General features: G+C 46.8%; 54 protein-coding genes, 1 pseudogene and 1 riboswitch (1 of these 56 running past the window's edge). Of the genes and pseudogenes, 14 read left to right on the top strand and 41 right to left on the bottom strand.

The annotated features are described in order from the left end of the window. Window positions 1-70 precede the first annotated feature (70 nt). Both BUA56_RS07480 and BUA56_RS07475 read left to right on the top strand, forming a co-directional pair. On the top strand, window positions 71-769 hold the full coding sequence (locus BUA56_RS07480; protein ID WP_072850465.1) for a response regulator transcription factor: 699 nt from the start codon (window positions 71-73) through the stop codon (window positions 767-769). Continuing rightward, complete coding sequence (locus tag BUA56_RS07475) at window positions 741-3,071, top strand: sensor histidine kinase (protein WP_072850463.1); 2,331 nt, start codon at window positions 741-743, stop codon at window positions 3,069-3,071. Before BUA56_RS07480 ends, BUA56_RS07475 begins: the two co-directional genes overlap by 29 nt. A 40-nt stretch (window positions 3,072-3,111) precedes the next feature. Here the strand turns inward: BUA56_RS07475 and BUA56_RS07470 are convergent, their stop codons facing one another. From BUA56_RS07470 to BUA56_RS07420, 11 genes are all read right to left on the bottom strand, one after another. Further along, on the bottom strand, window positions 3,112-3,855 hold the full coding sequence (locus tag BUA56_RS07470; RefSeq protein WP_072850461.1) for an alpha/beta fold hydrolase: 744 nt from the start codon (window positions 3,853-3,855) through the stop codon (window positions 3,112-3,114). 17 nt (window positions 3,856-3,872) lie between these two features. Continuing rightward, complete coding sequence (locus BUA56_RS07465) at window positions 3,873-4,574, bottom strand: pentapeptide repeat-containing protein (protein WP_072850459.1); 702 nt, start codon at window positions 4,572-4,574, stop codon at window positions 3,873-3,875. A 12-nt stretch (window positions 4,575-4,586) separates the two neighbouring features. Then, on the bottom strand, window positions 4,587-5,504 hold the full coding sequence (locus tag BUA56_RS07460; RefSeq protein WP_072850457.1) for a hypothetical protein: 918 nt from the start codon (window positions 5,502-5,504) through the stop codon (window positions 4,587-4,589). Window positions 5,505-5,618: 114 nt separating this feature from the next. Further along, a complete protein-coding gene (locus BUA56_RS07455; protein ID WP_004849806.1) occupies window positions 5,619-7,310 on the bottom strand; it encodes a recombinase family protein in 1,692 nt (563 codons plus the stop codon). Window positions 7,311-7,348: 38 nt separating this feature from the next. Continuing rightward, the gene (locus BUA56_RS07450) at window positions 7,349-7,534 is read right to left on the bottom strand and encodes a hypothetical protein (protein ID WP_004849804.1); all 186 of its coding nucleotides are present in this window, start codon (window positions 7,532-7,534) and stop codon (window positions 7,349-7,351) included. Between the two features lie 270 nt (window positions 7,535-7,804). Further along, window positions 7,805-9,145: a virulence-associated E family protein gene (locus BUA56_RS07445; RefSeq protein WP_117994939.1), complete on the bottom strand. Its 1,341-nt coding sequence runs from the start codon at window positions 9,143-9,145 to the stop codon at window positions 7,805-7,807. Further along, on the bottom strand, window positions 9,030-9,770 hold the full coding sequence (locus BUA56_RS07440; RefSeq protein WP_044997810.1) for a CHC2 zinc finger domain-containing protein: 741 nt from the start codon (window positions 9,768-9,770) through the stop codon (window positions 9,030-9,032). Before BUA56_RS07440 ends, BUA56_RS07445 begins: the two co-directional genes overlap by 116 nt. A gap of 47 nt (window positions 9,771-9,817) precedes the next feature. Then, window positions 9,818-11,290, bottom strand: coding sequence for a MobQ family relaxase (mobQ, locus tag BUA56_RS07435; protein WP_072850453.1), 1,473 nt, complete (start codon window positions 11,288-11,290; stop codon window positions 9,818-9,820). 2 nt (window positions 11,291-11,292) lie between these two features. Further along, on the bottom strand, window positions 11,293-11,610 hold the full coding sequence (locus BUA56_RS07430; protein ID WP_019162597.1) for a DUF3847 domain-containing protein: 318 nt from the start codon (window positions 11,608-11,610) through the stop codon (window positions 11,293-11,295). Between the two features lie 284 nt (window positions 11,611-11,894). Further along, entirely contained in the window at window positions 11,895-12,098 is a 204-nt protein-coding gene (locus tag BUA56_RS07425; protein ID WP_004614949.1) for a hypothetical protein, read from the bottom strand. Between the two features lie 145 nt (window positions 12,099-12,243). Next, window positions 12,244-12,468 carry a helix-turn-helix domain-containing protein gene (locus tag BUA56_RS07420; RefSeq protein ID WP_005362423.1) on the bottom strand — a complete coding sequence of 75 codons (225 nt, stop codon included), beginning with the start codon at window positions 12,466-12,468 and terminating at the stop codon, window positions 12,244-12,246. A 302-nt stretch (window positions 12,469-12,770) separates the two neighbouring features. On the opposite strand from BUA56_RS07420, the gene BUA56_RS07415 reads away from it, so the two are divergent. The 5 genes from BUA56_RS07415 (at window position 12,771) to BUA56_RS07395 (ending at window position 18,883) form a co-directional block, all read left to right on the top strand. Continuing rightward, window positions 12,771-13,811 (top strand): DUF6076 domain-containing protein, encoded by a 1,041-nt coding sequence (locus tag BUA56_RS07415; RefSeq protein WP_055268390.1) that lies wholly within the window; start codon window positions 12,771-12,773, stop codon window positions 13,809-13,811. Between the two features lie 90 nt (window positions 13,812-13,901). Then, window positions 13,902-14,573, top strand: a complete 672-nt coding sequence (locus tag BUA56_RS07410) for a response regulator transcription factor (RefSeq protein WP_004850543.1) — start codon at window positions 13,902-13,904, stop codon at window positions 14,571-14,573. Continuing rightward, window positions 14,561-15,670: a HAMP domain-containing sensor histidine kinase gene (locus BUA56_RS07405; protein ID WP_308796015.1), complete on the top strand. Its 1,110-nt coding sequence runs from the start codon at window positions 14,561-14,563 to the stop codon at window positions 15,668-15,670. The genes BUA56_RS07410 and BUA56_RS07405 overlap by 13 nt, the downstream gene beginning before the upstream one ends. Before the next feature lie 61 nt (window positions 15,671-15,731). Next, window positions 15,732-16,406: an ABC transporter ATP-binding protein gene (locus BUA56_RS07400; protein ID WP_004850548.1), complete on the top strand. Its 675-nt coding sequence runs from the start codon at window positions 15,732-15,734 to the stop codon at window positions 16,404-16,406. Further along, window positions 16,403-18,883, top strand: coding sequence for an ABC transporter permease (locus BUA56_RS07395; RefSeq protein ID WP_004850550.1), 2,481 nt, complete (start codon window positions 16,403-16,405; stop codon window positions 18,881-18,883). Before BUA56_RS07400 ends, BUA56_RS07395 begins: the two co-directional genes overlap by 4 nt. A gap of 140 nt (window positions 18,884-19,023) precedes the next feature. Here the strand turns inward: BUA56_RS07395 and BUA56_RS07390 are convergent. The 22 genes and pseudogenes from BUA56_RS07390 to BUA56_RS07285 all read right to left on the bottom strand — a co-directional run. Beyond that, window positions 19,024-19,149 (bottom strand): annotated as a pseudogene (locus tag BUA56_RS07390) (helix-turn-helix domain-containing protein); the annotation flags it as partial. Continuing rightward, window positions 19,146-20,417, bottom strand: a complete 1,272-nt coding sequence (uraA, locus tag BUA56_RS07385; RefSeq protein WP_072850451.1) for a uracil permease — start codon at window positions 20,415-20,417, stop codon at window positions 19,146-19,148. The pseudogene BUA56_RS07390 and the gene uraA, both read right to left, overlap by 4 nt. 140 nt (window positions 20,418-20,557) lie before the next feature. Further along, the gene (locus BUA56_RS07380) at window positions 20,558-22,483 is read right to left on the bottom strand and encodes a glycoside hydrolase family 127 protein (RefSeq protein WP_072850449.1); all 1,926 of its coding nucleotides are present in this window, start codon (window positions 22,481-22,483) and stop codon (window positions 20,558-20,560) included. 10 nt (window positions 22,484-22,493) lie between these two features. Beyond that, the gene (locus tag BUA56_RS07375; RefSeq protein ID WP_072850447.1) at window positions 22,494-24,803 is read right to left on the bottom strand and encodes a YyaL domain-containing protein; all 2,310 of its coding nucleotides are present in this window, start codon (window positions 24,801-24,803) and stop codon (window positions 22,494-22,496) included. A gap of 4 nt (window positions 24,804-24,807) precedes the next feature. Next, entirely contained in the window at window positions 24,808-25,638 is an 831-nt protein-coding gene (locus BUA56_RS07370) for a carbohydrate ABC transporter permease (RefSeq protein WP_072850445.1), read from the bottom strand. 2 nt (window positions 25,639-25,640) lie between these two features. Continuing rightward, window positions 25,641-26,528 carry a carbohydrate ABC transporter permease gene (locus tag BUA56_RS07365; RefSeq protein WP_072850443.1) on the bottom strand — a complete coding sequence of 296 codons (888 nt, stop codon included), beginning with the start codon at window positions 26,526-26,528 and terminating at the stop codon, window positions 25,641-25,643. Window positions 26,529-26,590: 62 nt separating this feature from the next. Beyond that, complete coding sequence (locus BUA56_RS07360) at window positions 26,591-27,913, bottom strand: ABC transporter substrate-binding protein (protein WP_072850441.1); 1,323 nt, start codon at window positions 27,911-27,913, stop codon at window positions 26,591-26,593. 31 nt (window positions 27,914-27,944) lie between these two features. After that, window positions 27,945-28,976 carry a LacI family DNA-binding transcriptional regulator gene (locus BUA56_RS07355; protein WP_072850439.1) on the bottom strand — a complete coding sequence of 344 codons (1,032 nt, stop codon included), beginning with the start codon at window positions 28,974-28,976 and terminating at the stop codon, window positions 27,945-27,947. Between the two features lie 239 nt (window positions 28,977-29,215). After that, complete coding sequence (locus BUA56_RS07350) at window positions 29,216-30,241, bottom strand: zinc-dependent alcohol dehydrogenase (RefSeq protein WP_072850437.1); 1,026 nt, start codon at window positions 30,239-30,241, stop codon at window positions 29,216-29,218. Window positions 30,242-30,257: 16 nt separating this feature from the next. Continuing rightward, window positions 30,258-31,190 carry a transketolase family protein gene (locus BUA56_RS07345; RefSeq protein WP_072850435.1) on the bottom strand — a complete coding sequence of 311 codons (933 nt, stop codon included), beginning with the start codon at window positions 31,188-31,190 and terminating at the stop codon, window positions 30,258-30,260. Between the two features lie 2 nt (window positions 31,191-31,192). Next, complete coding sequence (locus BUA56_RS07340; RefSeq protein WP_072850433.1) at window positions 31,193-32,023, bottom strand: transketolase; 831 nt, start codon at window positions 32,021-32,023, stop codon at window positions 31,193-31,195. 128 nt (window positions 32,024-32,151) lie between these two features. After that, on the bottom strand, window positions 32,152-33,429 hold the full coding sequence (locus tag BUA56_RS07335) for a TRAP transporter large permease (RefSeq protein ID WP_072850431.1): 1,278 nt from the start codon (window positions 33,427-33,429) through the stop codon (window positions 32,152-32,154). Next, window positions 33,429-33,902: a TRAP transporter small permease gene (locus tag BUA56_RS07330; protein ID WP_072850429.1), complete on the bottom strand. Its 474-nt coding sequence runs from the start codon at window positions 33,900-33,902 to the stop codon at window positions 33,429-33,431. The genes BUA56_RS07335 and BUA56_RS07330 overlap by 1 nt, the downstream gene beginning before the upstream one ends. 75 nt (window positions 33,903-33,977) lie before the next feature. Beyond that, window positions 33,978-35,042 (bottom strand): DctP family TRAP transporter solute-binding subunit, encoded by a 1,065-nt coding sequence (locus tag BUA56_RS07325; protein ID WP_072850426.1) that lies wholly within the window; start codon window positions 35,040-35,042, stop codon window positions 33,978-33,980. 296 nt (window positions 35,043-35,338) lie between these two features. Continuing rightward, complete coding sequence (locus tag BUA56_RS07320) at window positions 35,339-36,058, bottom strand: FadR/GntR family transcriptional regulator (RefSeq protein ID WP_072850424.1); 720 nt, start codon at window positions 36,056-36,058, stop codon at window positions 35,339-35,341. Between the two features lie 329 nt (window positions 36,059-36,387). Next, window positions 36,388-37,095: a FadR/GntR family transcriptional regulator gene (locus tag BUA56_RS07315; protein ID WP_072850422.1), complete on the bottom strand. Its 708-nt coding sequence runs from the start codon at window positions 37,093-37,095 to the stop codon at window positions 36,388-36,390. Window positions 37,096-37,266: 171 nt separating this feature from the next. Then, the gene (locus BUA56_RS07310; RefSeq protein ID WP_072850420.1) at window positions 37,267-38,025 is read right to left on the bottom strand and encodes an SDR family NAD(P)-dependent oxidoreductase; all 759 of its coding nucleotides are present in this window, start codon (window positions 38,023-38,025) and stop codon (window positions 37,267-37,269) included. A gap of 50 nt (window positions 38,026-38,075) precedes the next feature. After that, complete coding sequence (locus BUA56_RS07305) at window positions 38,076-39,011, bottom strand: transketolase family protein (RefSeq protein WP_072850490.1); 936 nt, start codon at window positions 39,009-39,011, stop codon at window positions 38,076-38,078. A gap of 13 nt (window positions 39,012-39,024) precedes the next feature. Continuing rightward, complete coding sequence (locus BUA56_RS07300) at window positions 39,025-39,864, bottom strand: transketolase (RefSeq protein ID WP_072850418.1); 840 nt, start codon at window positions 39,862-39,864, stop codon at window positions 39,025-39,027. Window positions 39,865-39,880: 16 nt separating this feature from the next. After that, window positions 39,881-41,164 carry a TRAP transporter large permease gene (locus tag BUA56_RS07295; protein ID WP_072850416.1) on the bottom strand — a complete coding sequence of 428 codons (1,284 nt, stop codon included), beginning with the start codon at window positions 41,162-41,164 and terminating at the stop codon, window positions 39,881-39,883. Further along, window positions 41,164-41,643: a TRAP transporter small permease gene (locus BUA56_RS07290; protein WP_072850414.1), complete on the bottom strand. Its 480-nt coding sequence runs from the start codon at window positions 41,641-41,643 to the stop codon at window positions 41,164-41,166. Before BUA56_RS07290 ends, BUA56_RS07295 begins: the two co-directional genes overlap by 1 nt. Window positions 41,644-41,669: 26 nt before the next feature. Next, window positions 41,670-42,701, bottom strand: coding sequence for a DctP family TRAP transporter solute-binding subunit (locus BUA56_RS07285; RefSeq protein WP_072850412.1), 1,032 nt, complete (start codon window positions 42,699-42,701; stop codon window positions 41,670-41,672). Window positions 42,702-43,024: 323 nt separating this feature from the next. On the opposite strand from BUA56_RS07285, the gene BUA56_RS07280 reads away from it, so the two are divergent. After that, window positions 43,025-44,035 carry an asparaginase gene (locus BUA56_RS07280; protein WP_072850410.1) on the top strand — a complete coding sequence of 337 codons (1,011 nt, stop codon included), beginning with the start codon at window positions 43,025-43,027 and terminating at the stop codon, window positions 44,033-44,035. A gap of 38 nt (window positions 44,036-44,073) precedes the next feature. Here BUA56_RS07280 and BUA56_RS07275 read toward each other — a convergent pair whose 3' ends face one another. After that, the gene (locus tag BUA56_RS07275) at window positions 44,074-44,613 is read right to left on the bottom strand and encodes a nitroreductase family protein (protein ID WP_072850408.1); all 540 of its coding nucleotides are present in this window, start codon (window positions 44,611-44,613) and stop codon (window positions 44,074-44,076) included. A 36-nt stretch (window positions 44,614-44,649) separates the two neighbouring features. Beyond that, window positions 44,650-45,042: a putative signal transducing protein gene (locus BUA56_RS07270; protein ID WP_072850406.1), complete on the bottom strand. Its 393-nt coding sequence runs from the start codon at window positions 45,040-45,042 to the stop codon at window positions 44,650-44,652. A gap of 211 nt (window positions 45,043-45,253) precedes the next feature. Here BUA56_RS07270 and BUA56_RS07265 point away from each other — a divergent pair, with 211 nt between their 5' ends. The 5 genes from BUA56_RS07265 to BUA56_RS07245 all read left to right on the top strand — a co-directional run bounded on the left by BUA56_RS07265 (window position 45,254) and on the right by BUA56_RS07245 (window position 49,354). Further along, a complete protein-coding gene (locus tag BUA56_RS07265; protein ID WP_084067738.1) occupies window positions 45,254-45,748 on the top strand; it encodes an HD domain-containing protein in 495 nt (164 codons plus the stop codon). A gap of 131 nt (window positions 45,749-45,879) precedes the next feature. Next, window positions 45,880-46,404 carry an RNA polymerase sigma factor gene (locus tag BUA56_RS07260; RefSeq protein WP_072850404.1) on the top strand — a complete coding sequence of 175 codons (525 nt, stop codon included), beginning with the start codon at window positions 45,880-45,882 and terminating at the stop codon, window positions 46,402-46,404. Continuing rightward, on the top strand, window positions 46,401-47,189 hold the full coding sequence (locus tag BUA56_RS07255; RefSeq protein WP_072850402.1) for a hypothetical protein: 789 nt from the start codon (window positions 46,401-46,403) through the stop codon (window positions 47,187-47,189). Before BUA56_RS07260 ends, BUA56_RS07255 begins: the two co-directional genes overlap by 4 nt. Before the next feature lie 28 nt (window positions 47,190-47,217). Continuing rightward, window positions 47,218-48,126 carry an ABC transporter ATP-binding protein gene (locus BUA56_RS07250; protein ID WP_072850400.1) on the top strand — a complete coding sequence of 303 codons (909 nt, stop codon included), beginning with the start codon at window positions 47,218-47,220 and terminating at the stop codon, window positions 48,124-48,126. Further along, window positions 48,107-49,354, top strand: coding sequence for an ABC transporter permease (locus tag BUA56_RS07245; protein ID WP_072850398.1), 1,248 nt, complete (start codon window positions 48,107-48,109; stop codon window positions 49,352-49,354). The genes BUA56_RS07250 and BUA56_RS07245 overlap by 20 nt, the downstream gene beginning before the upstream one ends. A gap of 52 nt (window positions 49,355-49,406) precedes the next feature. Here BUA56_RS07245 and BUA56_RS07240 read toward each other — a convergent pair whose 3' ends face one another. After that, on the bottom strand, window positions 49,407-50,090 hold the full coding sequence (locus tag BUA56_RS07240) for a 4Fe-4S double cluster binding domain-containing protein (RefSeq protein ID WP_072850396.1): 684 nt from the start codon (window positions 50,088-50,090) through the stop codon (window positions 49,407-49,409). Between the two features lie 236 nt (window positions 50,091-50,326). Then, window positions 50,327-50,422, top strand: a riboswitch (purine riboswitch). A 140-nt stretch (window positions 50,423-50,562) separates the two neighbouring features. Here BUA56_RS07240 and BUA56_RS07235 point away from each other — a divergent pair. After that, a complete protein-coding gene (locus tag BUA56_RS07235; protein WP_072850394.1) occupies window positions 50,563-51,957 on the top strand; it encodes an NCS2 family permease in 1,395 nt (464 codons plus the stop codon). 68 nt (window positions 51,958-52,025) lie between these two features. Here BUA56_RS07235 and BUA56_RS07230 read toward each other — a convergent pair whose 3' ends face one another. The 5 genes from BUA56_RS07230 to BUA56_RS07210 all read right to left on the bottom strand — a co-directional run. Continuing rightward, window positions 52,026-54,521, bottom strand: a complete 2,496-nt coding sequence (locus BUA56_RS07230) for an ABC transporter permease (protein WP_072850392.1) — start codon at window positions 54,519-54,521, stop codon at window positions 52,026-52,028. Between the two features lie 5 nt (window positions 54,522-54,526). Beyond that, the gene (locus BUA56_RS07225) at window positions 54,527-55,204 is read right to left on the bottom strand and encodes an ABC transporter ATP-binding protein (RefSeq protein WP_072850390.1); all 678 of its coding nucleotides are present in this window, start codon (window positions 55,202-55,204) and stop codon (window positions 54,527-54,529) included. A gap of 77 nt (window positions 55,205-55,281) precedes the next feature. Then, entirely contained in the window at window positions 55,282-56,316 is a 1,035-nt protein-coding gene (locus BUA56_RS07220; protein WP_242946732.1) for a sensor histidine kinase, read from the bottom strand. Next, window positions 56,313-56,993: a response regulator transcription factor gene (locus tag BUA56_RS07215; RefSeq protein WP_072850388.1), complete on the bottom strand. Its 681-nt coding sequence runs from the start codon at window positions 56,991-56,993 to the stop codon at window positions 56,313-56,315. The genes BUA56_RS07220 and BUA56_RS07215 overlap by 4 nt, the downstream gene beginning before the upstream one ends. A gap of 88 nt (window positions 56,994-57,081) precedes the next feature. Beyond that, a protein-coding gene (locus BUA56_RS07210; RefSeq protein WP_072850386.1) for a hypothetical protein crosses the window boundary here: on the bottom strand, window positions 57,082-57,671 show its end. It continues 640 nt past the right edge of the window; only the last 590 of its 1,230 coding nucleotides appear in the window; the start codon falls outside the window, past its right edge; its stop codon occupies window positions 57,082-57,084.

Genomic DNA, 57,671 nt, shown 5'->3' with positions numbered 1-57,671 from the left:
GCAATTAAATTCCATGTATCCCTGCGGGAAAATATAGTATAATGGAAAGAAAAACAAAGGAGCATACATTATGGAAGCTAATCATGTTTTAATTGTAGAGGATGATAAAGAGATTCGGGAAGGTGTCGAAATATATTTAAGAAGCCAGGGATACGAAGTATACCAGGCGGCAGATGGAGTGGAAGGTCTGGAGATCATAAACAGAGAAGTCATTCATCTGGCCATTGTGGACATTATGATGCCCCGGATGGACGGCATCACTATGACCATGCAGCTTCGCAAAGATTACGACTTTCCGGTAATTATGCTCTCTGCCAAGTCGGAGGAGATGGACAAAATCATGGGACTGAATATCGGCGCCGATGACTACGTGACAAAGCCCTTTACTCCTATGGAACTTTTAGCCCGGGTCAATTCCCAGCTCCGCCGTTACAAAATGTTTCTGAATAAACTGGAACAAAAAGAAAATGTTCATGTAATCGGCGGCCTGGAAATCAATGAGGACACGGTGGAGGTGACTGTTGACGGAAAGCCGGTAAAGCTGACACCCATGGAATATAAGATTCTCCTGCTTTTGATGAAAAATCCCGGAAGAGTCTTCTCTGCCGAGGAAATATATGAGCGCGTATGGAATGAGCGCGCTGTCAACACGGATACCATCATGGTCCATGTAAGGAATATCCGTGAAAAAATAGAAATCAATCCAAAAGATCCAAAATATTTAAAGGTGGTGTGGGGAGTTGGATACAAAATCGAAAAACAGCCATAAGCTTGCAGTCCTGATTATACTATTGGTTATATTGCTGCCTTCCGTTGGGATGGTACGCCTATATCCATTTCTGGATCGGGAATCCTCTGCATACAAAGAAAATTTTTATACCGATGCACAATTTTTACGTCAGATAATATACGGCAATTACGTATTATATACAGAAGAAGCACAGAGAAAAGAAGGGCGAACCATTTTGCCCAATCAGATATTCTTTCCTGATTTAAAGGATGCTGAAGCTGCCTCCGTCTCTGAGGGCATGGAAGAAGCCTGGGACGAACAGGATGCTTATGCATCGGCACTGACAGATTTCAAAAACAATATTCTTCAGGAATACCGGTCCTGGCAGTCCTCCTTCGACAATGTAAGGGGAAATCTGGAGTATCAGGTCTTGGATGAAAACGAACAAATTCTGGATCAAAATGTAACAGGAAGTCTTCTGGAGTCCCTTACCAGGGATAAAGATCAAAAATATCTCTGGGGTGTCGCTATGCAGTACGATCAGGGAGGAAATTTAACTGTTCTCAATACCTTTGGGAATAATTCCAAAGAGCTCTCTAATCTTCTGGAATCCCTGGGGCGAAAGGATCCTGTGGATGACTATTACTATGAAAGCTATTACGGATCCACCAGTCTCTCTGCCAGCTATTCCTTCCAGTTTCCTCAAAACCGTACATTTATCTATGGTATGACAAGGGAAAACGCCAATGCTTATTTAAGTCTGGATCTGGAAAGCAGGTATCATGGGTACATTGATTCAGGAGTTGTTTACCAGACATTACTATTCCTTGTGGCCCTGGTAGGGATCGCCGCTCTGCTCCTCCCGTTTATCCGTCCCCTGGGGACAGGAAACGAAAAAATTTTCCGGGCACCCATGGAGGCAGCACTTTTGGGCTTTGTTCCTCTTGGCCTTATTGTCAGTGCCATTGTTCATCTGGTGGTGATCACCAATGAAGGAATTGTAACAAAGACATTAAAACAGGCCGGCCTCAAAAACCCGTACGTAATTGAAAGCTTATCCATTGCCTGGAACCTCTTATGGTGGTGCCTGATCTTTGCCCTGGTATATTGGATTGTGTCCTGCCTCAGAAATATATTTACCCTTGGACTGCGGCGGTACTTCAGAGAAAGAACATTAATCTACCGTTTCTTCGCATGGATCAAACGGGGGTGTGTCAAAGTGTATCACTCATTTGACCATTTGGATTTTCAGGATAAATTAAACCGTACCATTTTGAAAATAGTGGGAATTAACTTCATTATACTGGCTCTCATCTGCAGTTTCTGGTTCTTCGGAATCGGGGCTCTGATCCTCTATTCCATTGTACTGTTCTTTGTCCTGCAGAAATACTTTAACGATTTAAAAACGAAATATAAAAAATTATTATCTACTACCAATGCCATTGCAGAAGGCAATCTGGATGTAACCATAGACGAAGATTTAGGTGTCTTTGAACCGTTTAAAGGAGAGATTCAGAAGATACAGACCGGTTTTAAAAAAGCGGTAGAGGAAGAAGTCAAAAGCGAGCGCATGAAAACAGATTTGATTACGAATGTATCCCACGATCTGAAGACTCCTCTCACTGCCATCATAACTTATGTGAATCTATTGAAAAATGAAGACCTTTCCCCGGAGATACACCGCTCCTATATTGATATCCTGGAGCAAAAATCTCTGCGGCTGAAAGCACTGATTGAGGATTTGTTCGAGATCAGCAAGGCAACCAGTAAGAATGTTACTCTGAATCTAATGAGAGTGGATATCGTTAATCTTCTAAAGCAGGTAGCATTTGAACTGAACGATAAGATTTCTCAGTCCACCCTGGACTTCCGCTGGAATCTCCCGGATGAGAAAATCAGCCTGACTCTGGACAGTCAGAAAACCTACCGGGTATTTGAAAACCTGCTGATCAATATACTAAAGTATTCCCTGAGCCATTCACGGGTTTATATTACTGTGGAGGCCGTCTCCGGTGAGGCAGTGATTACTATGAAGAATGTGTCTGCCCAGGAATTAAACTTTAATCCGGAAGAGATTACAGAGCGATTTGTGCGGGGTGATTCCGCCAGAAATACCGAAGGCTCCGGCCTGGGGCTGGCCATCGCCAAAAGCTTTGTAGATTTACAGAATGGAACCATGCATATTACCACAGACGCGGATCTGTTCAAGGTGACCATACGGTGGCCGCTGGAAAAGCAGGCTCCGCCCGCGCCGGAGAAACCCCAGACTGCTGATACAGAAGATCCCTTATTTCTGGAAGGTCCGCAAAGCAGTGAGGATGTCATACCCAAACATGATTGATGACGAACCGTTTGATAGATTCTAAGAAGAAAGACGATGCTCAAAAAGCGTCGTCTTTTTTTTCCAGCTCTCGCAAAAATCTGTGAATCACAACGTTGTAGGCTTCGGGTCTCCCGTATATGGACATATGATTTGCATTTTTAATAATTTTCAGCCTGGCATCCGGCAGAAGTTCTGCCAGCTTTCTTGTGTGAGACTCCCGAATCATATCTTTGTCAGCCGCAATGACCAGGGCAGGAACCGGTATACCCTTAAGTTCCTCCTCTGTCAGCTTCGGATAAAGGGCCATCAGGCCGTACAGCTCTTTTTTACTGCGGGCTTTCCAGTGAAAATGAGCGGCCAGGCTCCACCAGAGATGCATCCATTTTACCCCCTGGTAAAACCAGAATTTCATTCCCCTGGGGGTCCAGTTTCCGCTGACTGCTATCAGTGCACTCAGCCGCCCGGGATACAAGACAGCATACTGCAGGGCCAGGTTTGCCCCATCGCTGAAGCCCAGAATCACCGGAGCTTCTATCTCCAGATAATTCAGTACCTGAAGAATATCATTGGCCATCAGGGGAAAGGTAAGGCTCCGGCAGCCCAGAGACGATTTTCCATGCCCTCTGCTGTCTATCAGAACCAGCTGATATTCTTCGCAAAACCTCTGAATCTGGGCCCGGAAGGCAGTATGGTCTTCCCCATTTCCGTGCAGGAGAACCACCGGCCTCCCCTCTCCCACTACACGAAAATAAATCTCCGCATCCTCCACACGGACGGTACCCTCTCTTCTGACTTTCTTCATCTCTTCCCTCTCTCCTGCTAGTAATTGACTGCTTCTTCTCTGGTCATCCAGAAGTGAATCCCTGTGGTAGACTCCACCCAGCGGTCAGGGTTAAAGTCTTCCACCCGGGAAACCTCCCCCACCCGGTAGACAAAGTTCTCATCTACATAAGATCTGGCTTCCGGAAATGACTGGGTCTCATCCACACTTTTAATGGACAGCACCTTAGCCTTATCACATCTGCAGGCCCGGTTCGTGGCAGAACACCGCCTGGCATCTGCAGGAACCAAAAGCTGCACGATTCTGAAGTCAAAGCATTTTTTATAAGCTACAAAGGCGCCGGACTCGGGGCAGGGCATCCGGTAAAACCTGGTGTTCTCATCTGCTTCCAGTCCTGTAAGGACAGCCCCCTCAAATACTCCGGAGAATAAATTAGCTCCGCAGATGCAGGAATACGACAGATCACAGAATCTCATAGTAGTGCCCGCAAGATCCGCTCCTGTAAAATCCACCCTTCTGAGAGAACAGCCCGGAAAATAAGTATTGGAAAGATCCGCATTCCGAAAAATTGCTCCGTCCAGCCGTACATTCTTGAAATTGCTCCATCCAAAATCTATGTTTCCCAGGTCCCATCCCGACAGATCCATATCTTCAAAGCTGCTCTCTCTAAGTTCCAGGACCTGTCCCTGCTTTCTTTCTTTTAAAATTTTTCCCAATTCCTCTTTTGTATAGCTTCTCATCCTTCCATCCCCTTAATTCAGCTTATTTTTCATTCTTCTCACTAGCAGCTCGAATCTGGGGTCCCCGGCCAGCTCCCCTACTCCAGATGCAGGGGACAGGGCCTCCAGAAGACTCTTTTTAATTACATTATCGTTTAAAGGCGCCTGATCCCCCAGGTCAAATTCTTTGAACCATCCGCCCAGCTTATCAAAGTACTCATCCCCGTGAAGCTTTACCGGAAGCTCTATCTGTATCCATACCTCAGCAAACCGCTCCAGCATATCCAAAGCCTCTTCTCTGCTCTTCTGCGACAGAAATCCAAGAGCCGCAACATAGTAGAGGTTCCCCATAGACATAGGGTGCAGCTGGTCCAGACGGAAGCAGTCCGACACGGCAGTCATCCGCTGTACCGTTTCCCGAAAAGCCTCTTTCTCATGCATATGAAGCATAAGATACTTCTGTGCGTCACCTATCAGGCCTATCACCTTCTGGTACATGTCTATCTGGAGAGTCTCTACTGCCTTATCTCTCTGGCCGGTCTGCTCATATGCACAGGAAAGGAGGATTTCTTCTCCCAGTATAGGCATTACGGTATCCTGCAGAAGAGCCAATGCCCTTTTAGGCTCTCCCATCTCCAGATAGCCTGTTGCCTCCAAAACATTGGCCTGACGTATGAGGAAAATATCCCTGCTGCCTTCTTTTACACGGATGCTCAGTCTTATAATCTCCTCCAGAATTCCCTTTCCGGTCTCCGGATCAGGAGCCAGGGCATAATGGTTTAATAAAAGATTCGCCATGTTAAGAAGCAGAGGAAAGCAGGAATAATACTTGCGTATCATTTCATGGCACTCCTCATATACCTCACCAAAAGGTCTCTGGGAAAATGCGGCCGCCAGGCGGCTGTACAGTCTGCGGATCTCCTCTTTCCCCAGCTGGGGTTCGTAACCCATAAGCTCGTCAATACTGATGTTAAAATATGCGGCCAGCTGGGGGAGGATCGCAATATCCGGATAGCTCTGGCCCGTTTCCCTTAATTAAAGATATTGTTGGGTAAAAAAGAAAGGTCAGTCGATTTTGCCGATGAAGCGGTAGTAGATTTCTACTTCCTGCTCACGACTTCCGTCCTCGCCCTTGACAGCTTCGTGGACGGTTATTTTTTCAATTAGAGTGTTCAGAAGTTCGGCGGTCAGCTCCACAGGGTTGACATACTGTTTCATTAGGGCAATCCACTTTTCAGCATCCGCTGCGGTCTGTACGGCGGCTTCCATCGTTTCGTGAAGCTGTCTTATTTTTGTTTCAAGTTCCTTTTGCTCGTTCTGGTACTTCTCGGACAGCATATTGAAGTTATACTCGGTTATGCGTCCGGCAGACCAGTCCTCATACATTTTAGCAAACAGCCCGTCAACCTCGGCTTTACGCTTCTCTGCCTTTTTCAGCTCCGCAGCCTGCTTTTTCTTCGCAGAGTTTCTTTCCCTGTCGCTGGCATTGAGCAGCCGTTTCAGCAGCTTGTCCTCGTCTTTCTGTACCATCATAGACCAGTATTGCAGTCTTGCAAGCACATAGGCATACAGTACATCATAGCGGATATAGTGCATGGAACACTGGCGTAATCCCTGTCCGTACTTACTGCAATGGTAGTGTGCATAGGGATTTTTGTTCTGGCTGTTTACACCATAAGCCAATGACCATCCGCAGTCCGCACATTTTACCAGCCCGGAAAATATCTGCGTTGTGCCATTCTTCTGTCGTCTGCGTCTGCTTGCAATCAGCTCCTGAACTTTTTGGAACACTTCTTCGGAAATGATGGCTTCGTGGGTATTTTCCACACGATACCATTCTTCCTGCGGCTTCCGCACCTTTTTCTTGTTCTTGAATGAAATGTTGCTCTGCTTGTTGTGAACGCTGTGACCGATGTAGGTTTCCTCTTTCAAAATGCTCTTGACCTGTGCTATCGTCCACGCATAGGCTTTTTCTGCGGGCGCACCGGCGTAGATATTGGCGAAAGTCCCATATCTTTCATAGTTCAGCCAGCCGGGGGTAGGTACTTTTTCTTCCACCAGAATCCGTGTAATGCTGGCGGCACCCCTCCCGTGTACGGCAAGGTCAAAAATCTTCTCTACAATCCAGCGTGTTTCCGGGTCGATCAGAAGATGACCTTTTTTGTCCGGGTCTTTTACATAGCCCAGCGGTGCATAGGCTCCATAGTGTGCGCCATTGGCAAATCTTGTGTGCATGGCAGCCTTGACCTTTTTGCTGGTCTGTCGGGCGTGCATTTCATTCAGGATGTTTAAGAACGGGGCAAGCTCGCTTTCTCCGTTGATGGTGTCCACATTGTCATTGATGGCAATGTAGCGTACTCCCTTGCTGGGGAAATAGATTTCCGTGTACTGACCGGTCAGGATATAGTTTCTTCCCAGACGGGATAAATCCTTTGTGACAACGCAGTTGATTTTCCCGTCCTCGATGTCATCAATCATCCTTTGGAAACTTGGACGCTCGAAATTTGTCCCGCTCCATCCATCGTCAATGTACTCGTCTACAACGGTCAGCCCATGCTCTGCGGCATACTGCCTAAGCATCATGCGCTGGGTCTGGATACTGCCGCTTTCCCCCTGTAATTCATCGTCACGGCTCAATCTCAAATATAGTGCAGTGTTATAAATCGTTGTATTGTATGGTTGTTTCACGGTTAAAAATCCTCCTTCTAAAAGAAACAACCCACGCTTATACAATACTCGCTGGTACAAGTATATCATAAGCGTGGGCTGATTGACAGTCGTTATTCCGTATTTTTTCAGGAAGCGGCGGCAGCGTGCTGGATCACATCTTCCAGCAGACTGTCAAGCGGCTTCCCATCCTGTGCGAAATGCTCCGATACTTTGATACGGACTTTCCCCATGACAAAATACTGGGTGCCGTCTTTTTCGGTAAGCAGGGTGCCGCTGTTTTTGTTATTGCTCTCGTTTTTGCTTTTTGCCATAGGCAGTTACCTCCATAAATGAAATATGCCCGACAAGGGAATGTCAGGCAGGTGTACAGCCGCAGACTGTCTCCATGTCAACCAAACTGTGTCAACCGGCAGAAAAGACTTTGAAAACAATCCATAGGCGCTCTATGATTACTTTTTACTTTTTCTTTGATTTCTTGGTTGACATGGTTGACAAAGGAGAGAAATGCCCCAAATATCAGGCTTTTCCCCGTCAACCGGCTGTCAACCGAAGCGTTAACCAAACTGTCAACCGGTGGCTTTTCAGAATGGCAGTTCCATTTGCCGGGCTTCTTCTTCCGTGATTTCCTGAAAACCGTCCCCCTCCGGCGGGTCTTGGTTGACACGCTCCCAGCCTTTTTGAGAACCGTATTTCTTATACCGCTTCGGGCTTTTGTAGGCTGCCCAGCCCTGTATGATGCCGCCCGCAATGCCGGTATTCATAATCTCGCAGATTGCCCGTGTCTCCCAGTCTGCCGGGGAATTTAAGTTCCCCAGCGCTTCCTCATAAAGCTGCTTGGAACATACCCTGTCGCCGGTGTAGTCCTCCAAATAGGCGTAGATCATGCCAGCCTGTGTGTCCTCCTGCATGAAGTCCTGCTGATGGGCGTTCAGGTATCGGTTCATTTCCATGCTGAATGACAGCTTATACTTCCCACTGCGGTAAACCGTCATGGCTTCCGCCCACATCTGTTCGATATACGCCCTCGCCGCCGCTTCATCGTCCAGTATGTGAACCTCCGCCCGTTCCGGGTACACCGTCACGGGGAGAAAGCGCCGGTTGCCGGTGCGGTCACGGGGTAAAAAGTCCTGCCGGTTGGTCGTCCCTCCAAATACACATTGCCGCAGCCGGTCTGCCGGATGTGTCTCATACGGCACTTTGTAGGTTTCTTTCTGGCGGCTTAAGAATGACTTGATTTCCTCAATACTCTTGGCGTTGGCTGTGGCGATCATCTCCGACATCTCGATAATCCAATGCCCTTGAAGCTTGCGGTACACATTTTCATCGTCCAGCTTCTTCAAATCGTCTGAAAACCATTCGTCCCTGCCTGCCAGCAGCCGGAAAAAGGTAGATTTCCCGGCTCCCTGACCACCAACCAGACAGAGCATGACCTCAAACTTGCTCCCCGGTCTGAATACCCGCCGGATGGCTCCCATCAGGAACAGTTTCAAGGCTTCATAAGTGTATTCGTCCGTATCGGCTCCCAGAAAGTGATGCAGGGCATAACGGATGCGCTCTGTGCCGTCCCATTGCAGGTTGTTCAGGTAATCCCTGACCGGATGGTAGCGGTTTTCATTGGCAACAATCTTGATGGCGCTCTGCACCTTTTTCTCGCTGATAAGCCCGTAATTTTCTTCCAGATACAAAAGCAGGTAGTTCATGTCCATGTCGGTCAGCGTGGTACTGGTGCGCTCCCAGCCTAGCGGCTTCACAATGTCAATCTGCTCCGTCAAAAGGTTCAGACGCAGCGCCCCACGAAACAGCGGGTCACGCTGGAACACCGTCAGGCAGTTTCGGATGCTGTTCTTCACGCCGCCTTTCTGCGTCCCCTCTAATGTCTCCCGGATTTCTTCCGGTGTCTGCGCCGGTTCCATTGTGTCCATCGTCCTTTTGACCGCTTCCTGCGTTTCCGGCGGCAAGCTCTGAAATTCGCTGTTCAAGCCGCAGCACCTCCTTTCCCTGTGCGGCGATCAATGCCGCTTTTTCTTCTATTTCTCCGTATAACAAAATATCCAAAAGGTATTCTGTGTAGCTTATCCTCTGCAACGCTTCCACAAAAAGAGGATGCCAGATGGCATCCTGCGGCTGTGGGGCGTATGCTGTTTTCCAATGCTCCAGCAGGCGCTGATAATCGCATAGCACCCGGAAACAATACCGTTCCGTTTCCTGAAATCTCTGCTCCGCTGATTTTTGCCGGGGCTGTGACCTGTTGTGACGCTTCCTATCTGGCGGCGCATTGCCGGATTTCTCATAGGAAACGCCGAAGTCCTCCGCAAGCCTGACCGCAGCTTCCCGTTTCCCCAATCCATGCAGCAAAGCGGCAAAGTCGATCACATCCCCGGAAGCCCCGCAGCCGAAGCAGTAAAAGCGGCTGTCCACTTTCATGCTGGGCGTGCGGTCATTGTGGAATGGACAGCAGACCATGCCGTTTCTCCCCACCCGGATTCCATAGAATGAAGCAGCCTGCCGTGTGGTAACAGACTGTTTCACCGCTTCAAATACATTCAAATGCTCCCTCCGTAAAAATACCGGTAGCGGTAAAGCTGCCGGTTATATCATAGCTCCATCTCATGTTTCTTTCTCTGTACTTCCTGTGGCTGCTCCCTCCGGCGCAGTGCGGTATCTACGGCGTTCTGCACCTGCCGCAGCCGTATGACTTCCTCCCGGAGTGGCTTGTGCTGCGGAGACAGTTCGGCATACTCTGTTTTTAACTGTGCGTATTCCTGTTTCCATGCTTTCAGGGCAATGGGTTTTCCGTCCAGTTTTTCTTTCAGAATACGGCGGGCGGCATAAAACAGCCGTAACTCCGCATCGTGGGATGTTTCAAATTTCTCCCTCTGTTTCTTAAACTTGATATTGTTCAATTCCGTATGGACAGGTTTTAGCCGCTGGTAATTCTCGCCCTCCCGTATCAATTCCTGCAATTCCTTTATCCTGGCAGATTTCTTTTTCATGGAGCCGCTTAATGCTTCAAATTCTTCACTGACAGAGGAAAGACGCTCCTGCAAATCCTCTAATGTGAGCAGCTTGTTTTCCGTCAGATAATTGACGGCTTCGGCAAACTGCTTTAAGTTTCCGGTTCTGGCTTTATTGCTCCATGCCCCTGCGTTGCGCTGGTTGTAATAAGCGATCAGCAGGTCGGCAAGGTTCGGTGTCTGTGGTTTGGAAAGTTCTTCTTTTACCTCTGCCATCCAGACAAACAGGGCTTTGATCTTCTTCCTCACATCCTGCATGAGCCGGTTGGTGGCTTTAATCCAGCGGTTCAGTTCCCCTTTCTCGGTGCGGATGCCCTTTGCTTCCATCTGCCGGACATTAGCTCCCTCGTGGACAGTAGGTATCAGGTCAAGCCCCTGCCGCACATAGGAACGGTGGTCGATACGCACATCCAGTCCTTTTTCCTCAAATTTTGTATTAACGGCAGCCGCCCACTGCTCCCGCCAGTGTTCCAGTGTTTCCGGCTCGTGCCAGTCTGTTGTGTGGACAGCATTAAACATATAATCGCCATTTTTATCCCGGATTCGGTTTCCATCTTCATCAAGAAGATATTCCCGCCGCTGTTTTTGTCCCCATGTGCCATCCGGGTTCAAAGGGCGCATTGTTGTCATCACATGGAAATGCGGGTTAGGGATACCGCCGTCCTCTTTCTCCGGGCTGTGAAAAGCAAGATCGGCAATCATGCCTTTTGCCACAAACTGCTCCTGCACGAACTTCCTCGCCAGTTCCATGTTTTCTTCCAGCGTCAATTCATTCTGCATGGCAATATCAAAGGAATAGGCAAGCTGTGCTTTTGGATGTTTCTCGCAGTTCTCCACAGCATTCCAGAGGGTCGCCCGGTCAAGATATATTTCCGGCGCATGGGGCGGCAGCATGATTTCCGAAGCGATCACGCCGCCCTTTTTGGTGTAGTCGCTGACTTCTCCATAGTAGCTGCTGTAAAGACGCTCCCCGGCTCGGTAGGCTGCGCTGGCAATGGCGCTCTGACCGGCGCTGCGCTTTATCTGTGCGATTGAAAAATGATAAAGTGCTATCCTTAGTCACCGCCTTTCTCCTGCCCGGAAATACGGGCGTGGTTTTCTGCGGCAGACCGGATGAAAGGCTCCGCCTGCGGCAGATTCAAAATGCTTTCCATGAGGGAATAAAATTCCGTTTCGGTCAGCTCCTTTGTCTGTGGCACAATGCTCTCAACGGCTGCCCCACGGGTAATCAGCCGGTGCGTCCTCTGTTTCCGGGAACCGCTTTCCAGATACGCCTGCCGGTTTTTCAAACGCTGCATTTTCCGTTTTTCCCGTTCCAGCAGGACAGTGGTTTTTTCATATTCCTGCTTTAACTGTTCCAAAGATTTTTCCATGTTCTCACATCCTTTGCTTATAAGATAAAGAAAGACCATCCGCAGACAGTCTGTGTCAGTGCTTCTATAAAGCCCGATGAAAAGGGAAAACCACAGAGCGGATTTCTCTTTGCGGCGGGTACACAGGGGATAGCCGCTTTAGCGGCGCAAGGGGGTGTAGCCACCTTGTCGGAGCAAAGCGAACGCAGACCTCGGATTGCTGATTTTATCAGCGGCAGAGGTAAGCTCCGCAGGACGCACGATACATGGTCTTTAGACTATGTATAGAAGTGCGCCCTTAGTTCCTAAGGGATTTTGCCGTTTCCGGCAGTCTTGTCCTTTTTCTTGGAACGCTTGGAAAGATACTTCGGGCAGTCAACCACAACCGCCCGGAAGCTCTGTTTACATTCGTGCTGGCATTTCCGGCACAGTTCGTTGTAAGTGATACGGCTGCGGTCATTTAAGAAGAAAGACCATTCCAGCCGTCGCTTGTTGCTCATTCTTGCCATAACCGGCTCCTTTCTCCGTTTCTATCTGATGTACGCAGATAGGCTGTTTTGGTGTAGCGTCTCGGTATCATTTTTAAGGTTTTTCCCTCTGTATGCCCCTTTGGAAAGTGCGGCAGTATTGCAGTCAGGGAATGATACCTCACGCTTATTTGTCACTTCCCGGTACGGTTTCGGAGCCTTTTGCCATCCATTCAAAGAAAGCAATCTTGCTGACCTTGATAAGCCTGCCCCTGCGGAACGCCGGAAAGCCGGGGGTGTGTACCAGCTCATAGGCGCTCGCTCTTGAAATTCCCATAATCCGCTGGATGTCCGCCACATCCAGAACCAGCGGTAAATCCTCGTAGCTGTTCAATCTCTTTTTATCGTTCATTCTGTTCCTCCCATAAATCAAATAGGTTAAAATGCTTCCTGTTGCCGTTCTCCCCAAAAGCCGTTTTCCTGCCCCATTCCTGCGGTGTTTCCCTGCATTGGTGCGCCGGATGCGTCACTTCTCCTGCCGGTCATATCCCTTTTGGACGGTCATTCACTTGTCAAGGTACTGTGTGGCACGAAATTACCAACTGCAATCATCATAGCGGACTATCCTTGACAAAACAATGCTTCTTCGATACCATGAGTGTAACGGATATAACTGAATTATATAATTACCATAATCAAAGACAGGGGATAGGGATGGAGAATCAGTTTATACGGCATGAGCCATGTTTTGAGAGGATTTTGTTTGTCCTGACGCTGGACAGGAAGAAAATGAAAGAGAGGATTTTGATTGGGGAAGAACAGCAGATCCGCTTCCGTCTGAACGGGAGCCAAAACGCAGAGGTGCTTTGTGATATGACACGCCCGCTGGGGACTTTTTTGATAAACTTTGAGTGCGACACGGACAGAGATTGGAACTTATACGGGCTTTCTCCGCTGCGGCAAGCCCTACACTCCAACAGATGGAAACAGCCGGAGCTGGAGCAGGCGGCAAGCGAATTTCTCTGGGGAAAATATCTTAGCAACGACCCTCTGAAAATGTATGTGGCGTTCCGTATTTGGAACAGCTATCTGCTTGCCAGAGAACCCCGTGACCGTAACGCTGCCTGTGACCGCTTCATGGATAAAATGAGCAGCCTGACCGGTGTATTCCATAACGAAACCATGAGCTTTGACAGGGAGACAGGAAAACCGAAACATTTTCAAGCTGGCAGCCTTTATTTCAAAGGCGCACCGTCAGAAGATACCCGGCTTGACCTCTGGTTCCCGGACAACCGGCGCACAGAAGAATGTGTGTCTGCCTATGCGTCCCTCTACCCGTTGATTACCTATTATCTGAACAGGCTGAATAACTGGGGGCTTTGCTTCCGGCGGTGCAAGGTTTGTGGAAAATATTTTCTGGCAAAGAGCCAGCGGTATGAGCTGTGCAGCGACAATTGCCGAAAAGCACAGGCGCTTCAAAACAAGCGGGAATTTGACGAGAGGGCAAGAGAAAATAACTATGACCTGCTTTATAAAAATGAATGCCAGAACTGGCGCAATAAGATCAACAAAGCGAAGAGGACAGCGGGATTCCCGGCTGACCAGCTGGAAGAAATGCTGACTGCTTTTGAAGCGTTCAAGAAAGAAGCATTGAAGAGAAAAAAGGCTGTAAAAGAAAAGACAGCCAGCCCGAAAGAATTTACGGACTGGCTGTATCAGCAGAGTAATATTATAATAAATTTATCAGTCTATTGATTTTATACTTTCCTGACGGCAAAAGTTTGAGCGTTTTTTGAGATTTGGCTGTTACGATAAATATTATGAATTGCAAATGGAGATGATAGCATGAAACAAAGGCTTCTTATTGTTGATGATGAACCGGGAATTGTAGATATGATGGCGAGTTATTTTTCTTCTCAATATGAGGTGTTGACCGCTTATTGCGGAAATGAAGCACTTCAAAAATTAGCAAGACAGCCCGATTTAATCCTGCTCGACATCAATATGCCGGACATAGACGGATTGACCCTTTGTCAGAAAATTCGGGAGCTTATTACTTGCCCCATTCTTTTTTTGACGGCAAGGGTCGAATCTGCCGATAAAATCATCGGCTTTCAGGCAGGTGCCGACGATTATATCATTAAGCCTTTTGATTTGGACGAATTAGGGGCGAGAGTTGCCGCACATCTGAGGAGGGAGCAGCGACACAGGAATAAAGCGACAATTCGCTTCTTTGGTGAACTGACGATTGATTATTCAGCCCGAACCGTCACAGTGGCGGGTGAACCTGTTGCTTTATCAAAAAGGGAATTTGATATTGTGGAGCTGCTTTCGCTGAATGCCGGACAGGTATTTGACCGGGAGCGTATTTATGAAACAGTGTGGGGACTTGACGGCGAGGGTAACAGTGATACTGTCATGGAACATATCAGGAAAATCCGGGCGAAGCTGGCTGCTTGTACGCTTCACAGTTATATTGATACAGTTTGGGGGTGTGGTTATCGGTGGAACGTCTGAAAAATATGGAATTAAAGAAAACTTTTCTCGTCCTATCTGCTTCCTGTGTTTTGGTGGCTCTCCTGATGTTAGGCTTAGTCTTTATGATATGCAATTCAATCAGCAGCAACTTTCCCTCCGGTGGAATAGAAATTTTAGCAGACGGTTCAATCGTTAAAATGGAAACCCCCACAGAGACCCAGCAAAATATATTGTCCATGCTTGGAATCATTCAAATTGTGTCCTGCATTGTTCTCCCTATGGGCGGGCTGGCTCTATCCGGCATATTATATTATCATATCAAATTGAAACAGCCGATCTCCACGCTACGGAATGGGATTTCACGGATTCGGAACCATGACCTTGACTTTTCTATGCCTGTCCATTCTGATGATGAATTGGGGCAGCTCTGCACCGCCTTTGATACTATGCGCGAAGAACTTCTGAAATCAAATCAGGAACTGTGGCGGCAGGCAGAAGAACGGAAAAGGCTAAATGCCGCCTTTTCCCATGACTTGCGCAATCCGATCACGGTCTTAAAGGGAACTATAAAATTACTGCGGCAGGGAACAGCAGATGAACAAGCCATTGACAGATTGGAAAGCTATACATTACGGATTGAACAGTATGCAGAAGCTATGAGTAGCATCCAACGATTAGAACAAATGCCGGTGCGGATAAACGAGTATTCCTATTCACTGCTACATTCTGAATTAGAGGAAACAGCAAAAATTCTTGCAGGAGCATTAGAACCGTCTGTTTCCGCACCTGATAAGGGGACAATACAATTAGATCATGGATTGGTTTTAACCGTTGCTGAAAATCTAATTGGAAATGCGGCTCGGTTTGCAAAGAGTAAAATTGAAATTCATTTGGAACGGAAAGGAAACTTCTTGCATCTATCAGTTACAGACGATGGGCCAGGCTATCCTGTGGAGTTAATACAAAGCGGCCCGAAACCGTTTGGAAAAATGAAAGAAGACTCCGCACACTTTGGTATGGGGCTATACAGCAGCCAGATACTATGTCTGAAGCATGGAGGAACACTTACACTGGAAAACAGCAAAAGTTATGGCGCAACGGCTACTGCTTCTTTCCAAATAAATCAGAAACCTTGAGCGTTTTTTGAGATTTCTGTTTTACACTCTCCTTATATTATAAACAAGGAGAGTGTTTTTTATGAACATTGAAGCAAAGGAACTATCGAAAATCTACGGCAGCGGCGAGAGCCGTGTCGTTGCGTTGGATAAAGTCAACCTTGAAATTGCATCCAGCGATTTTATTTCTATTATGGGACCATCTGGCAGCGGCAAAAGTACCTTGCTCCACCTGCTGTCTGGACTGGACAAGCCGACTTCCGGCAGTCTGACATACGATGGAAAAGACATTTATCGTTTTAATGACAAAGAACTGTCCTCATTTCGCCGTCGGCGCATCGGATTTATCTTTCAGCAATTCAATCTTCTCCCTGTGCTGACCGCAAAAGAAAACATCATCATGCCCCTGCTTCTGGACAAAAAGCAGCCGGACGAAGTATATCTAAATCAGCTTACGGATTTGTTAGGTATTCGTGAACGGCTGACCCATTTGCCCCATGAACTTTCCGGCGGTCAGCAACAGCGTGTAGCGATTGCCCGCGCCCTGATCGCAAAGCCGGATATTATTTTTGCTGACGAACCGACTGGAAATCTGGACAGCAAGAGCGGCGGCGAGGTTATGGAAATGCTGCAAAGCATATGGAAAAAGATGGGGAAAACGCTTGTTATCATCACTCACGACAGCCGCATTGCAAGAATGGCAGACCGGCAATTTGTAATTGTGGACGGTGTTCTTTCGGAGGTGACAGCAAGATGAAATCTTATTTAGCTCTTGCATGGAAAGAACTGAAAGCACAGAAAATCACGGCAATCCTGATCTTGGTTGCAGTTATCATGTCCACGATTATGACGACAGTGATCGGTCAGTCTATTGGTATATTGCAATCCATGCGTATTCAGCAGGCGGCGGGTCTGAACGGAAACCGTTATGCAACCTTTCATCAGCTTGGCAAGGAACAAGCGCAAAAGCTGCATGAAGATGATCGCCTATATGATGTAGGCGATACGATCTTTATCGGCAGCACACCATTAGGCAACAGTAGTTTATCTTTATATCTTCGGGAATATCACGATAACGCATTATCTATGTACCCGGCAATCGGAAACGTAAAAGAGGGACGATTACCAGAGGAAGCGATTGAGATTGCCCTGTCGGAGGATGCGCTTCAATATCTTGGATTGGACGCTGTAATTGGCGATACCGTTTCTCTGGATTTGAGTGTTTCCGTTATGGATGGATCGCTGTCAGAGTTAGAATATTCTGCTGATTTTGTATTGACGGGCATTCTGGAAAGCAGCTATATCGGCTACGCATCTGGTACGGTTGAGGGGATTGTCGGTGAGGGAACCGCAGAAGAACTGTTGCCAGAAGAGTATCTGCTTTATTCCACAGATTTTAAGACTTATGACAAGCAAAATTTTCAAAGCATCATTTATGCTCTCGCAGAAGATTTGAACGTGGATGAACGGTATATCCAATATAACTGGGTTTTGCTTGACGCTATTGGTATTTCCTATGATGAAGCGGCAGACAGCGATACCGGTACGGGATTTTCATTTATGACTGCGGCGTGTATTTTGGTGGGTGTTCTGGTCTTGCTGGCGGCTGGGCTGGTAATCTACAACATTCTGAAAATCTCTATCACAAAACGCATCAAAGAATACGGAACACTTCGTGCGATTGGTGGAGAACGAGGGCAAATCTATCGTTTGGTTTCTTTGCAGCTTTTGATTCTCTGTGGAGCCGGTATTCCTATCGGATTGCTGCTCGGTATATTGTCGGCAAAAGGTGTATTGATTGCGGCTACGGGGCTTCTCAATCCCGATCTGTTCATGGCAAACAGCACTTCCGAATTGAACTCTGCAATCAACACCGCCAGTACGGTAAAACTACCGATGCTCTTTGCCAGTATCGCAGTCATACTTCTGTTTGCTCTGCTGGCTGCCTTTCCTGCTGCCCGGTACGCATCCCATGTATCTCCTACTGTTGCTATGTCGGGGCAGACTGTGAAAATCAAACGCAGGATAAAAAGGAACCGCAACATCCGTAATTTTGAAGCCTATTATGCAAGGCTCAACCTAAAACGAGGGCGTGGAAGAACAGCAGTTACCATTCTGTCTTTGGTTATGAGTATTACCGTATTTGTTGCCTTGCAGAGCTTTACAGGGCTGCTTGATGCCAGCAGTTCCGTTCAGGACATGTATTTCAGCGACTATGCAGTTACAAATGAAACCGTTGGCATCCCATCAGAAGCCGTAAAAACATTAGCGGAAAATGACGCAGTAGAAAGTGTTTCCACTACACGGCTTTCTGTATTTATGCCAGGTGCCGGTGATATACTGCCCTTTGAAACTGATCTTTCCGTACAGAGCCATGAAACCTTGCAGCTTGTAAATGTGGATGAAGCACAATTACAAATCTATGCTCCTAACTTGTCTGCTCAGGATAAACAGGCTTTGAAAGATGGAACAGGCTGCCTTGTAAAAAATCCCATTGCCTTTTCTTATGGAGATACAACTGTTCAGCAGACTGATCTTACCGTAGGTGATACCATTCAACTGGGAGACAGAACACTTCCTGTATTAGGATTGATCGATACAGCAATCACAATCAATAATGATGGCTTTACGAATGGTGTTCAACTCATCGTGAATGACGAAATATACTGTTCACTGCTCGGAAACGACAGTTATTCAGAAGTCTATCCTACATTACAGGATAACGCCGATACAGATACCTTTGAAAGCTGGTTGGATAGCTGGTGCAGCAATTATCCAGGAACACATTGGCTTTCCTATCTCCAAAGCAGCAATGAGATGATAGAAAGCTTTGAACAGATCAAAATGCTGTGCTGGGTGCTTATCATCTTTATCGGTATCATTGGCATCCTGAACATCATCAATACCGTTTACAGCAATATTCATACTCGTGTCGGTGAAATCGGGATGCAGCGGGCTATTGGAATGAGTGCCGCAAGCCTTTATAAAACATTTCTGTGGGAGGGCGCTTATTACGGTATCATTGCGTCAGTGATTGGAGCAGTGTTTGGCTATGTCTGCTGTATCTTTGTCGGAGCAGCACAGACCGATGCTTTACAGCTTGTCGCTGTTCCGGTTATGGCGATTGTGGAAGCTGCGATTATTTCTATTGTGGCCTGCCTGCTTGCAACGGCAATTCCTCTGCGTTCTATTGCAAGAATGAGCATTGTGGATTCTATTGAGACTGTTGAATAATATCAAAAACGACAATTAAAACAAGAAATCCCCCATAAAGCAAACCTTGTTGCTTATGGGGGATTTCTGTATGTTCTTTTGGGGTGTGCTAAGTCCCGTATAAGCGTGGTGTTGTTATGTTTGGTGTGGTATCTTTAACTATGGGAAACTCCGGTCTCCCACTTTGACACCGACGCTTTGGATACCCCCATAAATGAGGCCAGCTCCTCCTGGGTGATTCCCCTTTCCTTTCTTTTCTCACTTAGCTTTCCGGCAATATGAATCATGCCTCTCCTTCTTCCTCCTGATCATTCGTCAAGTGTAATTTATCAAATACATAGAAAAGCAGACTTAGCAGCATGCCCACCACGCAGGCAAGAACCATGCCTGTCAGCTCAATATTGCCCATTTTTAAGGCAATCCCTGATAATCCGGTCACAAATATGACGGACGTAAGGGTCAGATTCCTGGAGCTGCCGTAGTCTACCCTGGAGTCCACCAGAATGCGAATTCCCGAAGCTCCGATCATGCCGTAGAGCAGAAAGGAAATTCCGCCGATTACCGGCCCCGGTATGGTGCTGATGAGCATGGAAAGCTTTCCAAACAGGGAGGCAGCGATGGACAAAACCGCGGCACCGCCGATGACATATACGCTGTATACCTTGGTCACTGCCATTACACCAATGTTTTCCCCGTATGTGGTAGTGGGCACAGACCCAATCATTCCGGACAAGGCAGTAGAAAAATAATCTGCAAATAAAGAACGGTGGAGGCCGGGATCTTTCAGAAGCTCTCTGCCCACAATCTTACTGGTGACAATCTGATGCCCCACATGCTCAGAGGCCGTCACCAGAAGCACCGGAAGAATAATCAGAATAGCACTGATATTGAACTTCGGCATCACAAAGTTCGGCAGTGCAAACCAGGGTGCGGCCGCTACCTCCGCAAAATCCACAATTCCGCACAGGAGTGCCGCCGCATACCCTACCAGAATAGCAATCAAAATAGGAATCACAGAAAGAAACTTTTTGAAAAGTACAGATCCCAATACCGCAGTGCCCAGAGTGACAATAAATACAATTACATTCTTAGGTTCCACTGTTTCCTCCAGAAGCCCTGCATTGCTGGCTGCCGTTGCGGAAAGCTCCAGACCGATGAGGGCTACCACGGGTCCCATAGCAGCAGGAGGAAGGACTACATCGATCCACTCCGTACCAAACTTATAGATGATAAATGCCAGAATACAGCCGCAGACACCCACAGCAACAAAGCCGCCCAGGGCATACGGATAACCGAACTTGGATATTACAATACCTGCGGGAGCCAAAAAGGCAAAACTCGAGCCCAGATAGGCAGGCGCTTTGCCCTTCGTGATAAGGATAAACAGCAGGGTTCCCACACCATTCATGAGAAGTACAATCGCAGGATTAATCTGAAAGATAAAGGGCACTAAGACAGATGCCCCGAACATGGCAAACATATGCTGGATACTCAATGGCACCAGCATCTTAAAAGGCACCTTCTCTTCCACCTGAATCACTTTTCTACGTTCCATTTTCCAACCTCCACATTTCTATTTTCTATGATTCTACATTCTTTTCTATTTTATCACATATTCTGATAACGACAATAAAAAAGTGACAAAACAGGCTGCTGTAAAACAAATTTCATTTTACAGCAGCCTGTTTTATTCATTTACTTTATAATGGCTTTTACCCAGACAGCCATCTCACCCACACCTCTATTGTTCCAGTAAGCATAGGGAATTGCCCGTATTTCCCGGGTCTCATACTGCGGCTCATAAGTTTCATACAGATGTCTGGAGCTATTCACCATCTTTTTCCCCTGAAATCTGACGGCGATTATGCCTCCAAACTCTTCCGACGGTTCCTCCCAAAGTCCTTTTTCCGTATCTGCAAAGAGTGCCGCAAGATTATTTCCATTGTCTTTCTCTTCCAGGCAGTAGACCAAAGGTCCCCGCATTACAGCTACCTTTCCCACGTCAGAACTCACCTTGACATCCGCCCGGACAAACACAGGCTCTATGGAGAAGCGAATCTGAAGCTTGGTATCCTCTGTTACACGGACGCTTGCATATCCCCTGCAGTTCTCATACGGTATCTGTCTTCCCCCGGAGCATATTGTATAGTCCCGGGCATAGGCGGGAATCCTGAAGTTGATGCAGATCCCCGATTCCGGTACCCCCGTCAGGCTGGTGCTGACCTCTCCCCGCCAGGGAAGCTCTGACTCCACTTCTAAGCTGACAGTAGAATTTCCCACGCGAAAACAGGTCTGGCCGGATATAAAAAGATGCATATAAATCTGATCTTTGTCTGTTCCATAGATGTACTGTCCCAGCGAGGCCAGGGTCCTGGCAATGTTTGGGGGACAGCAGGCCACCCCGAACCACTTTTGCCGCTGCTCCTTTACATGCTCCCGGGACGTTCTGGGGATACAGTTCCCGGGAATCACCTCCAGTGGGTTTACATAAAAGAAACGTTTGCCGTCCAGGGCGACCCCGGCCAGGATATTATTATACAGCTCCAGCTCTACCACATCCGCATATTTGCTCTCCCGGGTAATATTAGCCATCCGCAGACTGAACAGTGCCATGCCTATGGAGGCACAGGTCTCCGAATAATTATAATCGTTGGGGAGATCATAGTCTGTGGTAAACCGTTCCAGAATTCCAGAGGAGCCGATTCCCCCTGTGATATACATTCTCTTTTCCGTTATATTCTCCCACAGCCGCCTGCAGGCCTCCAGCATTGCCTCATCCCCGTAAGCACTGGCCACATCTGCCATGGCACAATACATGTAAACCGCCCGCACCGCGTGTCCCTCCGCAGTATCCTGCTCTCTTACCGGCTTGTGGGACTGTGAATACCTGGGATCATAGTCCTCGAATTCAGGGAAAATATGCAGGTAGTCCGGTGACTTCTGCTCCTTCAGAAAGTAGTTCTCCCCTAACCCGCGGATATCCAAAAAATATTTTGCCATGTCCAGATACTTTCGATTCCCTGTAGCCTCATACAGCTTTATCAGGCCGATTTCCACCTCCTGGTGTCCGGGATATCCGTGGTTCTGTCCCTCCCCGGGACCGAAGGTTTCACAGATAAGATCTCCCAGTTTCAGAACACAGTCGAGGAACTTTCTTTTTCCTGTGGCGTTGTAGTAAGCCACGGCAGCTTCCATCATATGGCCTGCAGTATACAGTTCATGCCCCTCGCACAGATCCTTCCACTTTTTGTCCGGCTCTCTGATAATAAAGTAAGTATCCATATATCCATCCGGCTGCTGTGCCTCTGCCAGAAGATCCACCACACCGTCGGCCAATGCCTCAAGCTCCTGGTTCCTCCCGGAAGACAGGGAATATCCCACTGCCTCCATCCATTTTGCTATATCGGTGTCCTGAAAAACAGCTCCGTAGAATTCTCCCTGCCTCCGTCCAGCCGCTATCTTAAAATTCTCCAGACAGCGGCTGGACTCTGCCCCGGGCACCTTATCATTCATAATATCCCACTGATAGGGAAGAATAACGTCCTTTACTAAATGAATATGTTTTGACCAGAACCGGTCTTCTATCTTTATATCTGTAAGATTAATTGTCTCCAGTCTCATTTTTGTTCTCCTAGCGGAAATGTTTATTTCGTATCTGTTCAAAGTCAGTAGTTCCGAAGCGATCCAGCAGAGCCCAATAGGCCTTAACTCCCACAGCATTAATCCATGGGAAGCAAGTCTTATTGCCCTCTCCTTTCCATCTGTGGCCAAAGCCTTTGTCACCGCTGAACATAGGATCATCTACCGCCCACCAGCTCACCAGATATCCCTCTTCCTGAAGCCCATATTCTGCATAGCCCCAGTCATTTTCCGGAAGAGCTACGGTCTGGCTGCACCCCAGCCAATAGAGCCGGGCTGTCTCAAAAAGCTCCGGATCTTGTGCATAGACAGCAATCTGCGCAATCTCGGCCACACACATGAGCTGGAACGGGTGGACATATCCGCAGCCGCAGGTATCGCAGGCTCCCATTCCTATACTGTTGAACCCATATTTTCTGAGCGTGCTGTCCTCCGGCAAAGGCACATTCCACAGGCATACCCAGGATGCAGTATAATGAGCTGCTCTCACTGCTCCTTCCAGATACACTTCCTTTTTAGTAGCCTCATACAGAGAAAGCATGCCGAACATGGGATATAGAATACTTTCATTGTCAATCAGCTGCCCCTTTGCATAGATACTGTCATGTACGCCCCCGTTGAATCTCACCTTGTCTATGATATATTCTTTTACAAAAGCCCCTGCTTTTTCTGCCGCTGCCAGATATTTTTCCTCACCTGTCATCTGGTACATCTCCACTAAAAATGAAATGGAGGTCCCGGTAGAAGACCGTTTTTCGCAGATACTCTTTCCAAACCACAGTTCCGGGTGCGTGATGGGATTTCCCTGCAAATCATAGGCCCGGTACCAGCCGCCGTCTTCCTCCTGTGCGGTAAGAAGAAATTCCCCATAGTTTTGGATGGCTTCCAGCCAGTTTTCATGAAGAACACCGTGCTCCTTCTCCAGACGATACAGCCGAAGAAGCGCTGTCACGTCCTCATTCATACATCTGAGGTACGCACCTTTCAGGTTTACCAGAGTATCTATGACCTCTCTGCGGTAGTCATACAGAGGCCCCATCAGCTCCTCCAGTTCCTCTCCCTCGGCATACGCCAGGGGAAGAAGTAAGCCGGTCCACCAGAAATTTACTTTTTTCATATCAATATTATATAGGTTGTAAAACAGTCCGGATTCCCTGATATGAATTTTATCAGCAAAAAAGTCTGCCACCTTCCTCGCTTTTCTGATATATTCGGGATTCTCCGTCTGGTACCCATAGCGGAGTACATTCCATGCATTCAAAATATTTTGTCCGGTAAATCCATACTGAATAATGTTTTCCAGCTGCCGTCCCTCCTGGGGATGGCAGTTCAGTACATAGCCCGCCGGCTCATTTTCATCCTCTGCGTGCGTTTTCTCAACATAGTACTTATCCAGCGCCTCCAGGCGGTATCGGACAATTTCTTCCGGAGACTCCAGCAATGCTTTTGGTTCAGGTTTTTCTCTGTCAATGACCGACTTCACGCTGTACCAGCATGCATCATGAAAATCCTTGTGGCTGCAGCTGCTCAGACGGTAAGAAACGTGAAAGCTTTCTCCCTCCTCCAGCGGCCAGAACGCACCGAAGGGAACTGTCTTAACAATGTAAAGGCCGATGGTGGCATCCCCCTCATAGAAGGGGTAGCAGGCGGCAAGCTTCACATTTCCCTCTCCCTCCCCGTCTGCTCCCATGCTTCCTATGTCCGTCTTCTGCAAAAATAATGCATCTCTGCCCTGGCTGCCCCGGTCCGGATTAGAGTCAAAGGCGGGAAGGGGCGCACGCTCCAGACGGACAGCCTTCTTATGTTTCTCTGAATATGCCATAAAAACAGGATAATTAAATCTGTCATCCCGAAATATAGTTTTCTGTGTATGAAAATAATCTTCATACCCGTCTTCATCCAGATCGTTCTTATCAAAGATAGCCGGCGGTGCAAAGTATCTGAGTTCTGCGAATCCTGTCTCCTCCTCCGGAAACAGCTCCATTTCCAGCAAAAGCCGGATCCCCTTTTTGCCGCCTGCTTTCTGAATCTTTACCGTCCGTTCCAACAGAATGCCGTAATTGTCCTGGCTGTACCGATCCGTAAGCGCAATCCTTCCTGCCCCTTCGTTTTCCAGGACTGCAGATGCTGTCACCTCATCTGCCCCATACTTCACCTCCTGGTAAGAGGCTTCCGTTCGGATCACAGAATTTTCCTGAGATCCGTCCCAAAGTTCAAAAATCACCGGATTGGTTACAGCTCCCACAACCATTTCTTCTGCATCTCTTATCTCTGTTCTTTTTTCATTTATTTTTACTCGCATACCTCTATCCTTTCACTGCTCCTGCAGTCAGACCTTTTACTAAATCCTTCTGGAAAATTATTGTCAGTATAAATGCCGGAATCATAAACAGTATTCCCGTTGCAGACATGGCTCCCCAGAATGTCTGGAAGGAAGTAACATATCCCGCAATTCCTATGGTTAATGTCTGGGCCCTGGCTGTTGATGTAAGAGACAGGGCAAACATGAATTCATTCCAGGAAAACAGAAATGCCATAAGTCCTGCTACCCCTATGGATGATTTGGACAGGGGCACCGCTACCTTAATCAGCGTTCCCCAGACGCCCAGCCCGTCCAGCTCAGCCGCCTCTTCTACCTCCTTAGGTATCTGTGCGAAAAAATTCTTCAGCATCCAGATAATCAGGGTCAGCTCAAATGGAATATAGGTAAGGATAAGACCTGCCACGGTATCGCTCAGCTTCAGATTCCTCATAATCATAAAGAATGGTATTACCATTGCTACCTGGGGCACCATACGCACGGCAGTCACAGCCCCGAAGACCGGTTTTATACTGCGGCTGGAGAACTTTGCGAATCCGTAGGCAGCGGGTATCCCCACCGCCATAGAAATGCCGCAGCTTACCAGTGCAACCACGATACTGTTGCAAAGATATCTGAGAAAATTCCCTTCTACAATAACCTCCTGGTAATGTTTCAGAGTGGCCGGTCTGGGCAGAAGATCCGGGGGAATGGCAAACATCTGCACATCCGTCTTCAGTGAGGTGATTAGAATCCACAGAATAGGAAATATGGTAACAATGGCACAGACTGACAGAAGAAGAATCACTGTCCCGTTTATGATTTTTCTCTTTTTCATCCCTACTCCTCCTTTTCGCTCATCAGCTTACTGCACAGAAGGCTGAGAAGACAGATAATTACCATGACAATAAAAGAGGCCGCAGATCCCCTTCCAAAGTCCCAGTCTGTAAAAATCCGTTTATAGATGTAAGTGCTCAGCACCTCCGTCTTTCCCCCCGGGCCTCCCCCGGTTAAAATGTAGATTAAGTCATAGATACGGAAGGCATCGGTGAGGCGGATTACCAAAATAATTAAAATGGTAGGCTTCAGCTGAGGCAGTATAATGCTGCGGAAAACCTGCCATTTATTGGCTCCGTCGATCTCCGCCGCCTCGTTCATTTCCTCAGAAAGCCCGCCCAGGCCTGCCAGAAGCACCAGGATAACAAAAGGCGCCGCAAGCCACAGATTAGCTACGATAATGGTTACCCAGGAGGTCTGAGCCGTGGTAAACCACAAAGGTGCCTCAATGCCGATTTTTGACAGCAGGTGGTTAATAATCCCATACTGGTCTGCAAACAGCCATCTCCACTGGAGCCCGGATACAACAGGGGCAACCATCAGGGGAACTGCAAAAATCAATTTAAAAAACTTAGATCCGGCCGTCTCCCGGTACAACAGCAGGGCCACAATAAATCCAATGATAAATTCCAGTATAATGGTTGTTATCACAAAAAAGCAGGTGTGAAATAAAGCCGACTGGAATTTGGAGTTTTGAAGAACCGATATGTAATTCTTCAGCCCTACCAGTTCAAACTTATTGGCAACAATAGCATTAGAATCCGAGATACTGATTATAAAAGAATAAAGCAAAGGTACTGCAAACGTAATGATTAATATAAGAACCGCAGGAGCAATCAGCGAGTACCCCGCTAACCTCCGCCGTTTTTCTCTGGCTGATACTGCCCTCATTCTACTCACCTCTTCTAAAAGTAATGCCCACACATAGGGGTTATATGTGTGGGCATATAGTTTTACTCAACTGCTTCTTTGATGGTTTTCTCCGCCTCTTTCAGTCCCTCTTCCACACTGACCTGCTGAGACATAATATTGGAAAGTGTATAGGAAAGCTCATTCTGCACGGTTGGAAAATTAGGATTTTCCGTTGCATTGGACGCATAATTCAAAGCCTCTGACATTACCTGGATACTTTCCTTGTCAAAGTCTGTCAGAGAGGTATCACCTTTCACAATCTCAAGAGAGGAGTTTCTGGGCACCGGATTAGTATTTGCTATTCCCAATGCTGCCAACTGTTCGGGAGATGTCGCCCACTGTATGAACTCCCACGCTGCCTCTTTATTTTTAGAGCTGTTTGATATTCCGAATCCCCAGGTCCATGCCGCTGTGGCCTGCTCTTTTCCTGCAGGCTGAACTGCCACTGCAAATTTATCTGATACTGCTGACTGCTCCGGATCCTTTGCCATAGCGTACATATACGGCCAGTTTTTCACCATAGCCACTTTCCCCTGCATAAACATATTGTGCACATCTGCATTATCATAGCCCAGGGAACCCGGCATAACGCTCTTATCCTCATACATCATTTTCAGAAGGAAATTAAAAGTTTCTATATTTTCCGGGGAATTTACAGTAACATTATTGTCCTTGTCAATAATAGAGCCCCCGCCCTGATAGAACCAGTCTACCAGATGAGTCACAGGCTCACCTGCCTGTTTTGCCTCAATGATGGTTCCATACACATCATCCTTTGTAAGCTTCTTTGCAGCTTCCGCATACTCCTCCCACGTCTTAGGGAATTCTGTAATGCCTGCTTCCTCAAATAAATCGGTTCTGTAATACACAATCGGCGTATGGACAAAAAACGGTATGGAATAAATCTCCCCTTCATAGGAGGATGCGTCTAAAGCCGCCTGATAAAAGTCACTCTTATCCTCCTCAGTGAGCTTGTCTCCCAGAGGTTCCAGATAGCCTTTGGATGCAAATTCTGATATCCAGGGCTGATCCGTATCGTAGATGTCAATTGCCCCGCTGCCGGATATAGCTTCCTGAACAAAACGCTCATGCATATTATCATGAGGTATCTCCACCCACTCTATCTCGATCCCCGTTTCTTCGGTGAATTCCTTTGCATGCTCCTGATAGAAAGCAATGTTGGGAGCCCCGGCTTCCGCACCTATGACAAGCTTGGTCCCCTTCTCACCTTTACTGTCTGTTCCCTCTTCTTTTGCCTGTTCTTTGGCTGTTCCCCCGTCAGATTCCTGCTTATCCCCGCACCCGGAAAACAGCATGGACGCCATTGTCATTCCCATTACCAGACACATCAGTTTCCTTTTCATAAAATACCTCCTGCTTACATATGTTTATTATTTACCTTTTAGCTACAGACTTTTTCTCCACAAACCGGCAGTCCAGAACTACCTTTTTCTCCTTAACCTTCTCCTTGCGGATCAGACTCAGAAGCAGCCGGCCAGCCTCATCTCCCATGGCTTCCAGAGGCAGATCCACCGTTGTCAGCCTGGGGCGGGTAAACCTGCATACCTCCTGATTATCGAATCCAATGATAGATACATCTTCCGGAATTCTTACCCCATCATCCAGAGCGGCGTCTATAAACCCTACTGCCATCAAATCGTTCATAGCAAAAATCGCGGTTGGTTTGCTCATCAGTTTTTTATACCTCTCATAAGCCAGCCTCCCGGATTCAAATTCCCAATCCCCGGGGAAAATGAAGTCATTGTTGATGGTAAGATGATTCTCTTCCATGGCCTCCCGGAATCCCTCGTACCGCTGGTGCGCTGGTTTTGACGATTCCTCCCCGCAGATTAATCCGATATCTGTATGATTATTGGCGATTAAGTGCTGAACTGCTTTTTTTGTTATATTCTTATTGTCATAAGTCACGTAATAATTTTTTTTGCCGGTGTCATAACAATAGGCAAGGACAAAAGGAACCCCTACCGGTTTCAAAAGCTGTGACACGTCTCGGTCATGGAGGGCCACATAAATAATTCCGTCCACCTGGGCCCGTTCAAAAATCTGAAAGCCTTTTTCTATTATCTCCTTATACCGGCTGATTGACTCAAAATCTTTTCCCACACGCTTCAGCAGCCCCATGTCATTTAGGATAACAGTATATCCATGCCTCTCTGCATACTCATTAATTCCATTAATAATTCTTGGAGTCTGAAATGCTGTGATATCCTCCACCATGATGCCAATTGTATTACTCTTCTTTGTTCTCAGGCTTTTTGCTATTCTGTTGGGAACATACCCCTCCTCTCCGACGATCTGCATAATTTCTTCCCGCTTTTTCTGGCTCACATTACCTGTACCATTCAGAACATAGGATACCGTTGCCACGGATACACCCGCCTTCTCGGCAATCTCCTTCATATTCATAACAGCTTCCCTCCCTCGTCAGTTAATCGATTAACTAATAAAGTAAAAAAAATAGATTTAATTGTGCAACTTTTATATATTATTCGTTAATATTTATTTTTTTAATACTAATTACTTAGTTAAACGATTAATCTATATGCTTAATATATCACGGTTATCTTCAGTTGTCAATAACACTTTTTATAATTTCCCAGACAAAAAGATACCCTGTCATGAGGGTATCCTTTCGTCTCCATCAGTTAAAACTCCAGCATAACTTTAATCACCGGCTCAGGTCTTTTGTCGGCCATATCCATAGCCTCCTGCATCTTTTCTATGGGATATCTCTGTGTGATAAACTGGCTGGTATCTATGAATCCCTTTGCCATGCAGTCTACCACTACCATGTAATCCTCGTAGGTATACATATTTGACCCTATCAGGGAAATCTCTTTGCTCTGGATAAGTTCATAGGGCGCTCTCTCACTATTTTGCATAAGTGCTATCTCTGAGATCACTCCGCCTCTCTTTGTGAGTTTTGCAGCCTGCTCCACCACCGGTCCGTTGCCAAAGGCCAGAAATGTTATGTCAACTCCCTTACCCTCTGTAATCTCCATTATTTTTTCTTCCAGGTTCTCCTTTGTGCTGTTGATTGTATGGGTGCAGCCCATCTTGCCCGCTGCCTCCAGATTAAAATCCACCACATCTGTCATTATCATACATCTGGGATTGCAGGCTTTCACGCTTAACAGTATGCCCAGCCCAATTGTCCCTGCCCCTATGATCAGCACAGTGTCACTGATAGAGATGCGGTTCTGCCTTACCGCATGCATGCCAACCGCTATGGGTTCAATCAATGCGCCCTGCTCAAAGCTGACCTCCTTTTTCAGCGGCACAATTGTCTTCTCAGGAACCACAACAAATTCTCCGAAGGATCCGCTCCATCCATTGGACCCCAATACTTTTTTGTCCCTGCAAATATTGTATCTGCCCGCTCTGCAGGCTGGGCACTCTCCGCAGCCATACTGAGGTTCTGCCGTCACCCGATCTCCGGGCTTATATTTTGTCACGCCTTTCCCCACTTCTGCAATGATACCGGCAAACTCATGTCCGGATACCACCGGAGGGATACGAAAAGGGTGTCTGCCATGAAACGCATGGACCTCTGAACCGCAGATTCCCGCTGCCTTCACCTGAATCTTAACATCTGTATCATTTACGATTTGAGGTTCCTCTACCTCTTTAAAATAAGCTGCTCCCGGCTTTTCTATGAATCCTGCCCTCATACCTGAAATTTCCTTTCTACCATTCTTCCATTGCCAAATCTGCAATGTGTTCTGCCGTTATTCCGTTCATCTCCAAAAGGCGTTCATAGGGGGCGGACATCCCAAACCTGTCCTGTACGCCTACCCGTTTTACTCTGGCTCCCCCGGCTTCTGCGGCTGTCTCACAGACAGCGCTTCCAAGTCCATTTAAAATATTATGATCTTCTACCGTTATGATTCTGCCAATATCTTTTATGCAGCTCATAACCGCGTTAGTATCCAGAGGCTTGATTGTATGCATATCCAGCACCCTTGCAGACAGCCCCCTCTCTTCCAGAATATCCTTTGCCTTTAATGCAATACAAACCGTATCCCCATTGGCAATGATAGCAATATCCTTTCCCTCAGAGAGCTGAACAGCTTTCCCAATCTCAAACTTTGTATCCTCGCTGTATATAACAGGGACTGCATCCCTGGTAAAGCGCAGGTACATAGGGCCATAAGTATTGGCTGCTTCCCTGACCAGTGCTTTGGCGGCATAGTAATCAGCCGGCATGATCACCTTCATATTGGGTATGGTACGGTAGACCCCCATATCCTCAATGCTCTGGTGGCTGGCTCCGTCATTAGCCGGGGTCAGTCCTCCGTGGGAACAGGCAACCTTCACATTCAGATTCGGATAGCAAATCTCCTGGCGCACCTGCTCCCCCATACGCAGGCTGCCAAATACTGCATAAGTTACCACAAAGGGGATTTTTCCAGTGGTAGCAAGACCTGCAGCAACACCGGCGCCATTCTGCTCGGCTATCCCCACATTTACATGCTGCCTGGGGAACTTTTTTGCAAACTCTCCTGTCTTACAGGACTTTCCGATATCAATGTCCACCACATAGATATCCTTGTTCTCTTTTCCCAGCTCTGCTATAGCCTCTCCGAATCCATCCCGGGTTGCAATTTTCTTTGTCTCCATATTTAAAATCCCCTTTCCAGCTCATCCACCGCAATTTTATACTGTTCCTCATTAGGTGCCATTCCGTGCCATCCCAACTGATTTTCCATATAAGACACTCCTTTTCCCTTAACGGTATGCGCATTTATACATTTGGGTCTTCCTGTTTTAGATTCCCTGATTTTATCCAGGGTATCCACTATCTCCTGCATATTGTTTCCGTCAATCTCGTAGGTCTCATACCCAAAGGCCTCAAACTTTTTCGTCAGATCCAGATGGGGAATCACCTGGTCGCAGGTTCCGTCCAGCTGCAGGCTGTTGTTGTCGATCATAACGGTTAGGTTATCCAGCTTCCACGCGTTGCCGGCCATAACCGCCTCCCATACCTGGCCTTCATCCAGTTCCCCGTCCCCGACCATTACAAATACCCGGTAGTCTTTGTTATCTCTCTTACCGGCCAGAGCCATACCCACGCCGCAGGACAGCCCCTGTCCCAGAGAACCGGTAGAGATATCAATGCCCGGACACTTTTTCATATCCGGGTGCCCCTGCAGAATGGATCCTTCCTTCCGAAGTGTGTGGAAAACCTCTCTGTCAAAATATCCAAGACTCCCTAACGCAGCATACTGAATGGGGCATGCATGCCCTTTGGACAGTATAAACCGATCTCTGTCAGCCCAATTGGGGGTTTGGGGATCAAGCTTCATTTCTCTGTAGTATAAAGCAGTTATAAGGTCTGCCGCAGAAAACGCTCCACCCGGATGGCCTGACTGTGCTTCATAAATCATAGCCAGCGCTGTCTTGCGCAGTTCCTTTGCCTGCTCTTTTAATGCTTCTACACTCACATTTTTCATACATTTCACCTCGTTATCTATTATTTAAACATCATAACATGGGATGTTTAAAGTCAAAAAAAATTTACTTCTTCCAATGCAAGTCTGGGCTATCCAGCTTGCATTGGAGTTTCTAACATATACCTGAGTTAGCCAAGCAGTTTTGGCAAAAACATAGACAGTACCGGAATATATGTGGTCAAAAGCAGCGCTATGATGGATGCGGCTACAAAAGGCAGTACTGCTTTTGAAATCTCCTTGAGGGAAACATTGGCAATACCGCATCCCACGTAAAGGTTTACCCCAACCGGAGGGGTAATCAATCCTATCGCCATATTCATTACCATGATACACCCCAGATGTACACCGTCGATGCCAAGTGAAATGGCAACGGGATAAAGAATAGGCACTAAAATATACGATGCTGAGTTGGCGTCTATGAAACATCCGGCTATTAACAGAATCACATTGATGATCAGCAGGAAAATATATTTATTTCCTCCGCTTACCTGAATCAGCATGTTGCTGGCTGAAGCGGCAAGCCCTGTAACCGTGAGAACCCATGCGAACAAACTGGCAGTTCCTACAATAAACATGACAACTGCTGTCTGTGATACCGAGTCAGCCAAAAGTCTTTTAATATCTTTTAACGTAATAGACTTATAGATAAACAATCCCACGATTAATCCGTAGACAGCAGACACTGCTGCTGCTTCTGTGGGGGTAAAGATCCCTCCGTATATGCCCCCCAGAATAATAACCGGCATGAGAAGCCCCCAGAAAGCATCTTTAAATGCCGCCCACTTTTCTTTGCCTGTTGCCTTGGGCAGCAGTTTCAGCTCTTCTTTCCTGCTCACCCACACCATGGCAATTACAAGCATAACCCCCATTAAGATGCCGGGAACAATGCCTGACGCAAAGAGTGATCCTACGGAGTTGCCTGTAATAGAGCCATAGATGACAAATGTAATGGAGGGCGGGATGATAATCCCAATAGCCCCTGCTGTTGACATCAAGGCGGTAGAGCTGGCTTTATTGTATCCAACCCTTGTCATTGCGGGGATAATAATCATCCCCAAAGCCGCAACCGTAGCCGGCCCGGAACCTGAGATGGCAGCAAAGAAGCATGCCACAATAACACAAACCATAGCCATCCCGCTCTTTTTGTGCCCTACCAGAGTTCTGCAGAAGTCGATAAGCCTCTGGGAGATCCCGCTCTTTTCCATAATATTTCCGCCTAATATAAAAAACGGTATGGCCAGCAGTACAAACTTACTGGTTGAGGAATATAAATTGCTGGATACCATAGAAACCGGCAGGTTCTCATAAAGAAGCGTCAGAATACTTGAAACACCCAGGGAAAGCCCTATGGGAACATTCAGCAGAAGCAGTACAAAAAAGGATCCAAATAAGATCAAAGCCACCATTATTCTTTGTTCTCCTTTCTCTTATAAACCTGTATAAACAGCTGAACATAGCGGATCAGCAAAACTCCTCCGCTGATAGGGATAAACATGCCGAACAGCCACTCCGGCCACTGCATCCCTGCCGTTGTCTGTTTCAGGGTATACTCCTGGTAGGCCATCAGCACTCCGTAAAAGAGCATTACACCCCCAAATACAGCCCCCAGCAAATGTCCAAGCAAGGTGAACCACTTCTGTTTTTCCTTTGAGAGCAAATCTGTCAAAACCGTTAACCCCAGATGCGCCCCCCTTTTTGCAGCTACTGCGGCACCGGTTAAACTGATAATCACTAATCCTAATGAGGTCAGTTCCTCCACAAATGGCATGGAACTGTGAAATATGTATCTGGCAAATACATTAATGCAAGTTAATAAAGTCATGATCAGCAAAATCGCCGAGCAAAAATTATCTTCAAGTTCTCCTATGAATTTTTTCATATTTACTACTCCTTTTCAGCCAGTGCAAGGCACGTCGCGTAATTGTCAGCCTTTTTTGCCCCTATGTCCGCCGGTCTATTCCACGCCGAAGGCAGTACAGGCTTCTGAACCATATATCCCCTTATACTCATCCACCAGGGGCTGCACCACTTCCTTGAACGCAGTAATATCGTCTTCTGTAAATGTATAAATCTCACATCCGTTTTCTTCCTCGAACTTTTTCTCCAGCTGAGCTTCTTCTTCTGCAATCTGCTTGTTCATCTCCTTTGTAGCCTCCTCTACACATTCCCGGATCAGATCCTGCGTATCCTGGCTTAGCGTGTCAAATTTTTTGGCATTAGCCATGAATGTAAATGCCTCATAGGTATGCTTCGAAATAGATATATATTTCTGGACCTCCTGTACATTTGCTGAATTAATGGTACTCAGAGAATTGTCATGTCCGTCAATCGTGCCCTGCTGGAGCGCGGTAAATACCTCGGACCATGACATAGCCTGGGGAGATGCCCCGAAAGCTTCATAGAACGCACTAAAAAAGTCTCCCCCGGGGATACGAATTTTGAGCCCTTTCAAATCCTCAGGTTTTTCTATCGGGTGCTTGCTGTTGGTTATTGCTTTGAACCCATTGTGTACAGCGCCAAGATAGTATACTCCCTTTTTCTGCAGCACGGAATCAATATACTCTCCCCCTGCACCGTAAAAGGCATCCTCTGCGGCCTGATAGTCCGGGAACAGCCAGGGCAGCGTACTCACCATGAGACTGTTGTCCAGATTAGAGATAATGCTGGTAGAGTGTACATCCAGATCCACGGTTCCGTCGCACAGCATCTCCAGTCCCTTTGACATATTCCCTCCTGCCAGCTGATCATTTGGATATACGGTTACCGTTATCTTCCCACCGGATTTCTGATTCACTTTCTCCGCAAACAATTTTGCTGCTTTTGTGTCATTGGCAGTATCTGTTCCGTTGCAGCTCAATTTCAGGCTGACAGAATCAAAATCCCCCTCCGCAGCTTCTGCACTGCTGCCCCCGGCTGATGCATTAGTTTCCCCGGAACCACCAGAACTGCTTCCGCACCCAGACATCAAACCAATTGCCATGACTGCACATAAAATTGAACAAACTACTCTTTTTTTCATACGCTTCTCCTTTACATTTTTCTATTTCCATCCTTTCATCCTAACATGGGATGTTATGACGTAAATATAGCATCTGTAACTGGGAATGTCAATGCATTTATTCATATTTTACACTTTGCACTATTTTACCTACGGTTTTTTGGTTAATATTTTGTTTTTCTTCTTACTCTCCTGCCCTTCTTTCGTCGTTTCATCCCTTCTCCGCCAAGTCTTCCCACAGACACTGCCTCGTACCATAAAAGGGTCTGAAGCACCTGCACTTACAGGCTGCTTCAGACCCTCTCCCGGTATCTGTATCAGCGATATATATCTTTCCAATAAAAATAGCTGTCATTAATTGCTGCATACAGGGCATTGATATCTTCTCCCTGGAGTTTCTCCACCAGATTTTTGTGGGTGTAAATCAGATACTGTTTATCTCCTTTGGCAATTACCCGCTCTATGGTATGATACCTTGACTCCCTCGTCAGCTGCACAATAACATCATGCACCACTAAAACCAGAGAGTTATTCGTGGCCTTTGCTATCTCCTCATGGAAATCAATATCCGCATCGGCAACTCTGGCAATATCAGGTGTCTCTTTTTCCAGTTCCCTCACCAGGAGATCGCATTTACGGCCGATTTTATCCCAGGTCTCTTGTGATACTTTCTTTTCCATTAACAGCTGCATAACACCGTTTTCAATAATCTTCCGGAGATCGATCAACTCGTCATAGCTGTTCTCCTTCTGCAGAATAATCTGGTAGATTGCCGGATTTATAATCTGGGGAGAAAAGCCGTCACATACAAAGGTTCCTTCCGCCCGGCGTATCTCCAGCACCCCATATGCCACAAGGATCCGAATGGCCTCTCTCACTGTATTTCTCCCCACATTAAACATGGCACTAAGCTCCGGCTCTGTTGGAATCTTATCCCCAGGTCTCAATTCTCCATCTATAATGGCTCCTGAAATCCGGTCTATTACAATCTGCACCATTGATTTTGTATTTATTGGAGATAAATATCTTTTTCCCATAGTTTCGCCTCTTTTCGCGTAATATCTAATTATTTCATATTGACCCGGCACTTTATTCTGGATCAATTTTTTCATTTTTCACAGATAGATATTTTGTATTTTTAGTATATATCACACAAATCTAATTGTCCACAGCAAATACTTTTCGTGATTTTTTCAGAATTTATACCACTTGTAAGCGGAAGACCACACAGCAGAGCTGCGGGGGGTGTCCGCAGAAAAAATATCCCATATCCATCTATTGTTAAATATATAACAAAATGGACCGCTGAAAAGCTTTCATTTTACAGCGATCCATAGATCTATTGATATACCAAACATTGGCTCTGCTACTCTTGAAAATATGTTCCTTTTATTAGTTCGTTAATATTGTTCTCATCCCGGTTCAGCAGCATACAGTAAATCTTCTCATGGGCTTCATACAGCTCCATGCCCCTTCCGGTTTTAACCATCCTTGTTACCGTATCCAGGCGCACTCCATGGGTCAATACCCTTACCACCTTATTAATCTTATCGACCAGGGGATTGTATCCCATTGCAGATACGGCATCATGGAATTGATTATCTGCTTCAAAGATAGCATCTATATTTCCCAGTCCCTTTTGAATTTCTTCTTTGAGAACAAATAAGTGGTTCTCAAGATCCTTCAGTTCTTTCTCCTGGTATTTCTGCATTGCCAGGTGGACTACCCCTACCTCGATTAACTCTCTGAGCTCCATAAGGTTATCGTAGTCGTCTGTCTTATCCAGGATAATTCCATAAACCATTGGGTCAATCATGCTCTCAGAAAATCCCTCGCAGACAAAGGTTCCCTCTGCTCTGCGTATCTCCAGCACCCCCAGATATACCAGGATTTTAATTGCCTCACGTATGGAATTGCGTCCCACGCCCAATGACTCTGACAGCTCCATCTCTGTGGGGATCTTGTCTCCTGGCTTTAATTGTTTTGTCAGCATTGCATCGGTGAGACAGTTAATAACCCTCTGCACCACGGATTCGCTGTTCAGTCTTTTTAAATAACTTGCCCGTTCTACCATAATTAGAACTCTCCATTTCCGATTTATGTCGCTACATCCTATAATATACATATTACTTTAAAGCAATCCATTGAATTTGTCAATTATTTATCAGAAGGAATTAGGGCAGATCAAGAAGGGGGTATGTACCTTTGCTAAAAAGTACACACCCCCTTCTTCCTTTAGGAGAAATTAATCCATATGGGAACCACCATTGATATCTATTTCTTCTCCTGTAATATAGGACGCTTCCTTAGATGCCAGGAAGACAATGGCATTGGCTACTTCCTGGGTTTCTCCTGGCCGCCCCATAGGGATATCACTGATAATCTTATCTGCCGCTTCCTGAGGAAGAGACTTCCAGATTTCTGTATTGATTAATCCGGGACACACACTGTTAATGGTTATCCCTTCTGCTGATATTTCTCTGGACAGATTCTTAGAGAATGCGAGTACTGCCGCTTTGGATGCAGAATAGTGGGCGCCTCCGAATACTCCTCCGCCTCTTTTTCCGGATACGGAAGAAAGATTTACAATTCTCCCGTATTTTGCCGCCCGCATAGGCTTCATACATGCCTGGGTACACAAGAACAGCCCGAACATATTGACGTTAAAGATTCGCTTCATATCTTCCAGTGTCATATCCTCTACGGTAACCTTCTGGGAGATGCCTGCATTATTTACTAATACATCAATCCTGCCAAATCTATCCATTACCGTGTCAACCATAGACTGAACTGATTCCGGGGATGTGATGTCTACTGTAATTCCAAAAGCCTTTCCTCCTGCTGCCTCTATGTCTGCAACAGATCCTTTAACCCCCTCGCTGTTCATGTCGGCAACTACTACCGTTGCTCCCTGCCCGGCAAAGGTAAGAGCAATGGTCTTACCGATTCCTTTTGGTGAACCACTTCCTGTAACAATTACTACCTGTCCGTTAAAATCTAACATTTCGTACGCTTCCTTTCTATCCTATATAATATGTAGGATGTTAAAACCTATTATTTTGTGAGTCTCTCTGCAATAGCAACGATATTTTCTGCCGTAATTCCGTTCATCTCCAGCAATCTCTCGTAGGGAGCGGACTGTCCAAACTGATCCTGAATACCTACACGCTTCACTATGCCTTTTCCGGCCTCTGAAGCAACCTCGCACACTGCGCTTCCAAGTCCGTTCATAATATTATGGTCTTCTACCGTGATAATCCTGCCTATGTTTTCCACACAGTCCATTACTGCTTCAGTATCCAGAGGCTTAATGGTATGCATATCTAATACCTTTGCTTTAATTCCCTTTGTTTCCAGTTCATTTGCTGCTTTTACAGCAATGTTCACCGTATCTCCATTTGCAATGATCGCAACATCTGTACCGTCTTTTATCAGATTGGCTTTTCCGATTTCAAATTCCGTATTCTCGTCATATATTACGGGAACCGCATCCCTGGTAAATCTCAGATAACATGGACCGTCCATCTCTGCCGCTTTTTTTACCAGCTTCTTTGCTGCGTAATAATCAGCCGGCATGATTACAGTCATATTGGGGATAGTGCGCAGTACGCCCATATCCTCTATGCTCTGGTGACTGGCTCCGTCATTGGCAGGGGTCACTCCCCCGTGAGAGCATGCAATCTTTACATTCAGTTTGGGATAACAGATCTCCTGGCGAATCATCTCGCACATTCTCAGGGAACCGAAGACTGCATAGGTAACCACAAAGGGGATTTTGCCGCAGGTTGCCATGCCTGCCGCCACGCCGGCTCCGTTCTGCTCTGCAATTCCTACATTGAAGTACTGTTTTGGGAGTTCCTCCCGGAATTTGCCTGTCTTACAGGATTTTCCTATATCGATATCCACCACATAAATGTCTTTATTTTGTTTTCCCAGAGCAACGATCTCTTCTCCGAATCCATCTCTGGTTGCTTTCTTTACTTCGCTCATCTTAATCCCTCCATTAAACAGCATTCAGCTGTTCTTCTAATTCCTTCATAGCCTGCTCGTACTGCGCATCGTTAGGCGCCACACCATGCCAGCCGCACTGATTTTCCATAAAGGAAATGCCATGGCCTTTTACAGTATTTGCAAAGATACATTTGGGCTTTCCGTTCTTAGCAGCCCGGACCTTATCCAAAGCAGCTACAATTTCTTCCATATTGTGCCCGTCAATGGTTAGTGTCTCAAAGCCGAAGGCCTCAAACTTTTTGCCAAGATTAATATTCGGCATAACCTCGTCCGTAGTTCCGTCCAGCTGAAGGTTATTATTGTCCACAAATACCACCAGGTTATCCAGCTGATACTTATTTGCTGTCTGTGCCGCCTCCCAGATTTCCCCTTCCTGGCATTCTCCGTCTCCAACTACCACAAACACACGGTACTCTTTTTGATCCGCCTTGCCTGCCACAGCCATGCCTACGCCGCAGGCAAGCCCCTGTCCCAGAGATCCTGTAGAAATATCAATCCCGGGGCATTTCTTCATATCCGGGTGACCCTGGAGAATGGAGCCTTCTTTCCGAAGGGTATCCAGTTCCTTCTCGTCAAAATAGCCGAGTGCTGCCAGCGCCGCATACTGGATGGGGCAAACATGGCCCTTGGACAGGACAAATCTGTCTCTGTCCTCCCATTTGGGGTTCCCGGGATCCAGGTTCATCTCCCGAAAATACAGAGCGGTTACAAAATCAGCCGCTGACAGTGAGCCTCCCGGATGGCCTGACTGCGCTTTGTAAATCATGGTCAAAACCTTTTTTTTCAGCTCAATACACTGTTTTTCCAATTCTTTTACGCTTACATCTCTCATTGCAATCCTCCTCTTTCTATACCAATGCCAATGAAATTTGTGGTATATAGGTAATTAATAGTAACACTATAATAGAAGTTATCAGCAGGGGAACTACCGCTTTTGATATCTGTTTCAGATTCACATCACCTACGCCGCAGGCTACATATAGGTTAACGCCAACCGGCGGGGTAAACAGTCCGATTGCCAGGTTTACAATCATAACCACACCCAGATGCACCATGTCTACGCCCAGCGCCTGGGCAACCGGTACGAACAATGGTGTGAAGATATAAAGTGCCGAGGTTGAGTCCAGGAAACATCCTGCAATCAGCAGAAGAATATTTACAATCAGGAAGAATACTATTACATTGCCTCCTGTTGCGTTCTGGAGCGCTGTACTGATGGCAACATCCAGCCTTGCTCTCGTGAGAACATATGCAAATAAGCTTGCAGCCGCTGTTATGAACATTACGGTTGCTGTTGTTGACGTGGAGTCCACTAAAATCGCATATAATTCTTTTAGTTTTATGGTCTTATAAATGAAGATTCCCACAAACAGCCCGTATACCGCGGAGACTGCAGCCGCCTCTGTGGGGGTAAAGATTCCTCCGTAGATACCGCCCAGGATGATGACCGGCATCAAAAGCCCCCAGAACGCATCCTTAAAGGCCTGCCAGCGTTCTTTCCCGGTAGCTTTCGGAAGGGTCTTCAGTTTTGTCTTTCTGCCTACCAGAAGCGCTGTGATTAACAGCCCTGCCCCCATCAGAATCCCCGGAAGTATACCGGCGATAAACAGTGTGCCGATAGAGGTATCAGAGATAGAACCATATACTACAAAGGTAATGGAGGGAGGGATAATAACGCCGATGGCTCCCGCTGCCGCCATAAGTGCTGCCGCAAATGCCGGTTTATAGCCGGCCTTGATCATTGCCGGCACAATGATGAGTCCCAGTGCTGCAACCGTGGCAGGGCCGGAGCCTGAGATTGCCGCAAAGAAACAGGCAACGATGACACATACCATAGCCATGCCCCCTCTGATATGGCCTACACAAACCTCAGCCAGGCGAATCAGTTTTTGGGAGATTCCTGCTTTCTCCATTATATTTCCGCCGAGAATGAAGAATGGTATTGCAAGCAATACAAACTTGCTGGTGGAAGAGGATACCAGACGGGGAAGGCTGCTCATAATCGCCTCCAAAGGCCGGCCGGCTCCCTGAACAATCATAGAAATCACACTGGAGGCACCCAGGCATACTGCTATGGGGGCTCCGATTAATAAAAGTACCGCAAAGGTTATAAATAATACTGCTGCTACCATTATTCTTTTACCTCCTTACCGGGTTTCCATTTTATAGCTTCTATCAGGTTCTGTCCGAATCGGATCAGAACAAAGAAGGAACCAAATGGCACAAAGGAACCAAAAATCCATTCCGGCCACTGCATTGCCGCAGTCACCTGCCCTAACTCTATCTGGCTTTTTACCATTAAGATGCCATAGTAAAAGATAGCAAAGGTAAATGCCACTGCAAACCCATATCCCACAATCTCCATGATTTTACGTATTCTGGGGTTTACCAAGTCTGTTATAATCGTCAGGCCCAGATGAGCCTTTCTTTTTGCTGCAATTGCTGTGCCCAGCAGGCTCAACAGAACAAATAAATATGTTGTAATTTCCTCCGAAAATGAGAAGGATGCGCTGAATACGTATCTGGACACTACATTGGCAAAGGCCAGCACAGTCATAGTTCCCAGGCATATTACAGACAATATTTCTTCTATTCTTTTCATAATACCCATAAGATTACTCCCTTTCCCTCTATCGTTTACTTGATATGGAACGCGCTGCAGGCCTCTTCCCCATATTTCTGAATGAATTTTTGTCTGGAGGATTCCACTGCCGCCTTGAAGTCTGCCAACTCCTCAGCCGTCAGTTCGGTTACCTTCATGCCTCCGTCGATAAAGCCCTGCACCATTTCCTTTTCTTCTTTTTCTACGGTATCGCGTCCCCATTCGCAGGCTTCTGTTGCCTTTTCCTGTAAGAGTTCTCTTGTCTTTGGTTCCAGCGCATTCCATATGTCAGTATTTGCTACAAACAGATCATTTTCATAGCTGTAATTCCAAAGTGTCATATAGGGCTGAATCTCATCCATTTTGGCTGATTCTGTTATGCTCACACCGTTTTCCTGCCCGTCAATAGTACCCTGCTGGATAGCGGTAAATACTTCACTCCAGCTCATGGCCACGGGATCTACCTTCAGTGTGCGGAAGAAGTCCATATAGACCTCACTGCCCGGAACACGAATCTTTAACCCTTTAATATCCTCAGGCGTTTTTACTTCTCTTTTACTGTTTGTCAGCTGCCGAAATCCATTATGGAAAGATCCTAAATATGTAATTCCCTTTTTTTCCAGAATCCCTGCATAATATTCCCCGCCTGTGGAATCAATAATTTCTCTGGCCTCCTGATAACTGTCAAAGCTCCAGGGGATTGTTGCTATAGAAAGCTGATTGTCAAGGGCTGCCATGGTACAGGTGGCATAGGCTGCCAAATCCGCACCCCCTACGGCAATCATTTCCACTCCCTTTGTAGCGTTTCCTCCGGCCAGCTGATCGTTGGGGTACACAGCCACTGTAACTTTTCCGCCGGAAGCTTCTTCTACCAGCTCGGAAAATTTGTCTGCCACCCTTGTGTCAATCTGAATGTCCGTTCCATTGACCGCCATCACCAGTTCTATCTCCTGGTAATCATTGTCACCAGAATCTGACAGTACAGTCTCCGTGGAACTTTGGCAACCCGATAATGACACTGCCGCTGCCAAAGCTGCCATTATCATTCCCACCAATTTTGCCTTCATAAGATATAATTCTCCTTCCCACTCTCTTTTCATCCTTTGTAGGATGTTATACATACTATATATCATGGATTTTCAAAAAAGTCAATATCCTTTATCCATTTTACCTGTTTTACACAATTTTGTCTCCCTCTATTTGTGCACTATGACGATTCTGCTCCTGTCTTGTTTATTGTACAATATGTCTAGTGCCGTGTTCTATCTCTCAGGTTATGCTCAACCGTATACCTTTTGGTCTGTGATACGGCATTGCTCTATGAACAAGGATACATAATCCTTTTTTATCAGGAGATTCTAACTATGAAAAGAATCGGAGGAACCCCATTATGAATATTTTATTACTCACAACCGGAGGGACCATCGCCTCACAAGAAGGCGGAGGAGGTCTTATACCGGCGATTTCCTCTCAGAGTCTGCTCTCTCATGTTGCAGATTTGAATCATAAGCACACTATTCACCACGAAGAAATTCTGAATATGGACAGTTCTAACATCCAGCCCGAAGAATGGCAGCTTATAGCCGGAAGGATATACGAAGCGCTTCCCTCATATGACGGAATCATCGTTACCCACGGTACAGATACCATGGCTTACACCGCATCCGCTGTCAGCTTTATGCTGCAGAACCTTAATAAAAGTATTGTATTTACCGGCTCCCAGGTACCTATTGATAATCCGCTGACAGATGCCAAAACCAATCTCTATACCGCTGTCGCCGCAATTGAAAACGGGATTCTGGGAGTTACCGTTGCCTTTAACCGTAAGATCATCAACGGAACCAGGGCCGTCAAAATCAGTACTCTTGGATTCAATGCCTTTGAAAGCGTAAACTCTGGCTGTATGGGAGAGGTCTTTGCCGATGGAATGCGGGTGTACCGCACCAGCACTTCCTGTCTGGATTACGGCCGTCCAGTGCAGTTTACTCCCGGTCTCTGCAAAGACGTATTTCTCCTCAAACTTCTGCCGGGGACAAAGCCCGAAGTCTTTGACATGATTGTGCAGCTCGGCTACAAAGGCGTTGTTATGGAGGTATTTGGCGCCGGAGGACTGCACTACGCCCACAGAAACCTGCTGGACAAGCTGGAAATGCTTCATAAAAGAGGAATCGCAGTGGCCGTATGCAGTCAATGTACCTACGAACGGTGTGATCTGTCCATCTACGATATTGGACAGCGCCTCCTGCAGCGCAAAGTAATCCCCTGCCATGACATGACCACTGAAGCCGCTGCGGTAAAGCTTATGTGGGCACTGACAAAGACAAGAGATTTAGATAAACTGCAGGAAATGTTTGATACGAATTTTGTTGGGGAAGTATATTTGGGGACGTGTTCTTTCTAGAAAGAACACGTCCCCAAATATACTCAGCCTGTCCCAAATCAAAACTGGCCTGTCCCTTTTTCATACTTATTATATACTACTCTTTCCTCCCATCGCTTTTTCTCCCTGGGAGCTCCCGTCTCCCTCGGAACTCCTATTGGCAGTATGGCTCTTACGGTTTTTTCTTGCGGCACGCTCAGCAGCCTATGGATTTTTTCTGCTTTTCCATCCAGCTTTAGCATTCCATCCAGCCAAACGGTGGCGTACCCCAGAGCGGTCACTGCAAGCAAAATATTTTCTACAGCAGCACCGTAGTCCTCCAGTTCAAAGGTCTGCCCTGTGGGAGTGACGATTTTCTCTGTTAGGATTACTAAGATCACGGATGCCGTTCTGGTCACTTTGGAAGGCAGTATTTCTGCGATTGTTTTTCTCAGACTGCCTTCTGTTACTATCACAAAGCTTGTAGATTGACAGTTACACCCTGACGGAGCCTTAAGACCCGCAGCAACTATCTTGCGGATATCTCCCTCCGGTATTTCCTGATTTAAAAATTCCTGTCTATAGCTGTATCTAGAAGACAAGGCCTCAAATATGTCCATATATACCTCCTTTCCCGTCTACAAAAGTATCTGATGCTAGTTCATAAGATTAAACAGCAGAACGAAAAATAAGTCAAGTCCTACCAAGGCCACCAGAATACGTATAAAGATGATCTGTTTTCTGCTGTGTCTTTTTCTATATTCTATTTCTGCCTTGTCTTCCTCTTCTGCCTCTTCTTCATTTTCATCCGGGACTTCTACATTGCTCATAACCTCCTGGATCAATTCCATCGCTCTTTCTGCGTCCTGCTCGTCTACGTAGATGTCCTGCCCATAGATGGAGAACCCATATTTTATTTCCATAAACCCGCCGATCCCAGGCCCCTGTTTGAAGGAAGGGATGCCGTTTCCTTCCAGGAGATTCATCAACATTCCTGCTTCTACTTTGTCAGCCGCTGAATATACTTTTACCGGTCTCATTGCTTCCATAAACTTCCTCCTCCCTGTCAAGTCCTATAGAACGCTATGGTAATTTTATCATAATTTTCTATCTATTTCTACATTATACCTGTTTATATCTTCTATTTTAACTTTATTTATTATTTTATGCGCAAAATATTATTTTTTTATTAAATCCATTGACTTCTCGCACTCCACCGGTTCATACTAATTATATAAAATAGAAAGGGAGGGATTGCCGATGGATATTACACTGTCGGAGGAGATTGACCCGGAGTTTCTGGAAATCGTGCAATGTATTCTGGATGATGCTGAATTCAAAAAATTGAACTACTATAAGCAGCATCTGAAAACTACACGTTTCATGCATAGTCTGAACGTTTCATACGTCTCCTGGCTGCTGGCAAAAAGGTTCGGTTGTGACGCCGCTGCAGCAGCCCGGGCAGGTCTGCTTCATGACTTTTTCTTATATAACTTTGGAGAGAAGCGGGATACAAAAGAACTCCAGGCCTTCTACCATCCAAAAGTTGCCGCCCAAAACAGTGCTGACCGCTTTGAAATCTCAGAAAAGGAGCGCCTCGCAATTTTATCTCATATGTTTCCGCTGGGGCCATTGCCCAGAAGCCGTGAGGCCTGGCTTATCAGCTGTGCGGATAAGCTCTGCGCCTCTTCTGAGCTATTCCATTTTCAGATCTTTCTTGCGAAAGGAAATCGTGTCGTGGTCAGCCCCACATAAACGGCGTGCAGCAAACCTGGCAGCTGCAAAGGGATTCATATCCTTTTGCAGCTGTTTTTTATTTATTCTAAATCATTTTTGCTCTCCCCATACGTTCTATTATATAAGGGGACGCCCTTAGGAGGATAAACTTGACGCGTGAAGATAAGATTTTAAAGGAGCTAAAGTCCGGTATATCGGACGGACTGGAAGAGTTAATAGAAGGATACTATCCAGAAATACTTCGGTACTGTATATGGCACACCCCCGACCGGGCTGCCGCAGAAGATGCTGTGCAGGAAACCTTTCTGAAGGTCATCCGCTATATGGACGAGTACACCCATCGTGGCAAATTCCGAGCCTTTTTATACAAGGTGGCATCCAATACCTGTAAGGATATATGGCGGGCCAGAAAACCCGCAGAGCCTCTAAGTGAGAATGCGGCATATACAGAGGCTGCATTTGAAACGGTGGAATCTGATGTGGATCTGAGGCTGTTGACAGCTCGTCTTCCGGACAGCCAGAGGGAAGTACTGCTGCTTCGCTTTGCCCAGGAGCTGACGCTTAGAGAAATTGCCAAAGTACTAAACCTTCCGCTTCGGACTGTGCAGTCAAGGCTCAGAGCTGCTCTGAAAGCTTTGGAAAAGCAGATAGAGAAAGGAGATTGCTATCCATGAAAAAGCTGCTCAAACAAACACTACGCAGTGCTCTCCAAAACTGTGAGAAGCACCCGGATAACAGGGAGGCACTTACCCGGATACTGCCCCTGGCCAAACAGGAATATAGAGCGCGTGCACAGCGCCAAAGTATTCCTTTTGGAGGATTTCTGGTCCGGCAGATTAGGTTTCTGGGAAAGAGGGTGTGGTTCTCCCAGGCCCTTCTTTTACTCCTGCTGTGCCTATTGGTAAATACAGGTTATAACATACGTTCCGGTATTACAAGTCTGACCTTTGTTCCATTCCTCCTTGGGTGTTGTTCTGTGCTCCTCCTTACAGCAGCAGTGCCCATGCTTTACCGGTCTGTCCGGTTTCAAATGCTTGAGACAGAGGCGGCCGCCCGCTTTTCCGTATCCAGGCTCCTGCTGGCCAGATTATGCATTATAGGTTCCGGAGATTTGGTCATGCTGACAGCACTGTTATTATTTGCAATTCAAAAATCCGGTCTGTCAGCAGGTGGTATTCTTTTATATCTGCTGGTCCCGTTTTTGCTGACGGCCAGCGGTTACCTGACAATCCTGGCCCATATGGCTTACCGGCTTTTCCCCTATCTGGGAAGCACTCTGAGCGCCTGTCTGTTGGCAGGACTCTACTATCTGAAAAAATGGCAGCCTGCATTTTACGGACACACCTTCACCCCCGGATGGGGAATGATCTGTCTGATTCTGCTGCTGTTCTGTATGCGGCAGGTAAAAACCATCAGCCGAAGGGACCGTTTTATGGAAGGACAGTTCCATCTGGGCTGATACAATAACTTTTAGGAGTGTACGACGTATGAAATTATGTATAGAACATTTAACGAAGAATTTTCAGGACAAAAAAGCGGTGGAAGACGTATCACTCCGGATAACCCCCGGGGTCTGGGGGCTTCTGGGGGCCAACGGTGCAGGAAAAACCACTCTGATACGTATGATTGCGGGCATTCTGGTTCCCAGCTCCGGCAGAATTACCTATGATGGAATAGATATTCGGGATCTGGGAGAGAGCTACCGCAGTATATTTGGATATCTCCCCCAGGAATTTGGGTTCTATCCGGAGTTTACGGTAAAGGATTATCTGGAATATATGGCTGCATTAAAGGGACTAAGCAGGCAGAAAACAAGGGAGAAAATAGATCTTCTGCTGGATACGCTTTCTCTGAGTGATGTTCGGAAAAAGCGAATCGTCAAACTTTCCGGGGGGATGAAGCGCAGGGTGGGAATTGCCCAGGCACTTCTAAACGATCCGGAGGTTCTGATTCTGGACGAGCCCACCAGCGGCCTGGATCCGGGCGAAAGGGTTAGATTCCGCAATCTTCTTTCAGAGTTTGCCCAGGACCGGATTGTGCTTATCTCCACACATATTGTTTCCGATGTTGAGTATATTGCCACCTGCAATGCCATTATGAAGGATGGGGGGATTACCGCCGAAGGCACTACGGAGGAACTGGTACTGGAAATGAAGGGACGAGTGTGGAACGGGATAATCCCTGACACTGATCTTCTGAAATATGAAAGAGAGAACAGAATTGTCAATCTGCGCAATGAAGCAGGGCATAAAATCTCTGTGCGTTATATTTCCGATGAGCCTGTTCTTCCCTGCTCTGTACCTGCCTCTCCCAGACTGGAGGATCTTTACCTGTGGCTTTTTCCTCAGGATACTCGCAGAGAGGAGGATATGAAGCATGAGTTTATGGAAAGCTGAATTAAAACGTGTGCTGAAGACACGTTGCGTAAGAATCCTGCTGCCGGTTGCACTGTTCCTCTCTGTATTGATGGCATACTTCCCTGTATCCTTTGTCACGTACACATATCTTGATGATAAGGGGCAGGAGGTCACGATCACAGGGCTTGATGCCATTCAGATGAAAAAGGAAAACCGGAAAGACTTTTCGGGCGTCATCACGCCGGAATTGCTCTCAAAAGCTCTCTTTCAGTATCAGGAAACGGAGAAAGCCTATGGAGACATTAATGATCCCGATTTTTCTCTGGACATCTACAACCAAAACATCTATCCTCTGGGTCCCCTGATTATGAGAATGCGGGAGGTCTATGTTGATCCAAAAACGGGCGCAGCAAGGGAAGCCTCCGAACTGAGCAGTGAAGATGCAATGGGATTTTATGAACAATGCCCCGTTCATCTGAAGGAGCTTATGAAAATGGAGCAAACAGACTATCCTTCCGCGCAGCAAATTGCGGATACACTCTTTGAAAAGGTTACCTTCCCATACGAATACTATCCCGGATACGATTCCAACGCACTTGAATACGTAGGGCTTTGCATATTTCTGCTGATACTTATCTGCACTTTTATTGCCTCAACTGTGTTCACGGCAGACTATCAGACAGGGGCGGACGATATCATCCGGTGTACCAGATATGGAAAACTGCATCTTGCTGCTGTCAAAATTTCCTCTGCCCTGCTGATTTTTACAGTAACTTTTGCCGTTTGCATTGGCGTATTTACGCTAATCTCCAACACTGCCTTTGGGTGGGAATGCAGGAATACTTCCCTGCAGATTATTGAATCTTCCGTCTGTCTGACTGCGCTGAACCTGGGGCAGGTGCAGAACCTGGTGATTCTTGCAGGCTTTTTAACCCTTCTGTCTACCGTAAGTTTCACCCTTTTTCTGTCCTCCAAATGCCGCAGCAATACTACAGCCATTGGTTTGTCCATTGTATTTTTGGTAGCCCCCTCCTTTCTGTACATGTTTTTTGGGGGAGAGGTGACCAAATGGATCCGCTGTCTGCTGCCTTCCGGGGGAACGGGTATGAGCAACAGCTTTTTCTATACATTAATCAGCTTTGAATTCCTGCATCTGGGGGATGCTAGCTTCCTGCCAGGACAAATTATGCTTATTGCAGCAGCGATAGAAGTCCCTTTGTTCCTCCTGCTCACGGTTATCTCCTACTGCAGACATATCAGCAAATAAAAACCGTGTAACAACTCCGGCTGTACTTATAACAGCCGGGGTTTCCTTATCTCTATCTCTTTATATATTTCTGAGTGTAAGGACAGACCTCTATACATTTCCCGCAGAGTGTTATATCCTCCCCGATGTTCTCCCCTGAAATCTTCCTGGCAGTATCTCTGCATCTGGCAAAATCATACAGCTTCTCTCTGGCCATGCCCGGCTCCCATACCTCACCTTTGACCGCCGTCCCGGGACAGGCCTCCTGGCAGATGCGGCAGGAACCGCAGGCGGATGCAGCCACAGGAGAGGCACAGGTTACAGGTGCATCCGTCAGTATGGAAGTAAGACGGACGGCACTGCCGTATTCCTTGGTAACCAAAAGAGCACACTTCCCGATCCACCCCAGCCCGCTCTGAACCGCCACTGTTTTATGAGGGAGCTTTGTGCGGTACTGGCTGTCCTGCTTCACAACATCTGAGGTCTGGCCAACAGCCTGATACCCGCAGCTTTTCAGATAGTCCGCTCCAAGACGTGCCAGAGCATCCAGCCTCGCATTCCACTTATGATATGTATCAAAGTATTCCCGGGTAGGCCCGTGGGCGATTCCCCTTACAATCTCCTTTGGAAGCTTCAGGGCAATCGATACCCCGTACGGCATACCTCCTGTCTCAAAGCGGCTCAAATCACCAAAACCAACCAGGGATGCTCCCTGTTCCCTCAAAATCCTAATCAATTCCGACTCCATAAACATCATAACATCTCCTCCGCAGTTATTCGTATTATATAAACCCTTTTCTAAGTAAAAGATAACACTCTGTGGGGGAAAACACAAGGGACAGGTCTAATCCATTTTGGGACACCCCTGTTCGATTTTGGGACGTGTTCTTTCTAAAAAGAACACGTCCCCCTTTTTTTGCCCCCTTTTACATTCGCCTTGACTAACTCTTGTGCAATATGGTATGGTTCTTATAGTACCAATTGGTCAAAATTGAATATTTCGTACATAGAACTTATATATACCCATAATTGGATGGGCGTTTCTACCAACTACCGTAATAGTTGCCTATAAGTTTTCACTGGCTATGCCGTTGTGGAAATAAAGGAACTTACCGGTGGTTTTTTTATTGCTTTTTTTGTCCCCTAAGAAGGCTTCAGCGGCTTTTCCAGAGTGCGGAGTACACATTATGTAGCCTTTTAGGCGATGGAGGAATGGAGGAAAATTGAATATGAGTTCAGGAGAAAAAGGCAATGCTTTGGAAAAAATTTTTCACTTGAAAGAAAATCACACGACAGTGAAAACAGAGGTTGTTGCGGGTATCACTACGTTTATGACGATGGCCTATATTCTGGCCGTGAACCCCAATATTCTGGGGGAGACGGGGATGGACAGCGGCGCGGTTTTTACCGCTACAGCGCTGGCGGCTCTTATAGCCACTTTGTTAATGGCTGCTTTTTCTAATTATCCCTTTGTCCTGGCACCAGGCATGGGGCTGAATGCTTACTTTGCCTATACGGTTGTCATGCAGATGGGGTATAGCTGGCAGATGGCTCTGGCAGCAGTATTTACGGAGGGTATTATATTTATTATATTATCGCTCACAAATGTCCGGGAGGCTATCTTTAATGCGATCCCTATGAATCTGAAGCACGCGGTTTCTGTAGGTATCGGGCTTTTTATCGCTTTTATCGGACTGCAGAACGCGAAAATTGTTGTGGGAAGCGCCACTTTGGTCTCTGTCTATTCATTTAAGGGCGCACTGGGTGACGGCACCTTCCGTTCCGTAGGCATCACTGTTGTGCTGGCACTCATTGGGGTCCTAATCACAGCTATCCTGGTAGCTAAAAATATTAAAGGCAATATTCTGTGGGGTATTCTTGCCACATGGGTTCTGGGAATTATCTGTGAGCTGACAGGACTTTATGTACCTGACGCGGAACTGGGAATGTTCAGTGTGATACCAAGCTTTGCAGGCGGTCTTTCTGTGCCCAGTCTTGCCCCTACCTTTATGCACATGGATTTTAAGGGGATTTTTTCAGTGAATTTCCTTGTAATTATATTTGCTTTCCTCTTTGTGGATCTCTTCGACACGCTTGGAACTCTGATAGGTGTCGCATCCAAGGCAGATATGCTGGACAAAGACGGAAAACTTCCCAAGATTAAGGGTGCTTTGATGGCAGACGCGGTTGGTACCTCCGTAGGCGCTGTGCTGGGTACCTCTACGACTACCACCTTTGTGGAGAGTGCAGCAGGTGTCTCCGAAGGAGGAAGAACCGGGCTTACTTCTGTAGTGGCCGCCATTCTCTTCGGATTGTCCCTGTTTCTGTCACCTATCTTTCTGGCAATCCCGTCCTTCGCCACTGCACCGGCACTTATTATTGTGGGATTCCTAATGATAACATCTATTACTAAAATTAATTTTGATGATTTCACAGAGGCAATTCCAGCCTATATCTGCATCATTGCCATGCCTTTTATGTACAGTATCTCTGAGGGCATTGCCATGGGCGTTATCTCTTACGTGGTAATCAATCTGGCAACAGGCAAAGTGAAAGAAAAGAAAATCAGTTTACTTATGTATATACTGGCCATTTTATTTGTACTGAAATATATTCTGATTTAATAAAGCAGCACAGAAAGTTCTCCATACAGCAGCGGCTCCGGGAAATGCACACCCCCCGGAGCCGTTTTTCATCCCTGGCACTCCCGCAGTCTCTCAACTGCACTTTTCCCCCGGATGCTGCAATGGTACAGGATCAAAGGAACGCAGATACACACCAGGATTACCAGTAAATAAACTCCCAGCACCGGAATGAACGGAAAATAGAATTCCACATCCATGTAATTCACAGACTGGTAGATCACATATGTGACTCCAATGCCCACTGTGGAGGATAAAAGCAGAGAACTTCCGGCAAATAAAAGCCCCTCCTGCACAAGCATTTTTTTCATCTGCCATTCTGTCATTCCAATGCTTTCAAGAACAGCAAGTTCTCCCAGCCGGTTCTGTATATTACTGCACACTGTGTTTACATAATTCATAATTCCGATGAGAGCCAGAATCAAGACAATACCAAGTCCGAATTCCATCATATTCCCCTGGGATTCTTTTATACGTTTCATACTTTCTATCTTGGAACTGCTCTCAATATCCGTCCTGTAAGGACTTTCTTCCGCAATGCTCATAGCCTGTGCCTCCGCAGACTCGTCATATTCCTCCTGGTACAAGATTCCCAGCTTCTGAATATATGCCTCCGGATTCAGACGGTGCAGAAATTGTTGGCTGACAATAATCACAGGAGCAAGACCGGCGTAAGGTGAATAATACCTCTCATCTGTTATTCCTCCTATAGGAAGCGTAACACTGCCCTCCTCCCCTGTCTTTTTCAGATAGAAGGTCAGTGTCTTTCCCTCAATATCCTTGTCTGTAAGGGAAAGGTCATTTCTGTAGAGAATACACACTTTCCCTGCCAAAAAGGCCTCTTTGTCCACTGGCTGAGATAGCGTTTCCTTTAGCCGGTCAAACAGGATTTCATCTATCCCTGTGATATAGGAATAAAATTTGTCGGGGTTCTTCTTATATTCGTCCCTTGCCTCCGCATAGGGGTAATCCATCCAGGCAGCATATTCCTCCCGCATCCAGGTCTCCGCAAAATCTGGTTCCCAGGGCACTGTAATTTCATCCAGATACAGAGGATAAATCTCCCTTATCCCCTTACTCTCTTCCAGATCGGTTATAAAATTCTTATCAAAGATCTGCCTGTACTGGCTCCCGTCTTCTTTGCCCAGAGTATCATTGCTCAATTCCAGATCAAAATCCATGAAATTAGACACCATGGTTCTGGCCCCCTGACTCTGGATAATCGTAATTACACAGATAAATATGGATATACTCAGTGTCAGGGAAAAAATTACAATTCCAGACCTTTTTCTGTCTTTCAGAAGATTGGTCCTGGCCATCCTTCCCGCAATGCTTCCCTTCCCGGTCCTTCGTTTTTTCCTGCTGCCTCCGGGCGCTGTATATCTCACCGCCTCAACCGGTGATATGCGCCCTGCAATTTTCGCCGGTTTTCTGCTGCCAAAGTAAATAGTAAGACAGCTCACCAGAACAGCAGCGGCATACACCAGAGGATGAAAGGATACGGAAACGGCTCCGCCCCGGATTCCAATTGTCTTTACAATACCAGGAATTATGATAAATGCCGTTCCGCTGCCCACTGCCAGCCCCAGCATAATTCCAGTTCCCCCCAGGAGAAACATCTGGCGGTAAAGCATCCTGCGGATCTGCCTCTCTGTCATACCCACAGTTTGAAGCAGCCCATAATACCGGATATTGTTAGCGACTGAAAGGTAAAGAATATTATACACCAGAAGATAGCTGCAGACACAGGTTACAAATACCAGACCCAGGATCCCCAGGAATACAGACAGGGAATGCTCTGTGATTCCTGTATAGAAAAGTCTCTGCTGTTTCCCCAGATTCAGTTCCTCACGAAAGGTATCCAGCTGTTTATCCGTAAAAAGAGCACGGGAAAAGCTCAAATACATGACTCCCGCTGTGACATCCGACGGCTTGTGTCCCGTAGTCCTATAGAACTTTTCGGATACATATGCGGCAGTCTCCCCACTGTAATCCTCATAGATACCGCTGATAATAAATTCCTTCTTATGCTTTCCGTTTTTATCTCCATATGTGAGAGTGAGGCGGTCGCCGATCCTTCCATTTTCTGAGCCACATTCTTTTAACGCTCCCATGGATATCATTAGCTCATTCTCCAGTTTGGGATACTCCCCCTTTATCCACTTAAGAGCCGGCCTTTTCTGTACGTCCCAGTAAGTCCCGTCGCTCCATATAAAAGTAGTGTGAAGGCTGTCATCCACTCCATTGCTCTCTGCACTGGCACATTTAACAGTCAGCCCTGCCTCTTCAATCCTTCTGTCCTTTCTGCATTTTTCAATCTGATCCCCGCTGGGTGCCATAAGCACCGCATCGTGGTCTCCCCCGTACATTCGGATTGTCTGGTCTCTCTGGGCTTTAAAATATGTAATTCCCACTGTCAGCACTGTAATAAGCATAAAGGCAGACAAGGCTATGGAGGCGATGAGAATACTATTTCTCCTGGTATTGCCGTGCATGCTTCGTTTTGCCATTCTGCGGATAATTCTCTGATTATTATTTTCCAGCACTCCCCTCACCCCCTGTCGGCGATTCTGCCGTCTTCTATCCGCAGAATTCTGTCTGCAAGCTGTGCGATATCACTGTCGTGGGTGATCACCACAAGAGTCTGATGGAATTGCCGGGCAGCCGCTTTCAGTAGTCCCAGCACATCGTGGCTGGTCTGGCTGTCCAGATTACCCGTGGGTTCATCCGCCAGCACAATAGCGGGCTTGGTGGAAAGAGCCCTTGCTATGGCAACTCTCTGCTGCTGCCCTCCCGACAAGGTGTTGGGAAGTACCTCCCTTTTTTCTTCCAGCCCCAGGGCACCCATGAGGGTATCCATAAATCCGCGGTCAATATGCCCTCCGTCCAGTTCAATGGGAAGTGTGATATTCTCATATACATTCAGATCCGGCACCAGATTATAGCTCTGGAATACAAACCCTACCTTCCTTCTCCGGAAAATAGTAAGCTGCTCCCGGTTCATCCGGCTCAGATCTCTGCCTCCCACCAGAACCTTACCCTCAGTGGGCGTATCCAGGCCCCCCAGCATATGGAGAAGGGTGGACTTGCCGCTTCCGGACTTCACCACAATAGCCGCAAACTCCCCCTTCTCTATGGTGAGATCCACGCCGTCCAGCGCCTTCACAACATTGGTTCCCATATCATAATACTTCTTCAGTTTTATAGTTTTTACAACTTCTTCTGACATTCTTTTCAGCTCCTTTTTCTTTGATAGACCCAGCTTATCAAAGAAATATCTCAAACTTATCTCAGCCGGCTAATCTCTCAATTCTGTGATTTTCCCGGCAGATAGATATGAAAACAACTTCCCCTCCCTGCTTCTGACCGGACCTCGATATACCCTTTCTGTCTGGTGATAATTTCTCTGGCCAGATACAGTCCTATCCCGACACCCTCTTGACCGCGGACCTCAGGCTCCCGGTAAAATCTTCCGAAGATTTTACACTGACGGCTCTCTTCAATCCCCTTACCCGTGTCCCGGATAGTAATATGGGCATAGATTTCCTGTTCCCTCACTGAGACATCTATCTTCCCCCCGGGTTCCGTATACTTTACCCCGTTGTCCAAAATATTATAAAGTGCTTCTTCCGTCCACCTGGGATCGTGATAAATAAAAAGCTCCTCCGGACAGTCTACAGATATCTGAATGTCTTTGCGGTCTGCCCTGGGCAACACGCTTCCAATCGCCCTGCCCAGGGTATCATACAAGGGAGTCTCCTCCTGACGGATCTTCAGAATTCCTGTCTCCAACCGGGACATTTTTACCAGACTCTGTATCAGAAAATCCAGCTTGTCAGCCTGTTCTTTTAACTGAGCCAGAAACTCTTCTTCTGTATCTCTGTCTGTACACTTCTCCCCCAGCATCTCCGCATACATTTTGATGTTGGAAACCGGTGTCCTGGTCTGATGGGAAATGTCTGATACCAGCTCCTGCATCTTCTTTCTCTCCTCCAGGCTGCTCTGCACATAATGATTCTGTATCTCATAAAGCTGCTTCAGCTTTGTCTGAAGCTTGGAAAGCTGGCTCTCTGCCGTCTCATCAAACTCCGGATCCTCCCTTCCCTGGATCATATAATCCAGACTTTTCTCCATAGAATCCGTAAACCTCCAGATATCCCTTTTAATGCACCAGGTATAGGCAGCCCAGATGCCCAGACTTCCCAGATATCCCAGAGCTGCAAGAAGTCTGGCTGTCTTTCCCGGACCCCCATACAGCACGCCTATTAAAGTCATGGCCCCTACGGCAAATCCGAACCATTTTAAAAGTCTTTTCCTTTGTTCCGTTTTGTCCTTTGTCACTCCTGTTCTCCTGTCCACTGATATCCCATCCCATAGACGGTAGCAATGTACTTATGCTTCCCGTCCTCAATCTTCCCGCGCAGCCGGTTCACATTAACGGCCAGAGCATGCTTGTCCACAAACTGTCCGCTGCTGTCCCAGATCCTTTCCAGCAGGATTTTATGGGTGAGCACCTGACCCCTGTTGTCAATAAAAACACGCAGCAGTTTATACTCTGTAGGAGTAAAAAACACCTCTTTTCCCTGCACCTCTGCCCTGAACCTGATAAAATCAATCCAAAGATACCCATCCTCATAAATGTCTTCCTTTTTTACCCCTTTTGTTCTCTTTAAAACTGCTGCTGCTTTTCTCTTCAGCAGGACCATACTGAACGGCTTTGTCACATAATCGTCCGCCCCCAGGTCATAGCCCTTTACCGCGTCTTCCTCAAGGTCCCTGGCTGTGAGGAAAATAATAGGAACTCTTCGTATCCCCCTGGCCCAGCGGCAGAACTCAAATCCATCTTTGCCGGGAAGATTTACATCCAAAATCACAAGATCAAACCCCTCGGTTAAAAAAAGAGTTTTTCCCTCCTCCGCGGAATAAGCCCCCCTCACCTGCCAGCCCTCCTGGCCGAATCCATACTGCAGGCCCCGGTTCAGAGCCCTGTCGTCTTCTATAATTAAAATGCGGTTCATCTCCCACACTCCTTCTTTTTTCTCTATTATAAGTGTTTGGGACATAAACCGCAATTTTGGAAATATCACAAGATCGAGATACTTTGCTCTAATAAACTTCCTTTTTTCTGTAGACCAGATATACTGCCGGCAGCAAAACGGCTGTCAGTCCCAGATAAAGCGGAGGCAGGATCTGGCAGAGATTGACTACCTTTCCTCCTATGGTATACACCGTAAACAGTCTCAAAAGAGTGGTCCCCTGCATCAGCTGGTGAGGAAGAAGCCCCAGGATGTCTCCTGCCAGTCCGCCGGTAACGTACTGTCCCACAACTGCCGGAGCCATAATCAGCAAAAAGCTTGTCACGATAGGCAGAATGGAGGAGCCTGTCACTGCAGAGATCCATGCAGTGAGAATACTCATAAAAAGGCATATGATAAACCCCCAGAGGATGCATAAGATATAGGCTTCCAAATTGGTAATGTTGTACAGGCTTTTCCAGAATCCATTGGCCTGAATCATACAGCCGGCTCCGTCTGTTCCAAACACTGCCAGCAATATCCCGCTGGATACAAGAACTGCCGCCCAATAGACTGCCGCAGCGATTGTGAGGACTGCCCCTATCTTGGCCTTTATTCCCCGGGAACGTCCATAGCAGCTGGAATAGAACACGCTGGAAGCCCCTGTCTGGTATTCCCAGG

The organism is Lactonifactor longoviformis DSM 17459, assembly GCF_900129135.1.
GTDB classification, from domain to species: Bacteria; Bacillota; Clostridia; order Lachnospirales; family Lachnospiraceae; genus Lactonifactor; species Lactonifactor longoviformis.
The sequence above is the reverse complement of the archived record's forward strand: the minus strand, read 5'-3'. Positions and strand labels throughout refer to the sequence as shown.

Coding starts and splice junctions, on each gene's coding strand:
- BUA56_RS07420 (WP_005362423.1), bottom strand. CDS start 12,468: ATGAACGATAAAAAGAGATTGAACAGCTACGAGGATTTACCGCTGGTT.
- BUA56_RS07455 (WP_004849806.1), bottom strand. CDS start 7,310: ATGATATACTTGTACCAGCGAGTATTGTATAAGCGTGGGTTGTTTCTT.
- BUA56_RS07265 (WP_084067738.1), top strand. CDS start 45,254: ATGGATATTACACTGTCGGAGGAGATTGACCCGGAGTTTCTGGAAATC.
- BUA56_RS07480 (WP_072850465.1), top strand. CDS start 71: ATGGAAGCTAATCATGTTTTAATTGTAGAGGATGATAAAGAGATTCGG.
- BUA56_RS07310 (WP_072850420.1), bottom strand. CDS start 38,025: ATGTTAGATTTTAACGGACAGGTAGTAATTGTTACAGGAAGTGGTTCA.
- BUA56_RS07395 (WP_004850550.1), top strand. CDS start 16,403: ATGAAATCTTATTTAGCTCTTGCATGGAAAGAACTGAAAGCACAGAAA.
- BUA56_RS07295 (WP_072850416.1), bottom strand. CDS start 41,164: ATGGTAGCAGCAGTATTATTTATAACCTTTGCGGTACTTTTATTAATC.
- BUA56_RS07430 (WP_019162597.1), bottom strand. CDS start 11,610: ATGGAAAAATCTTTGGAACAGTTAAAGCAGGAATATGAAAAAACCACT.
- BUA56_RS07425 (WP_004614949.1), bottom strand. CDS start 12,098: ATGGCAAGAATGAGCAACAAGCGACGGCTGGAATGGTCTTTCTTCTTA.
- BUA56_RS07410 (WP_004850543.1), top strand. CDS start 13,902: ATGAAACAAAGGCTTCTTATTGTTGATGATGAACCGGGAATTGTAGAT.
- BUA56_RS07305 (WP_072850490.1), bottom strand. CDS start 39,011: ATGAGCGAAGTAAAGAAAGCAACCAGAGATGGATTCGGAGAAGAGATC.
- BUA56_RS07250 (WP_072850400.1), top strand. CDS start 47,218: ATGAAATTATGTATAGAACATTTAACGAAGAATTTTCAGGACAAAAAA.
- BUA56_RS07340 (WP_072850433.1), bottom strand. CDS start 32,023: ATGAAAAATGTGAGTGTAGAAGCATTAAAAGAGCAGGCAAAGGAACTG.
- BUA56_RS07315 (WP_072850422.1), bottom strand. CDS start 37,095: ATGGTAGAACGGGCAAGTTATTTAAAAAGACTGAACAGCGAATCCGTG.
- BUA56_RS07300 (WP_072850418.1), bottom strand. CDS start 39,864: ATGAGAGATGTAAGCGTAAAAGAATTGGAAAAACAGTGTATTGAGCTG.
- BUA56_RS07355 (WP_072850439.1), bottom strand. CDS start 28,976: ATGAATATGAAGGAGATTGCCGAGAAGGCGGGTGTATCCGTGGCAACG.
- BUA56_RS07285 (WP_072850412.1), bottom strand. CDS start 42,701: ATGAAGGCAAAATTGGTGGGAATGATAATGGCAGCTTTGGCAGCGGCA.
- BUA56_RS07470 (WP_072850461.1), bottom strand. CDS start 3,855: ATGAAGAAAGTCAGAAGAGAGGGTACCGTCCGTGTGGAGGATGCGGAG.
- uraA (WP_072850451.1), bottom strand. CDS start 20,417: ATGGAACGTAGAAAAGTGATTCAGGTGGAAGAGAAGGTGCCTTTTAAG.
- BUA56_RS07370 (WP_072850445.1), bottom strand. CDS start 25,638: ATGAAAAAGAGAAAAATCATAAACGGGACAGTGATTCTTCTTCTGTCA.
- BUA56_RS07380 (WP_072850449.1), bottom strand. CDS start 22,483: ATGAGACTGGAGACAATTAATCTTACAGATATAAAGATAGAAGACCGG.
- BUA56_RS07325 (WP_072850426.1), bottom strand. CDS start 35,042: ATGAAAAAAAGAGTAGTTTGTTCAATTTTATGTGCAGTCATGGCAATT.
- BUA56_RS07255 (WP_072850402.1), top strand. CDS start 46,401: ATGAAAAAGCTGCTCAAACAAACACTACGCAGTGCTCTCCAAAACTGT.
- BUA56_RS07335 (WP_072850431.1), bottom strand. CDS start 33,429: ATGGTGGCTTTGATCTTATTTGGATCCTTTTTTGTACTGCTTCTGCTG.
- BUA56_RS07290 (WP_072850414.1), bottom strand. CDS start 41,643: ATGGGTATTATGAAAAGAATAGAAGAAATATTGTCTGTAATATGCCTG.
- BUA56_RS07360 (WP_072850441.1), bottom strand. CDS start 27,913: ATGAAAAGGAAACTGATGTGTCTGGTAATGGGAATGACAATGGCGTCC.
- BUA56_RS07320 (WP_072850424.1), bottom strand. CDS start 36,058: ATGGGAAAAAGATATTTATCTCCAATAAATACAAAATCAATGGTGCAG.
- BUA56_RS07400 (WP_004850548.1), top strand. CDS start 15,732: ATGAACATTGAAGCAAAGGAACTATCGAAAATCTACGGCAGCGGCGAG.
- BUA56_RS07465 (WP_072850459.1), bottom strand. CDS start 4,574: ATGAGAAGCTATACAAAAGAGGAATTGGGAAAAATTTTAAAAGAAAGA.
- BUA56_RS07450 (WP_004849804.1), bottom strand. CDS start 7,534: ATGGCAAAAAGCAAAAACGAGAGCAATAACAAAAACAGCGGCACCCTG.
- BUA56_RS07375 (WP_072850447.1), bottom strand. CDS start 24,803: ATGCGAGTAAAAATAAATGAAAAAAGAACAGAGATAAGAGATGCAGAA.
- BUA56_RS07275 (WP_072850408.1), bottom strand. CDS start 44,613: ATGGACATATTTGAGGCCTTGTCTTCTAGATACAGCTATAGACAGGAA.
- BUA56_RS07245 (WP_072850398.1), top strand. CDS start 48,107: ATGAGTTTATGGAAAGCTGAATTAAAACGTGTGCTGAAGACACGTTGC.
- BUA56_RS07345 (WP_072850435.1), bottom strand. CDS start 31,190: ATGGAGACAAAGAAAATTGCAACCCGGGATGGATTCGGAGAGGCTATA.
- BUA56_RS07215 (WP_072850388.1), bottom strand. CDS start 56,993: ATGAACCGCATTTTAATTATAGAAGACGACAGGGCTCTGAACCGGGGC.
- BUA56_RS07235 (WP_072850394.1), top strand. CDS start 50,563: ATGAGTTCAGGAGAAAAAGGCAATGCTTTGGAAAAAATTTTTCACTTG.
- BUA56_RS07330 (WP_072850429.1), bottom strand. CDS start 33,902: ATGAAAAAATTCATAGGAGAACTTGAAGATAATTTTTGCTCGGCGATT.
- BUA56_RS07350 (WP_072850437.1), bottom strand. CDS start 30,241: ATGAGGGCAGGATTCATAGAAAAGCCGGGAGCAGCTTATTTTAAAGAG.
- BUA56_RS07460 (WP_072850457.1), bottom strand. CDS start 5,504: ATGGGTTACGAACCCCAGCTGGGGAAAGAGGAGATCCGCAGACTGTAC.
- BUA56_RS07445 (WP_117994939.1), bottom strand. CDS start 9,145: ATGGACACAATGGAACCGGCGCAGACACCGGAAGAAATCCGGGAGACA.
- BUA56_RS07270 (WP_072850406.1), bottom strand. CDS start 45,042: ATGGAAGCAATGAGACCGGTAAAAGTATATTCAGCGGCTGACAAAGTA.
- BUA56_RS07415 (WP_055268390.1), top strand. CDS start 12,771: ATGGAGAATCAGTTTATACGGCATGAGCCATGTTTTGAGAGGATTTTG.
- BUA56_RS07240 (WP_072850396.1), bottom strand. CDS start 50,090: ATGATGTTTATGGAGTCGGAATTGATTAGGATTTTGAGGGAACAGGGA.
- BUA56_RS07365 (WP_072850443.1), bottom strand. CDS start 26,528: ATGAGGGCAGTATCAGCCAGAGAAAAACGGCGGAGGTTAGCGGGGTAC.
- BUA56_RS07225 (WP_072850390.1), bottom strand. CDS start 55,204: ATGTCAGAAGAAGTTGTAAAAACTATAAAACTGAAGAAGTATTATGAT.
- BUA56_RS07280 (WP_072850410.1), top strand. CDS start 43,025: ATGAATATTTTATTACTCACAACCGGAGGGACCATCGCCTCACAAGAA.